Source organism: Leptospira congkakensis (assembly GCF_004770265.1).
Classification (GTDB): Bacteria; Spirochaetota; Leptospiria; order Leptospirales; family Leptospiraceae; genus Leptospira_A; species Leptospira_A congkakensis.
Genome location: NZ_RQGQ01000001.1, coordinates 115,343 through 173,013 on the forward strand (window position 1 = coordinate 115,343; position 57,671 = coordinate 173,013).

49 protein-coding genes (2 of these 49 running past the window's edge) are annotated in these 57,671 nt (G+C 38.0%); 30 read left to right on the top strand and 19 right to left on the bottom strand.

The features are described from left to right. The 4 genes in view from EHQ70_RS00490 to EHQ70_RS00505 are tightly spaced (at most 24 nt apart) and all read left to right on the top strand, a layout consistent with a single transcriptional unit that may run on beyond the window. A protein-coding gene (locus EHQ70_RS00490; RefSeq protein ID WP_135583020.1) for a lysophospholipid acyltransferase family protein crosses the window boundary here: on the top strand, window positions 1-317 show its end. The gene continues 421 nt to the left of window position 1, outside the view; the window shows 317 of its 738 coding nt (coding positions 422-738); its start codon lies beyond the left edge, outside the window; it ends in the stop codon at window positions 315-317. A gap of 24 nt (window positions 318-341) precedes the next feature. Then, window positions 342-1,508 carry a methionine adenosyltransferase gene (gene metK / locus EHQ70_RS00495; RefSeq protein WP_135583021.1) on the top strand — a complete coding sequence of 389 codons (1,167 nt, stop codon included), beginning with the start codon at window positions 342-344 and terminating at the stop codon, window positions 1,506-1,508. Between the two features lie 3 nt (window positions 1,509-1,511). Beyond that, window positions 1,512-2,477, top strand: a complete 966-nt coding sequence (locus EHQ70_RS00500; protein WP_135583022.1) for a transketolase family protein — start codon at window positions 1,512-1,514, stop codon at window positions 2,475-2,477. 16 nt (window positions 2,478-2,493) lie between these two features. Next, on the top strand, window positions 2,494-2,820 hold the full coding sequence (locus tag EHQ70_RS00505) for an ATP-dependent Clp protease adaptor ClpS (protein ID WP_135583023.1): 327 nt from the start codon (window positions 2,494-2,496) through the stop codon (window positions 2,818-2,820). 61 nt (window positions 2,821-2,881) lie between these two features. Here EHQ70_RS00505 and EHQ70_RS00510 read toward each other — a convergent pair whose 3' ends face one another. Continuing rightward, window positions 2,882-3,760 carry a glycogen-binding domain-containing protein gene (locus EHQ70_RS00510; RefSeq protein WP_244288177.1) on the bottom strand — a complete coding sequence of 293 codons (879 nt, stop codon included), beginning with the start codon at window positions 3,758-3,760 and terminating at the stop codon, window positions 2,882-2,884. A gap of 155 nt (window positions 3,761-3,915) precedes the next feature. Between EHQ70_RS00510 and EHQ70_RS00515 the strand changes: the two genes are divergently transcribed. Continuing rightward, window positions 3,916-7,554, top strand: coding sequence for a tetratricopeptide repeat protein (locus tag EHQ70_RS00515; protein WP_135583024.1), 3,639 nt, complete (start codon window positions 3,916-3,918; stop codon window positions 7,552-7,554). An 88-nt stretch (window positions 7,555-7,642) separates the two neighbouring features. Here EHQ70_RS00515 and EHQ70_RS00520 read toward each other — a convergent pair whose 3' ends face one another. After that, window positions 7,643-8,455: a WecB/TagA/CpsF family glycosyltransferase gene (locus EHQ70_RS00520; protein ID WP_135573612.1), complete on the bottom strand. Its 813-nt coding sequence runs from the start codon at window positions 8,453-8,455 to the stop codon at window positions 7,643-7,645. A gap of 126 nt (window positions 8,456-8,581) precedes the next feature. Between EHQ70_RS00520 and EHQ70_RS00525 the strand changes: the two genes are divergently transcribed. Genes EHQ70_RS00525 through mtnC form a run of 3 tightly spaced genes read left to right on the top strand, consistent with a single transcriptional unit; the run spans window position 8,582 to window position 11,706 of the window. Further along, window positions 8,582-9,607, top strand: a complete 1,026-nt coding sequence (locus EHQ70_RS00525; protein WP_135583025.1) for a hypothetical protein — start codon at window positions 8,582-8,584, stop codon at window positions 9,605-9,607. Beyond that, window positions 9,604-10,962, top strand: a complete 1,359-nt coding sequence (locus EHQ70_RS00530; protein WP_135583026.1) for an MFS transporter — start codon at window positions 9,604-9,606, stop codon at window positions 10,960-10,962. The genes EHQ70_RS00525 and EHQ70_RS00530 overlap by 4 nt, the downstream gene beginning before the upstream one ends. 15 nt (window positions 10,963-10,977) lie before the next feature. Further along, a complete protein-coding gene (gene mtnC / locus EHQ70_RS00535) occupies window positions 10,978-11,706 on the top strand; it encodes an acireductone synthase (RefSeq protein ID WP_135583027.1) in 729 nt (242 codons plus the stop codon). Here the strand turns inward: mtnC and EHQ70_RS00540 are convergent. Beyond that, window positions 11,703-11,933, bottom strand: coding sequence for a prokaryotic cytochrome C oxidase subunit IV (locus EHQ70_RS00540; protein WP_135583028.1), 231 nt, complete (start codon window positions 11,931-11,933; stop codon window positions 11,703-11,705). The two genes, mtnC and EHQ70_RS00540, sit on opposite strands and share 4 nt — an antisense overlap. A gap of 8 nt (window positions 11,934-11,941) precedes the next feature. Further along, entirely contained in the window at window positions 11,942-12,514 is a 573-nt protein-coding gene (locus tag EHQ70_RS00545) for a cytochrome c oxidase subunit 3 (RefSeq protein ID WP_135583029.1), read from the bottom strand. A gap of 298 nt (window positions 12,515-12,812) precedes the next feature. Here EHQ70_RS00545 and EHQ70_RS00550 point away from each other — a divergent pair, with 298 nt between their 5' ends. The 4 genes from EHQ70_RS00550 to EHQ70_RS00565 are packed head-to-tail and all read left to right on the top strand — an operon-like array spanning window position 12,813 to window position 17,444. Continuing rightward, window positions 12,813-13,517 (top strand): c-type cytochrome, encoded by a 705-nt coding sequence (locus tag EHQ70_RS00550; protein ID WP_135583030.1) that lies wholly within the window; start codon window positions 12,813-12,815, stop codon window positions 13,515-13,517. Window positions 13,518-13,526: 9 nt separating this feature from the next. Next, window positions 13,527-14,876 carry a cbb3-type cytochrome c oxidase subunit I gene (locus EHQ70_RS00555; protein WP_135583031.1) on the top strand — a complete coding sequence of 450 codons (1,350 nt, stop codon included), beginning with the start codon at window positions 13,527-13,529 and terminating at the stop codon, window positions 14,874-14,876. A gap of 3 nt (window positions 14,877-14,879) precedes the next feature. After that, complete coding sequence (locus tag EHQ70_RS00560; protein WP_135583032.1) at window positions 14,880-15,662, top strand: CbbQ/NirQ/NorQ/GpvN family protein; 783 nt, start codon at window positions 14,880-14,882, stop codon at window positions 15,660-15,662. A gap of 9 nt (window positions 15,663-15,671) precedes the next feature. After that, on the top strand, window positions 15,672-17,444 hold the full coding sequence (locus tag EHQ70_RS00565) for a nitric oxide reductase activation protein NorD (RefSeq protein ID WP_135583033.1): 1,773 nt from the start codon (window positions 15,672-15,674) through the stop codon (window positions 17,442-17,444). A gap of 9 nt (window positions 17,445-17,453) precedes the next feature. Here the strand turns inward: EHQ70_RS00565 and EHQ70_RS00570 are convergent, their stop codons facing one another. Genes EHQ70_RS00570 through EHQ70_RS00595 form a run of 6 tightly spaced genes read right to left on the bottom strand, consistent with a single transcriptional unit; the run spans window position 17,454 to window position 25,499 of the window. Beyond that, window positions 17,454-18,674, bottom strand: coding sequence for an NnrS family protein (locus EHQ70_RS00570; protein WP_135583034.1), 1,221 nt, complete (start codon window positions 18,672-18,674; stop codon window positions 17,454-17,456). A gap of 50 nt (window positions 18,675-18,724) precedes the next feature. Then, the gene (locus EHQ70_RS00575; RefSeq protein ID WP_135583035.1) at window positions 18,725-19,351 is read right to left on the bottom strand and encodes a Crp/Fnr family transcriptional regulator; all 627 of its coding nucleotides are present in this window, start codon (window positions 19,349-19,351) and stop codon (window positions 18,725-18,727) included. Between the two features lie 14 nt (window positions 19,352-19,365). Continuing rightward, window positions 19,366-21,363: a 7TM-DISM domain-containing protein gene (locus EHQ70_RS00580; protein WP_135583036.1), complete on the bottom strand. Its 1,998-nt coding sequence runs from the start codon at window positions 21,361-21,363 to the stop codon at window positions 19,366-19,368. Beyond that, window positions 21,360-23,345, bottom strand: a complete 1,986-nt coding sequence (locus tag EHQ70_RS00585) for a sensor histidine kinase (RefSeq protein WP_135583037.1) — start codon at window positions 23,343-23,345, stop codon at window positions 21,360-21,362. The genes EHQ70_RS00580 and EHQ70_RS00585 overlap by 4 nt, the downstream gene beginning before the upstream one ends. Next, window positions 23,342-24,265, bottom strand: coding sequence for a flagellar assembly protein FliH (gene fliH / locus EHQ70_RS00590; protein WP_002973208.1), 924 nt, complete (start codon window positions 24,263-24,265; stop codon window positions 23,342-23,344). Before fliH ends, EHQ70_RS00585 begins: the two co-directional genes overlap by 4 nt. Before the next feature lie 4 nt (window positions 24,266-24,269). Beyond that, the gene (locus tag EHQ70_RS00595; protein ID WP_135583038.1) at window positions 24,270-25,499 is read right to left on the bottom strand and encodes a FliG C-terminal domain-containing protein; all 1,230 of its coding nucleotides are present in this window, start codon (window positions 25,497-25,499) and stop codon (window positions 24,270-24,272) included. Window positions 25,500-25,613: 114 nt separating this feature from the next. Between EHQ70_RS00595 and EHQ70_RS00600 the strand changes: the two genes are divergently transcribed. From EHQ70_RS00600 to gatB, 5 genes are all read left to right on the top strand, one after another. Beyond that, window positions 25,614-27,728 (top strand): adenylate/guanylate cyclase domain-containing protein, encoded by a 2,115-nt coding sequence (locus tag EHQ70_RS00600; protein WP_135583039.1) that lies wholly within the window; start codon window positions 25,614-25,616, stop codon window positions 27,726-27,728. Continuing rightward, window positions 27,716-29,860: an adenylate/guanylate cyclase domain-containing protein gene (locus EHQ70_RS00605; RefSeq protein ID WP_135583040.1), complete on the top strand. Its 2,145-nt coding sequence runs from the start codon at window positions 27,716-27,718 to the stop codon at window positions 29,858-29,860. Before EHQ70_RS00600 ends, EHQ70_RS00605 begins: the two co-directional genes overlap by 13 nt. 87 nt (window positions 29,861-29,947) lie before the next feature. Then, window positions 29,948-31,423 (top strand): aldehyde dehydrogenase family protein, encoded by a 1,476-nt coding sequence (locus EHQ70_RS00610; RefSeq protein ID WP_135583041.1) that lies wholly within the window; start codon window positions 29,948-29,950, stop codon window positions 31,421-31,423. A 190-nt stretch (window positions 31,424-31,613) separates the two neighbouring features. After that, window positions 31,614-32,717, top strand: coding sequence for a bacteriohemerythrin (locus tag EHQ70_RS00615; protein WP_135583042.1), 1,104 nt, complete (start codon window positions 31,614-31,616; stop codon window positions 32,715-32,717). Window positions 32,718-32,776: 59 nt separating this feature from the next. Next, entirely contained in the window at window positions 32,777-34,240 is a 1,464-nt protein-coding gene (gene gatB / locus EHQ70_RS00620) for an Asp-tRNA(Asn)/Glu-tRNA(Gln) amidotransferase subunit GatB (RefSeq protein ID WP_135583043.1), read from the top strand. Here gatB and EHQ70_RS00625 read toward each other — a convergent pair. From EHQ70_RS00625 to cobT, 3 genes are read right to left on the bottom strand one after another with little or no spacing between them, the layout of a single operon-like run. Then, on the bottom strand, window positions 34,237-34,830 hold the full coding sequence (locus tag EHQ70_RS00625) for a histidine phosphatase family protein (RefSeq protein ID WP_135583044.1): 594 nt from the start codon (window positions 34,828-34,830) through the stop codon (window positions 34,237-34,239). The genes gatB and EHQ70_RS00625 overlap by 4 nt on opposite strands. Further along, the gene (locus tag EHQ70_RS00630; protein ID WP_135583045.1) at window positions 34,815-35,645 is read right to left on the bottom strand and encodes an adenosylcobinamide-GDP ribazoletransferase; all 831 of its coding nucleotides are present in this window, start codon (window positions 35,643-35,645) and stop codon (window positions 34,815-34,817) included. Before EHQ70_RS00630 ends, EHQ70_RS00625 begins: the two co-directional genes overlap by 16 nt. A 3-nt stretch (window positions 35,646-35,648) precedes the next feature. Next, window positions 35,649-36,707 (bottom strand): nicotinate-nucleotide--dimethylbenzimidazole phosphoribosyltransferase, encoded by a 1,059-nt coding sequence (gene cobT / locus EHQ70_RS00635; RefSeq protein WP_135583046.1) that lies wholly within the window; start codon window positions 36,705-36,707, stop codon window positions 35,649-35,651. 162 nt (window positions 36,708-36,869) lie between these two features. On the opposite strand from cobT, the gene dnaE reads away from it, so the two are divergent. From dnaE to EHQ70_RS00650, 3 genes are all read left to right on the top strand, one after another. Beyond that, on the top strand, window positions 36,870-40,367 hold the full coding sequence (gene dnaE / locus EHQ70_RS00640) for a DNA polymerase III subunit alpha (protein ID WP_135583047.1): 3,498 nt from the start codon (window positions 36,870-36,872) through the stop codon (window positions 40,365-40,367). Window positions 40,368-40,372: 5 nt separating this feature from the next. Then, on the top strand, window positions 40,373-41,473 hold the full coding sequence (locus EHQ70_RS00645; RefSeq protein WP_135583048.1) for an AraC family transcriptional regulator: 1,101 nt from the start codon (window positions 40,373-40,375) through the stop codon (window positions 41,471-41,473). A gap of 89 nt (window positions 41,474-41,562) precedes the next feature. Further along, window positions 41,563-43,461: an AMP-dependent synthetase/ligase gene (locus EHQ70_RS00650; protein ID WP_135583049.1), complete on the top strand. Its 1,899-nt coding sequence runs from the start codon at window positions 41,563-41,565 to the stop codon at window positions 43,459-43,461. Between the two features lie 23 nt (window positions 43,462-43,484). Here EHQ70_RS00650 and EHQ70_RS00655 read toward each other — a convergent pair whose 3' ends face one another. Next, a complete protein-coding gene (locus EHQ70_RS00655; protein ID WP_135583050.1) occupies window positions 43,485-44,399 on the bottom strand; it encodes a M23 family metallopeptidase in 915 nt (304 codons plus the stop codon). Between the two features lie 45 nt (window positions 44,400-44,444). On the opposite strand from EHQ70_RS00655, the gene EHQ70_RS00660 reads away from it, so the two are divergent. The 4 genes from EHQ70_RS00660 to EHQ70_RS00675 are packed head-to-tail and all read left to right on the top strand — an operon-like array spanning window position 44,445 to window position 48,645. Continuing rightward, a complete protein-coding gene (locus tag EHQ70_RS00660) occupies window positions 44,445-45,362 on the top strand; it encodes a sigma-70 family RNA polymerase sigma factor (RefSeq protein ID WP_135583051.1) in 918 nt (305 codons plus the stop codon). A gap of 35 nt (window positions 45,363-45,397) precedes the next feature. Then, window positions 45,398-46,108: a hypothetical protein gene (locus EHQ70_RS00665; RefSeq protein ID WP_135583052.1), complete on the top strand. Its 711-nt coding sequence runs from the start codon at window positions 45,398-45,400 to the stop codon at window positions 46,106-46,108. Window positions 46,109-46,120: 12 nt separating this feature from the next. Next, entirely contained in the window at window positions 46,121-47,938 is a 1,818-nt protein-coding gene (locus EHQ70_RS00670; RefSeq protein ID WP_135583053.1) for a CHAT domain-containing protein, read from the top strand. Next, window positions 47,935-48,645: a hypothetical protein gene (locus EHQ70_RS00675; protein ID WP_135583054.1), complete on the top strand. Its 711-nt coding sequence runs from the start codon at window positions 47,935-47,937 to the stop codon at window positions 48,643-48,645. The genes EHQ70_RS00670 and EHQ70_RS00675 overlap by 4 nt, the downstream gene beginning before the upstream one ends. 37 nt (window positions 48,646-48,682) lie before the next feature. Here the strand turns inward: EHQ70_RS00675 and EHQ70_RS00680 are convergent, their stop codons facing one another. Beyond that, a complete protein-coding gene (locus tag EHQ70_RS00680; protein ID WP_135583055.1) occupies window positions 48,683-48,949 on the bottom strand; it encodes a sigma-54 down-regulated protein in 267 nt (88 codons plus the stop codon). 122 nt (window positions 48,950-49,071) lie between these two features. Here EHQ70_RS00680 and mtnA point away from each other — a divergent pair, with 122 nt between their 5' ends. Further along, entirely contained in the window at window positions 49,072-50,145 is a 1,074-nt protein-coding gene (mtnA, locus tag EHQ70_RS00685) for an S-methyl-5-thioribose-1-phosphate isomerase (protein ID WP_135583056.1), read from the top strand. Continuing rightward, window positions 50,142-50,651 carry a peptide-methionine (S)-S-oxide reductase MsrA gene (msrA, locus tag EHQ70_RS00690; protein ID WP_135583057.1) on the top strand — a complete coding sequence of 170 codons (510 nt, stop codon included), beginning with the start codon at window positions 50,142-50,144 and terminating at the stop codon, window positions 50,649-50,651. Before mtnA ends, msrA begins: the two co-directional genes overlap by 4 nt. An 11-nt stretch (window positions 50,652-50,662) precedes the next feature. Here msrA and EHQ70_RS00695 read toward each other — a convergent pair whose 3' ends face one another. The 4 genes from EHQ70_RS00695 to EHQ70_RS00710 are packed head-to-tail and all read right to left on the bottom strand — an operon-like array spanning window position 50,663 to window position 54,879. After that, on the bottom strand, window positions 50,663-52,144 hold the full coding sequence (locus EHQ70_RS00695) for a DUF342 domain-containing protein (protein WP_135583073.1): 1,482 nt from the start codon (window positions 52,142-52,144) through the stop codon (window positions 50,663-50,665). Window positions 52,145-52,188: 44 nt separating this feature from the next. Continuing rightward, complete coding sequence (locus tag EHQ70_RS00700; protein ID WP_135583058.1) at window positions 52,189-53,226, bottom strand: alpha/beta hydrolase; 1,038 nt, start codon at window positions 53,224-53,226, stop codon at window positions 52,189-52,191. 6 nt (window positions 53,227-53,232) lie between these two features. Beyond that, window positions 53,233-53,748: a chemotaxis protein CheX gene (locus tag EHQ70_RS00705; RefSeq protein ID WP_135583059.1), complete on the bottom strand. Its 516-nt coding sequence runs from the start codon at window positions 53,746-53,748 to the stop codon at window positions 53,233-53,235. Beyond that, window positions 53,749-54,879 (bottom strand): hypothetical protein, encoded by a 1,131-nt coding sequence (locus EHQ70_RS00710; RefSeq protein WP_135583060.1) that lies wholly within the window; start codon window positions 54,877-54,879, stop codon window positions 53,749-53,751. It lies immediately after the preceding gene. Between the two features lie 77 nt (window positions 54,880-54,956). Here EHQ70_RS00710 and EHQ70_RS00715 point away from each other — a divergent pair, with 77 nt between their 5' ends. The 4 genes from EHQ70_RS00715 to EHQ70_RS00730 form a co-directional block, all read left to right on the top strand. Continuing rightward, window positions 54,957-55,697, top strand: a complete 741-nt coding sequence (locus EHQ70_RS00715) for a class I SAM-dependent DNA methyltransferase (protein ID WP_135583061.1) — start codon at window positions 54,957-54,959, stop codon at window positions 55,695-55,697. Window positions 55,698-55,740: 43 nt separating this feature from the next. Beyond that, window positions 55,741-57,168, top strand: coding sequence for a dihydrolipoyl dehydrogenase (gene lpdA, locus EHQ70_RS00720; RefSeq protein ID WP_135583062.1), 1,428 nt, complete (start codon window positions 55,741-55,743; stop codon window positions 57,166-57,168). Window positions 57,169-57,315: 147 nt separating this feature from the next. After that, window positions 57,316-57,564: a ChpI protein gene (locus EHQ70_RS00725; protein ID WP_135583063.1), complete on the top strand. Its 249-nt coding sequence runs from the start codon at window positions 57,316-57,318 to the stop codon at window positions 57,562-57,564. Then, window positions 57,551-57,671: the 5' portion of a type II toxin-antitoxin system PemK/MazF family toxin gene (locus EHQ70_RS00730; protein ID WP_135583064.1), read on the top strand. It continues 236 nt past the right edge of the window; only the first 121 of its 357 coding nucleotides appear in the window; it begins with the start codon at window positions 57,551-57,553; the stop codon falls past the right edge of the window. The genes EHQ70_RS00725 and EHQ70_RS00730 overlap by 14 nt, the downstream gene beginning before the upstream one ends.

Sequence of the window (57,671 nt, forward strand, 5' to 3'; positions counted from 1 at the left end):
GGCCTAGGCGAGAAGTAAAACCAGGTGTCATTGTGACCGCTTCTCTTACAGGTTTTCCCATCCTATATTTGCATTCTTGTTATGACAGGGCTTATACTTTCAAAAGTTGGGACAGGCATTTTTTCCCTAAATTTGGGGCGCGTCTTTTCATCCAATACGGGGAACCGTTTTTTGTTCCGAAAGGTCTTTCGGAGAGCCAAATGGATGAATATGCCAAAAAATTGGAAATTGCCATGGGGAAAAATGCAGAAAACCTGGAATCCTATGTGCGGGAACGTTTCCCTGACAATTCTATTGACGTACCGCCTAAACTCTAAATTTTAACCAAGTAAGGTAAAAAAATGTCATCTCTCAAAAACTATATCTTCACTTCCGAGTCCGTATCTGAAGGACACCCAGACAAAGTCTGTGACCAAATTTCCGATGCCATTCTCGATGCATATTTAGCCCAAGATCCGAAATCCCGTGTTGCTTGTGAAACTCTTGTAACAACAAACCTTGTTGTGATTGCCGGTGAGATCACCAGTAAAGGAAAAGTGGACACACAAGAAGTGGCCCGCGATGTGATTCGAAAAATTGGTTATAACGATATCAATATGTATTTCGATGCAGACTTTGCTGTGGTTTCTTCCCACGTTCACGCTCAGTCTCCAGACATTGCCCAAGGGGTAAACGAAGGAGAAGGTCTTCATACTGAACAAGGTGCTGGTGACCAAGGTCTTATGTTTGGTTTTGCAATCGCGGAAACTCCAGAACTAATGCCTGCTCCTCTTTACTACTCACACAAACTTTTGGAAAACCTATCTGACCTTCGTCATACAGGTAAAATCGATTGGTTACGTCCTGATGCAAAATCGCAAGTTACCATCCAATACGAAGATGGAAAACCAAAAAGAGTCGATACTGTTGTAATCTCTACGCAACACAAACCAGGTGTGACTCACAAACAAATCGAAGAAGCAGTCATCGAAGAATGTATCAAAAAAATCATTCCTAAAGAACTTCTTACAAACACTCGTTATTTTATTAACCCTACTGGTAAATTTGAAATTGGTGGGCCACACGGTGATACAGGTCTTACAGGACGTAAAATCATCGTAGATACTTACGGTGGAATGGGTCGTCACGGTGGTGGAGCGTTCTCTGGAAAAGATCCATCTAAAGTGGACCGTTCAGCAGCATATATCGGCCGTTATATTGCGAAAAACGTAGTGGCTGCTGGTCTTGCTCATAAATGCGAAGTACAACTTGCATACGCAATTGGTGTTGCGGAACCAGTATCTGTTCTTGTTGATACTTTCGGAACAGGAACCATTTCTGATGAAGAAATTGCAAAACGAGTTTTGGCAAATTTCAAACTCACTCCAAAAGGAATCGTAGATGGTCTTGATCTTCTTGGAAAGGGAAGAAAATACCAAGAAACAGCGGCTTATGGCCACTTTGGTAGAACAGGTAGCACATTTACTTGGGAAAAAACTGATAAAGCGGAAGCTTTAAAAAAAGGATAAATAATGGGAGCACCTAGCCAATCCACCGCAGACAAAAAAGCAACGAGAGATGCCTACGGCGAAGCCTTAGTTGAGTTAGGTGCATCTAGACAAGATGTCGTGGTTTTAGATGCGGATCTTTCTGGTTCCACTAAAACTGCGGATTTTAAGAAAAAATATCCTGAACGATTTTTTAACGTTGGTGTCGCTGAACAAAACTTAGTTGGTCACGCGGCAGGCCTTGCTCTTTCTGGGTTTGTGCCTTTTGCTTCTAGTTTTGCTATGTTTTTATCCGGCAGAGCTTGGGAAGTAGTTCGTAACAGTGTCGTTTACCCAAAGGTAAACGTAAAACTAGTTGCCTCTCATGGTGGAATCACTGTGGGTGAAGACGGTGCATCTCACCAATGTATCGAAGACTTCGCGATCATGCGAGTCATTCCAGAAATGACTGTGATTTGTCCTTCTGATTTTAACGAAACCAAACAAGTCATCCATGCTATCGCTGATTACCAAGGCCCAGTGTACGTAAGGGTTGGTCGTCCGGCAATTCCTGTCATTGAAAGAGAAAACTACAAATTCCAAATTGGAAAAGCAGAAGTCATCTCTGATGGAAAAGACGTTTGTATCATTGCCAATGGTGTAATGGTAAACGAAGCCATGATTGCTGTGGGCCTACTCAAAGAAAAAGGAATCAATGCAAGCCTTCTCAATATGGCAACTATCAAACCTTTGGACAAAGATGCCATCATCGCCAAAGCAAAAGAATGTGGTGCTGTTGTGACTTGTGAAGAACACAATGTGATTGGTGGTCTTGGTTCTGCAGTTTCAGAACTTCTTTCGGAAGAGTATCCAGTTCCTGTCATTAAAGTGGGAATGAAAGATACATTCGGAAAATCAGGAACTTGGAGTGGTCTACTCGATTACTTCGGTCTCCGCGCAAAAGACGTAGTATCCCACGTAGAAATCGCAATTTCCAAAAAGAAAAAATAGGGTTTTGGTTTCGGTTATGACCGGTGCCGGAGCTTCTCAACCATCCATCTTAGAAGAAACAGAAGTAAGGCCACGTCTTAGTGACGGGCCTTGGAAGGTTGTCCTTTGGGATGATGACTTTCATACTTACGAATACGTCATTGAGATGTTAATGGACGTATGCCAAATGCCTTGGGAAAAAGCCTTCCAACATGCTGTGGAAGTAGATACCAGAAAAAAAACCATCGTCTTTTCTGGAGAATTGGAACATGCAGAGTTTGTCCACGAACGGATCTTAAACTATGGTCCAGATCCTAGAATGGGTTCTTCGAAAGGTTCCATGACTGCCACTCTAGAGCAGTAAACTAATTACTTTTTTATTTTAAATACAATCTTCGAAGAAATGCAATCGCGAACGTCAGCGATTACATCTTACGTTCTAATGCATAGTTCCTTTCTGGAACGAGTAAGGAAGAGACTGATTCATTGGTATCTACTTTGATATTGGTAGTTGGATTGTAAGTATCCAACATATATTCTCCATCGACTATGAACTGGTAATGATATTCACCAGGTAATAATTTCTTTTCGAGAGTGAACACTCCCTTTCTGTCTTTTTTTAAGAAGTCATGTTCTGGGTTCCAATCGTTAAAACTTCCCACCACTCGAACCACTTCTGCATTTGGAAGGTAAATTTGAAATTTAACTGTTCGTAAGTCCCGTTCTTCATTTGCCGAATCTTCCAGAACCATGGTTTTTGTTTGGCGATCCGTATCTTTGTTATCTAAAATAAAACGAGAATAGTAAGATCCAGATCCATCTTCCAACTTATCAAAGTTTTCTGGGTCATAAGTGAGAAGTCCATTCACTCGGAATTTGTATTCGTAAACAGGATCTTCTTCATAAGTATCCGTGATTTGAGTAGGTTCGATTACCGTGTAATAAATTCCGTATTGGTTCCGTTTCATATCAGAACATTCCCAATTGTTAAAACTTCCACAGATTTCTACGGCTTCCTCTCGGAGTCCATTATAAGTAAACAGAATCCCTCTGTGGATGAGTTTGCCAGAAGAAACATAAGACTCCACATCTAGATAACGAATGTAACGTGGAGCGATATTTTTTTTGAGACTTTCCAATTGCCAGAGGTAATAAACTGTATCCTGGTTTTCTGTTTCATCGGACATCTCCAGTTCTTTTGAGGAAAAACTTCCAATCCAATCCATCCCGTCGTCGGCAAAGATTCCGATTCCTGTGAAAAAGAGTAAAAATAGGGCGATTCGGATGGATTTGAATTTCATCATAGTCGTTGGTCGTGCAGGGTCCTTCTAGATAATTTTCGGCAGAAATGAAAAAAGAGAGTGAAAGGTTTTTTTACGAGCGAACCATCTGACATAATAAAAAAAATATTCTGTCATTTTAAGAACGGGCCGATAATTCATTAGGAATAGACCCTTAAATGGCTGAGCCGATAGACAAATTGAGTCCGGAAGAAATCACACAAATCGAGACGATGTTTTCGGCTCTCAATAAAAATCCGCTCTCATCGGAAGACTTAAATCCGATGGCGAAGGTTTTACGTGAGAAACTGGGATATACAAATCCCATCGCGCCCCAAGAACCAGAAACCGATACAGAAGAAGATTCAGGTTCTGCTTTTGATGATTTTGATAATGAAGGGGCAGGCGATTCTGAAGGCGGAGATCCTTTTACCGGTCTAGATGAGGACGACGATTTTGGTCCCCCCAAACTCCCTAACCGAGAAGCCGAAGAAGACGACGGAATTGATTTAGATGAATTACTTGGTGAGGACGGCCCTAAACCCACTCCGACACCAGCGGCCACCGATGATTTTGACTTTGATGCACCTACGGCTACAGACGATGCCGATCCATTTGCATCCGATGCTGGTGCTGCAGAAGAAGGGGATCCCTTCGCGGATATGGGTTCTACTCCTGCCGCTACCGAAAGTTTTGGTGATGATCCATTTGGAAATTTAGATGCGATCGATGAAGCTCCCTTAGAAGACAAACCAGCTCCTGTTATTGGTGATGATCCTTTTGCCAATTTAGGTGGGGATGACACTCCTCCTACAACCGACGAAGATCTGTTCGCTGGCTTTGATACTGGATCAGAAGAATCTACTTCTTCCGCTGATGATTTTGATTTTGGCGGTGGAGCAGAGAGTCCTGCTTCCGGTGACGATCCCTTTGCCGATATGGGTTCCACTCCCACAGCCACAGAAAGTTTCGGTGATGATCCTTTTGCAAATTTAGGTGGGGATGATTCTCCTTCTCCCGATACAGGTTCCGCCGATGATCCGTTTGGTGATATGTCATCTCCAAGTTCTGGTGGTGATACTTTTGGCGACGATCCTTTTGCGGATATGGGCTCCACTCCTGCCGCTACTGAAAATTTTGGTGATGATCCATTTGGAAATATGGACAGTCCGTCCACTCCTTCTCGTGACAACGAACCTGCTGACATGGGTGGTGGATTTGATGATCCATTCGGTGACTTGGGTGTGGGAATGGAACCTCCAAGTCTGGATGATGACTTAGGTGCACCTTCTTTTGATGATTTAGCTCCATCGATTGATGATATGCCTGTCTCTACGATGGATGACTTTGGCTCTGATGGACCAGGGGGATTTGAGGAAGATCTCATGTCTCTTGGTAAGGAAGAAGAACCAGAAGAGTCACTTGAGGCCAACCTAACGGATGAAGAATTAGCAGTCATCCAAGCAGAATTACTCCGTTATCCGCCAAAACTAAGGCGAACCATCATTGATACGATTGTGAACCAAAGGATTCCGGTTCGCAATCAAAAAGAAATCATTGAACTCATTAAGGCCCAACAAAAACCAGAAGACATTGCCAATTATTTAAGTGGTCTTCTGGGAGAACGAGTCGAACTCAGTGACTCAACTGGAAAGTTTGCCGCTGATGGTGTTCCTATCATTGCAAGTCGGGATGCATATACCAAAGAAGGTGCTGCCCGCAAACGAGAGTTAGTTCGTAGAACCATTTTGTCTTCTGCTGCCGCAGTATTCCTTGTATTTGGAATTGTCACTCTTTGGAAATATGTAATTGTTCCATATCGTGCCAAAGCGCAATACGCACTGGGACTTGAAAAAATTGAAGAGTTCAGTTACGAAACGGATGCATTAGAAAAGAAAAAACTTCTGGCTGATGCAGAGAATTATTTTATCAAAGGGGAAGAAATTTTCCCACATAACTTAGAGTTTTTGAATAAATACTGTATTGCTTATACCAAAGCAGGTCAGTATGAAAGAGCTTTTGAAAAATGTTTTGGGAAAGTGGAACCTGATTTCGGTTATGAACTAGAAGATAAGGAACATAAACGTGCTTGGGAAAACAGAAAAGAAGTACCAAATATTAGTTTTGCGAAAAAAACGGAATGGAATGATGCCGGCGTGGAAACAGCTGGAAGAAGGCCATTACCGGAACTTGCTTTTTACTTAACTTCACAAGATAAAGTTCCAAGAAAGGTTTTAAAAGCGGGCGCTTATATTGCCTCTCGCCTCAAATACAATGTCCACGATATTGATACTTACATTGCACTCGGAACCTTTCACTCTTTCCATAGAAAGGATTTTATCGAAGTTCCACCTGGTAGTAATCGTAAAAAATATAAAAATGACCATCTCGCCATTGAATACTTCAAACGAGTGTTTACTGATGGGGGTGATCCCGATAATGTTGATGCCATTGCAGGGATTGCTAAGATTTTTTATAACAAACAAGAGTTTGGAACAGCTGTTAAATACTATAACGATATCATTGAAAAGTATCCTAAAAATGCCATTGGGCATGGCGGAATTCTATCAACCTATATTGAGATGTGGAAACGAGATAAAAATCCACAGTATGTCCTCAACCACCACAGACAGGTTCGTAATGCTCTTAATATAGAAGATGAATTATCTCTATTTGTATTAGCAAAACTGGCATCCTTCTATATTGATTTGGATTCCGAAGAAGTCAGAATCAAATACAATATCAACCCAGAAGACCAAGTCACTGGGATGGAAATTGATGATAATGTGGAATACCTCCTAAACATTGCTTATGGAAAAGAGGGTGGTTCCAAATTTGCGGAAGGATATTACCAAAGAGCAAGATTCTATTTCAAAAAAGAGGAAGCGGCACGCGCCCTCAAACAATTGGAGTTGGCATCCACTTATGATATCCGTCATTACTTAGCAGTTTTGCTAATGGCTGAGTATTATATTCAAACGGAAAATTATGATGAAGCAGTGAAGTTACTGCGAGAAGCCGATGATCGTTACCAAAACTATCGTGACCGCCTCGGAGAAAGAGATGAGGATGAAACCTTACTCGAAGGAAGCCCTGGTAGGATTTCGTTTAACTTAGGTAAAATTCAATTTTTAGAAGCTGCTGGAATTAACATAACAGACAATATACGAGAATTCCCTGGTAAAAAAATCTATCCAGAACGTAGTATTGGAACTCTTTCTTATGAAGAAAAAGAAAGACGGAATGGACTGTTTATGGCTCGTGAATCTTTTCTTGCGGCCCTCGATCGCGATATCTCGAAAGATCCAAAAATTGTCAGAGAATGTTATTATTACCTAGGTTGGATTGATTACAACCATGGTGACTTTGCGCAAAGTTTAGATTTTTGGGCAGAACTTCCTGAAGAAGATATTTACAATAATGCTACCTTACTTTTTGGAAAAGGAAATGCGTTCTATTATACAAGACAATACAATGCAGCTCTTGGTAACTATCTGAAGTTAAAAGATGATTTTGAACTCAAAGAACAAAGTTTGGGTCGAGTCGATACAGAAAACTCTGACCATAGGGAAGTTTATGAAACCCTCACTGCTCTTTATAATAACATTGGAGCAGTGTATGAGAAAAAACAAGATACCATCAATGCCCTCAAATACTATTGGAAAGCAATGGAAACGGCAAGAAAAATTGGTTCTGTGAGCGAAATTGCAAACTCTAACAAAGATTTGGTGTTTGCTCGTGCAAAACTAGATAGAGAACCACTTCTCGAAGATTGGTTGGCTCCAACTCTTGATCGATTGGGTCAGATTAAAAAATAGATTCTACGAAATTAGGGAGAAGTTGGTGAATGGAGGATAGATGCATTCTATCCTCCGAGATTGGTTTGTTCTTGATTTGTATTTTGAATTAATGTTTGCGAAATCGTTCGCGGATCCCGAGTAAAAAGAAGTAGAAAGTTTCCCACATCCTTTGGATTCGGTAAGGTCTTGCGATGATCCTCCAAAGCCAGATGAGTCCTCTTTCCTTAAACCACTCCGGTGCTTTTTTGTCAGCACCAGATAACATATCTAAGGCGCCACCTACACCAATCACAACCGCTTTACCAAAATATCCTGTATTGTTTTCGATCCAAATTTCTTGGTTTGGAAAGTCCATTGCAAGGAAAATGATATCCGGCCCAGTTTTACGAATGGCTTCTTTGACTCGCATTTCGCGTTGTCTATCGAGATGGCCTGCGTGCCTTCCTACAATTCTAACTTTGGGAAAATGTCTTGTGAGGTTGAAATAAATACGTTCCACAATTTCATCTTTGGCACCAAAGATGAATGCTGTGAATTCTTTGAGTTCTGCCAAACGAATGAGGTCCATCATGACAGCAATAGGAGTGACTCGTTCTTTGAGTCTTCCAGAAGTCATCCAACCAATCCCTGCACCTTCCACCAAAATAGTTCCTGCTTTTTCTGCAATGCGGTGGAGTGATTTTTTGGGACGCATCCTCATGAGTTTGATGGGATCTAAAAATAAAACATGGTGCATGCCTTCTTTTTTCTCGAGCACGCGAAAGAGTTTGGCTATGGCTTCGTCTGTAGTGACATTGTCGATGGGAATTCCCAAAACATTCAGAGTTTCTAGCTTAGAAACATCGATATTTTGGTATTCCAGTAGTATATCCCTCTCATCTTTTGAGGAATTGTGAACGATTTCGCTCAGTTGCTTCATGTAGCCGGGCTTTCCTTTCCTATCTAAAACATTATGTCCAGTACCCTCTATTGTCGCCTCTAAATTTTTAAAAACTTTCGTTTTTTCACTTGGATTGGAATCGAAAGAACGAGAAAAAGTATCAGAATGTTTCGAAGCCATCTATTTTCAATATTGATTCTCATTTTTCTCTCAAGCAGCAGTTATGCGGAAAAACTTTCCATTTATGGAACCATTCAAAATGGCACAACTGGTGGATTGGGTAAGGCAGATTCCATTCGTATGTTGGCTTTACAAGGAGCAATGGTTCCTTTGGCAGACATTGGTCCACAATCTGGAAAATTTCGTTTTCCGGAAACGGAATTGCCAGAAGGAGCACCCATCCTCTTACAAATCCAATACCAAGGTGTGAATTATAATAAAATGATTCCGCCAACATCAAAGTTTCGTACATCTCCCCAGGACGTTACCGTGTATGATACTGGTGCCGATCGCAAACAAGTGGCCATAAAAAGTTTAATGCAGGTTATGCGAGAGAAAAAGGGACTTCGTGTTTTCAAATTGTTTTTGATTGATAACTCAAGCAAACCTCCAAAATCATTTGATTCTAAATTATCACCTTTAGAATATTCTGTAGCAGCAGAAGCCACAGAAATTTTGGCCCAAATCCAACAACCAGGAAGTAAGATGGCAATCCCTCTTGGAATTCCTGAAGGAAAAAACGGAGGAAGGTTATTGGATCGTGCCATTCTCCCTGGTGTTTCTGAAATGCAAATTTCCTATTTCATTCCGAATCAGTTTGATAAATTCACCGAACGAATGTTAATTGAGTCTGAAAATGGAAAATTTCCAATTTTTGTTAAACCACAAGATATGGAAATTAAAACGGGTGAAGGGACCCCTGTCACCAAACTGGATAAAGATGTGCCTCCTGGTCTTAGTGCTTATGTTCTAAGTTCATTGGACTTTGGAACTCCTGTTGAATTTACTTTTTCTGGTGGAAAACCACTCCCAACCATCTCTAACAATACAAATCCAGAAATTTGGAATGGATCCATTCTTACCAGTTGGGATTTATCTCTTTTTGCTGTAGTAGGGTTTCTTGGATTTTTATTTACGCTCTCATTTATTTTTGTCTATCGAAAACAAATAGAAAGGAAAAACAATCCATGAACCAAAAACAAACAAAACGAGATACATCCTATTTGAGATTCATTGGTCTTGGCGAACTCGCAGACCATGGATCTAGAGGAATTTTAGCGTTTTGGGTAATTCTTGCCCTCACATTCTTTTTGTTTGGTGATCAAAACTTAATTGCACCGAATATGAAAAATATTGCCGCTTCTCTTGGTATTACAAATCAGGCAGAGATAGATTGGAAATTTGGTGCAGAAGTCCCTACGTTATTTTTTATTTTAGGTGCTTTAGTTTCATTATCGATGGGCTATCTTTCTCAAGCATTTTCACGTAAACGTTTGTTAATAGCTGCTGTTTTGCTTGGTGAAATTCCGTGTTTTTTATCTGGTTTCGCTACTTCCTATAATGAGTTTTTGATTTTGCGTACACTTTGTGGATTTGGATTGGGGGGAATTTTTCCTTTGATTTATAGTTTGATTGGTGATTATTTTTCAAGTCATTCAAGAGCTATTGCCACTGGTTATGTTTCACTAATGATTGGCCTTGGTGTGGGTGTTGGTCAACTATTAGGAGGAATTTTAGGTGGAGCTGATCCCATTGATGGCTGGAGGGCTTCCTTCATTTATATGTCAGCACCTTCTTTTCTTTTTGCTCTCATTTATTTAGTGTTTTGTGAAGAACCAAAACGTGGTGGTTCCGAAGAAGTTGACGCGGCAAACACTCTTTCCCACAAAATTACATTCAAAGACTTTAAAATACTTTTTGAAAATAAAACCAACATAGGTGTGTTTTTACAAGGCATTCCTGGTTGTATCCCGTGGGGTGTGTTTTTTGTTTTTTTAGCAGATTATTACGAAAACACTTATCTGTTTTCAAAAGAAGTAGCTGCTGGTATGATCACCTTTGCTGCCATAGGTATTTTTATTGGATCATTTTTTGGGGGAGTTCTTGGCCAGTTACTTTATAATATAAAAAAACAATACCAACCTTTACTCTGCATCTTCTCCATTATATTTGGAATTTTCCCAGCAGTATATTTGTTATATGCATTTAACATTGTTGGAAATATGGCATTATTTATTGGGCTAAACGTAATCACTGGTATACTTATCTCCATCACGGGGCCGAATGTAGGTGCGGTGCTTATCAATGTGAACTCTCCAAAATCAAGAAGCGCTATCTTTTCTCTTTATAACCTGACAGACAATTTGGGAAAAGGTCTTGGGCCTGCAATGTCTGCTGTAATTTTAGGTTTAACAACCGATCGCGCTTTGGCACTATCCTTATCGATTTTGTTTTGGATCCCTTGTGCATTGGCTTGGTTTCTCATTCTTTTTAACTACGAAAAAGATGAAGAAACAATGCGAAATCGTTTGTTAACTGAAGGATAAAATTACTACAGTAATATGATCAAACATAACTTACTCGATATCGAAGGGACAACGGCACCGATCGCCTTTGTCCATCAAATCCTTTTTCCCTATGCGAAAAAACATATTGTTACTTTCCTAAAAAACTATCAGTTTACGGAAGTTAAATGGGAAGAAATTCGATTGGAATTTGAAAAGGATATCGTTTTAAGAGAAGAAAAGTTTGTATCTCGTTTTTCTAAAACTGAATCCAACCTAAAATCAGAACTTTTGCCTTTTTCTCCAGAGATTGTTCCGTCTTATTTTGAATACTTAATTGAGAAGGATCGTAAATTTGGCCCTTTAAAAGAAGTCCAAGGAAAAATCTGGAAACAAGGTTATGAATCGGGTGAAATCAAGAGCACTGTCTATCCAGACGTTCCTGAGTTTTTAAAAAAAGCACAGGAAGATGGGATTCAGAATCATGTGTATTCTTCTGGTTCTGTTGAAGCCCAAATTTTGATTTACCAGTATTCAGAGTTAGGTGATTTGAGAAATTATTTTGTTTCTTATTATGATACAGCCGTTGGTGGAAAAAGAGAAAAACAAAGTTATGAGAACATTATCAAAGAATTAAAATCTTCTCCCAATCAAATTCGTTTTTTTACTGATATCGTAGAGGAGGCTGAGGCAGCAAGTTCGGCGGGAATGGATGTAGTCATTTTAAACCGACCAGGCAATATCCCGCAAAAACCACACTCCTTTCCCATTTGGGATCATTTTTAAGTTAGAATCCAGATACTAAAAGAATAGATTCCAATGAGTATTGGAAAGGTGACTTTCCAAAATAGATGAGCCTCTTTCAGATTCATAAATACAAAACAAATGAATAGAAATTTAGCCGCACTCATTAGGATCAAATTCCAATTTCCGGGAAGTGAGGTTCCCATTCCAAAAAAGGAATAATATACGATGAATAATAAAATGATATAAGTGGTTACGATGCTTTTCATTTTGCCTCCTATTGAATCAAATACAGCGCGGGATATAAAAGAAGCCAGATTAAATCGCACATATGCCAAAATACGGCTCCAGCCTCTAAGTTTTCGAATGATATTGTTTTACGACTCCTATATATGATAAAAAGAATGAGCACTCCTACAACTACATGTAAGTAATGAAATCCTGTGAGTAACCAATAATAACTAAAAAAAATATTGCCATCCAAATCGAAACCTAAGTTCCATTTCTCTCGAAACTCATAAAATTTAAGAAAAAGAAAAGCAAATCCAAATACAATAGAAGCAGATAGAAGAATTGTAAAATAGTTTAATTTCTGTTTGGTTTTATAAAACACAGCAAGGGCAATACAAAATCCACTGCTGAGTAGAAAGATCGTATTCCAAAAAGCAAAAGTTTTTGTTAGTTTCGATTGCATCATCAAAAATCCAGTTGGATCCTTGGATTTATCATACAAAAGGGAACCGATTCCCAAACAGAAAGTCAGAACTTCGACAAATACAATCATCCAAATGAGGATTCCTCCAGGTGGATACCATAAGGATTGATTAGGGAAATTTTTTTCATCGGACATCGAATACTCCTTTCTATGTATTTTAAATAAATAGAATATTAAACTAAAATGATTTTATATCCAAAACAATTGTTTTCTGTAAACGGTTTCCGTATCAAAAACAACGAACAATCTGTACGGTTTGGCAGTGCGAACAGAGTTCTGTTATGGCTTATAATGATTCTAATATTCAATTAACGTTCGTTCTGTTTTGTTAAACTTATTGTAATGTAAAAATATGAAATCGTACTTGATTTGAATCAATGTAAGAATTAAAATCTGCACCTACAATTCATACAATGAAAATTAGGAGGTAAGGATGCTATCTAAATCGCAAGCAAGGGCGTTCTTTTTGGGGGGCACCTTTTTGTTCAGTGCAATCTTTGTGTTTCTCACAGTGGATACCGTGCGACAAAATGATACCCGAACCAATGCGCAGAATATGACAGAAGATGTTCTGAAAGGAAAAGAAATTTGGGAAAAAAACAATTGTATGGGATGCCATACATTGTTAGGTGAAGGTGCTTATTATGCCCCAGATCTTACAAAGGTAGTCGAAAGACGTGGTGCCACATGGATCGATGTGTTTTTAGATGATCCACAGGCAATGTTTCCTGGAGAAAGGAAGATGGTGAAGTATAACTTCACAAAGGAAGAGAAAGTGCAAGTCATTGCGTTTCTTGACTGGGTAGGTAAAATTAATGCCAACGGATGGCCTCCTAAACCAAATATTCCCATTGATTCCATTGCAACTCCGCAAGTCCCACAGGTTAAATCAAATGCAGTTGTTTTGTCTCAACCGGAAAAATTTTCCCAACTTTGTATCGCCTGTCATGCAGTAGGTGGTAAGGGTGGAAATGTTGGGCCTGCACTTGATCATGTAGGTTCTAAGTTCGATTCTGATTATCTCAATCGTTGGTTATCAGATCCGCAAGCCATCAAACCGGGAACAAATATGCCAAAGTTGCCGTTAACTGACCCAGAAAGAAAAGATATTGTAACTTACCTTTCTGCGTTGAAATAAGGAGAAACAATGAGATTCCAATCACAAAAGGTCGCATATTGGTTCTTTGCAACTTGTATGTTACTCTTATCTTTACAAATCGTATATGGTTTCATAATGGGATTTGCTCGTATTGGATTAGATGGACTACATGATTTCATTCCATTTAATACCGCTCGGGCCACACATACGAATTTACTCGTCGTATGGTTGTTAACCGGGTTTATGGGAGCTGCCTATTACATCATTCCCGAAGAATCAGACAGAGAGTTGTATAGTGTTAAACTAGCTTACATTCAACTTTTATCTTGGGTTGTTGTTGGGGTGATTGCCATTATTGGTTTTCATTTTAATTGGTGGGAAGGCCGTAAGTTTTTAGAAATCCCAAGACCACTCGACTATTTGGTTGTTGTAAATGTATTAACATTTCTGTTTAACATCGCTATGACTATATGGCAGGCTAAAAAAAGAAGTACAACACAGCTTGTGTTATTCTTTGGATTATTATGTGCGGCTTTACTTTATCTACCAGGTATGATCTACTTTGACAACCAAACACTTGACTCTTACTTTAGATGGTGGGTGGTTCATCTTTGGGTTGAGGGAGTATGGGAACTCATTATGGGTGGTATCCTTGCCTTTTTACTCATCAAACTTACAGGAGTGGATAGAGAGGTCATTGAAAAATGGTTATACGTAGTTGTGGGTTTAACCTTTCTTTCTGGAATTTTGGGTACGGGTCACCACTACTATTGGATCGGAACTCCTAAGTATTGGCTTATGGTCGGTGGAATTTTTTCTGCTTTAGAACCACTTGCTTTTCTCGGGATGGCGATTTGGGCACTCAATATGTATCGCAAAAAAGGAAAAAACCATCCTAACAAAATTGCTCTTTATTGGACTCTGGGAAGTGCTATGATGTCCTTCATTGGTGCTGGATTTTTAGGTTTTGCGCATACTTGGCCTTCTGTCAACCAATGGACTCATGGAACACTCATCACTGCGATGCACGGTCACCTTGCATTCTGGGGAGCCTACGCTATGTTAGTGTTAGCTGTGATTTCTTATGCGATGCCAAATTTAACAGGTAGAAAACTATTTACTGGAATGTCTGGTTATTTGGCATTTTGGGCATCCAATATCGGAATGTTAGGAATGACAGGGGCACTCGCTGTTGCCGGAATCACACAAGTGTATCTGGAGCGTAAATTGGGTATGGACTTCCTTGTAGTTCAAAAAGAAATTATATTCCATTTTATTGGAATGTTACTTGCTGCTACTCTTTTTACTGTTGGTATCGCTTACTTTATTGTGGATTTCATTCGACATGGTCTTCCTTCCAATGAAGCTGTTGGAAAAAATCTTGGTGATCTCGATTAATTTATGTTAACAAAGAAAGCACCCTATTACGAACCAATCGGTAAGGAAATAGAAATCTTTCAAATGGCGGCAGAAAACTCTCTGCCGCTTTTGTTGAAAGGCCCCACTGGATCCGGTAAGTCTCGATTTTTGGAGTATATGGCTCACCTAATGGGTCGTAGGCTCATTACAATTTTGTGTAACGATGAAACCTCTTCTGTGGATCTTGTCGGAAGATTTTTAGTTAAAGGTGCCGATACCATTTGGATGGATGGTCCCTTATCAACAGGAGTTAAAGAAGGAGCCATTGTTTATTTGGATGAAATTGCAGAAGCAAGACCCGATACACTAGTAACCATTCATTCTTTAACCGACCACCGTCGCACTTTATTTTTAGAAAGAAAAAATGAAGAGGTGAGTGCACATCCAGATTTTTTACTCGTTGCATCCTACAATCCAGGATATCAAAGAGGATTTAAGGAATTAAAACCATCCACCAAACAACGATTTATTGGAATGGATTTCCCTTACCCGAAAACGGCTGTGGAAGAAAAAATCATTGTGGGAGAAACTGGTATCAGCGAAACACTAGCCAAAAAGTTAGTTCAATTTGCTAACCTTGTTAGGAACAAACCAGAATTAGGTTTGGCGGAGACTGTTTCGACAAGACTTCTTGTTTCTTGTGCCAAATTAATTGTCAAAGGTCTTCCTTCTCGGCTTGCAGGAAGGACAGCGATCATTTTGCCTCTCTCGGATGACAATGATACAGTTGCAGCCTTACAAGACAGCTTCGATTTGATTTTTTAGGTCAAAACATTGGAATGGGATCAGTTTATATTTTACCAGGGTCATAAACTTTGGAAAAAAATCCGAAAAAAACTCACACCACCTAATCCGTATTATGGATATCTGATGGAGTTAGAAGAAGGCCGAATCTTAAGATATTTACAAACATTAAAAAATGAACCAACCACTCTGATATTTGGTGGGGAAAATATAAGTTTTGGACAAAACTATTTGAAATTTCCGGAATTGGTTCACTTGTTTTTATCAGAATCCACTTCCAAGAAATATGTAAGGATCTTACTTGCTTATCTCGCTTATCTTTATAATCTCGAAGCAGTTGAAACAAAGAAGAAAGAAGATTCAAAAAAGATAAATGAAGAAAGGCCCATAACAAGGGATCATTTCTTTTATTTGTTTCGAAGTTTTTTAAATGTATTTCCTGGCATTCGTAGTGATTGGAAAGAAATTCGAATCGAGAGATTAAAAATTCGAAATAAAGATTTAATACAATACCAGAAACTCACTTCTATATTCACTCAAGCAACTTCATGTATCTCTGATTTAAAACATGAGTTTCCCACAGGAAAAGATTTTATATCAAAATCTGATAAACAAAAAGTAAAGTCCAAAGAATCAAAACAAAAATTGGATCCAAGTGATGCTGAAGTTTTGGAAGTTGATGAGAAAAAAATAGAAGAATATACGTTAGGCCATAATTTCGAAAAAATCGAAACTGTAGAAGAGTTTGATGGGCAATGGCGTGACATTGACGGTGAGGAGGATATGGAAGAAGAGGATGCTTTACAAGAGCTGAACTTAAAACATATCATTCGAACGGAAGATCCAGTTCATACCACTCGAACCAGTGCGTCAGGATCTGGAACAACGCTGGAAATTTTAGATGAAAAGGAAATTGGAAATCATTTTTCTTATCCAGAGTGGGATTATAAGTTAAAAAACTATAAACCAGACTACTGTAATGTTGTAGAAGAATTTCCCAAACAGAAAGACGGCCATTATACAAAACAAATATTAGAGAAACAACATTCCACTCTGACGTTGCTGAAAAAGAAGATGATGGCTCTTCTAAACCAAACTCGAATCAAAAAAAGATTGGTTGCGGGTGCTGATATTGATTTGGATGCTCTTGTGGATCGTTATGCGGACATCAAAGCAAAGATTAGTCCATCAGAAACAATTTATATGAATCCCATTCGAGATATTTCGGACATGGTATTGTATTTCCTTGTTGATATAAGTTTGTCTACAGATTCATGGATCCAAGAAAAAAGAATTTTAGATGTGGAGAGGGAAAGTTTACTCCTATTCTCTGAATGTTTGGAAGAGTTAAAAATTCCTTTTGGAATCGCTGGTTTTTATTCTAGAACTCGTAATTTTAATCAATTCCTACATTTGAAACAATTATCGGAACCTTGGGGCTTTGTCCGTGATCGTTTGGGGTCTATATCACCAATTGGATACACTCGGGTTGGCCCAGCCCTTCGCCATACAAGTTCCATACTAAAACAAACATCCTATAAACAAAAATGGATCATTCTCATCACAGACGCTCGTCCCAATGATTATGATCAGTATGAAGGGAAGTATGGGGTTGAAGATGTAAATAAATCTGTCGGTGAATGTTTGTTAAATGGAGTCCAGGTTTTTACTTTGGCAATTGGAACTGAGGAAAAACCAACAATTCCATCGATGATGAGAAATGCTAGTTATCAAATGTTGTTTCATCCCGAAAGGCTCCTCGATTCTCTCCAAGAGTTTTTTCGAAGAGCCATAAGAGTTTAAACTTGAGATTTATGATGGTTTCCCATCTGGTCTTGGGCTGAATAAAATCTTTGTGTATTGTAGGATGAATAAAGTAAACGCGAGAATCCAGCCGATTCCAGAGAGATGATAAGCTAAATTATACTTTCCGAATAAAGGGAAGAGAACTCTGGCGATTACCGCAAAATTCAAAATGATATAGGCACCTACTGTGAGTGGTGACGCTACAATACTTCTTCCTGTATGTCCTAAACTTACTCGAGTGATCATACCATAAATAAAAACTCCAATGCCACCAATAGTCAGACTGTGTATCGCAGAAGATATAGGAAAGTATCCGAGAGAAACCAAACTATAAAATAAAAATCCCAAACAAACCCAAAAGTATCCTGTATACAAAATCCATAAAATTGGTTTTTTGTATGATTTCCATGGTTTCCAAGAAAGATAACGAACTACATTCGTAACAAACAAAGAAAAACTAATCAAAAAAGAAAATGGAAGTATAATGTCAGTAAAACTGAATGAATCGATACTAAAAGATACATTCGAAGCGAAGTATCCTTCTAAAAGTTTTGAAATATAAAAAACAAAGGGTAAATATAGGATTGCTGATTCTAATTTTGGCATCCGTTTGAAGGAATATCCTGGAATGACCACTCCAGAAAAAAATGGAACCACTCGTCCTCCAATAATTAAAATGAGGAAGAGGATTACAAATATACTTAAATGAACATATAACAATGTTTGTTCTGGATCTAAAACTGAACGTGCAGAAAAGCCAGCTAACAAATGAAATATGGTAAATAATCCATAATGAAAAACAATTGGTTGGTTGTGTTTTTGAGTTGGAACCATCAATTTTGGATAGAGGAGGAGAATGACCATCAGGTCTGAACTAATATCTAAACCAAAAGATAAATAGGATAAAAATCCAAGCGGATACATTGAGATTCTTCCCAAGGTCCAAAAGAGTAATAGAAAAAATAAATTTTTCCCTTTTAAGATACTTGAGTTGGTCCAGTTTTGGACTGCTGTAAAAAGAAAACCGAGGACAATCGCTTTTGAAAATCCAAAAACCATTTCATAGGAATGCCAATGGATAGAATTTATCTGGATGGGATTGGTGATTGCGTTCGAAAGAACGAGTAACCAAAATCCGATCACTAAAATGCCATATACGGAACCGAACCAAAAAAAAGGACGAAAAGCGGTGTTCCAAAGACTGAAACGAAAGAAAGAAATCTTCATATTTTGATCCTAATAAAAATTAGAATCATTTCATTGATGCAAATCAAGAACTAAGCTAAAATTTTAAGTAAACCTTCTTTATCTAAAATGCTGATTTCTCCTTTTTGGGTATCAACAAGACCTTGGTCTTTTAGTTGTTTCAGAATTCTTGAGAATGTTTCCGGTCTTAAATAAAGAAGGGAAGCCATTTGAGTCTGTTTCAACTGTAAAGAATCAGGTGTTCCATAAAATAAAAAATGCGCTACTCTTTGCATCGCATCCATTGTTAGGCCACGATTGATTGCTAAGTTTAATGTATCGATTTTGGTCATCAATGAATGCATAAGAATATGATTCAGTTCAATGTTTTTATGAATTCGACTTTGTACCTCCGTGAGAGGCATTCTTAAGATTGTACTTTTTTTAGTAAATCTTCCAGAAGCAGGATAGGGAATTCCTTGGATTACAGCCCATTCTGCAATGATACTTACTGGACGAAAAAAAGTTAAGGTGACTTCATTCATGTTGCCGTCGTATTTGAATACTTGTAAATCCCCGGTAACAAGTAAGTCCATATAAGCTACAGTATCCCCGCCATGGAATAAAAACTCATCCTTTGAAAAGGTTAGTTCTTGGCAACCCTCAAAGGCCTTCATTAAGGATTCCGGATTAGGTTGTGTTAGATACTTGATGATCATAAAATCAATTTGTATTATTTTTTCTTTTTGAAATTAGGGATCTTAATTTCCGTTTCTTTTAAAAATTTCCAATAACGTTTTAGAGTCACTTTCCAATCTTCTTTTTGTGGTTTGCCTGAAGAATTTTTTAAAATGTTTTGTGATTCCTTGATTGGTTGTAACTCAGATACAGGAACAATTGCAGAAATTCCTAAATCGATTTTTAAGTATTTCTTTTTAATGATTTTGAAATCGATTTTTGCACCTAACAAACGCACAATCTCCAGAATGATTGCCCATTTAACTTTTACGGGAGTTAGTGCGTTGTAGTTTTCAACTAAATCACTAAACAATCTTTGCGAAACCTTTGGATTGCTATGGAATAATAAAAACCGAAAGTGAATATTCCCTCTCAAATCTTGAGTGATGATCAAATCATTATGATTGAATTCTTTGAATGGCGGAAAATCAACCAACCTTACAACAACAGAGTTAATTAAATCCAAACTATTATGGATTTCGGTTTCAGGATTTACTTTGATAGAATAAGTGATATCATCTTCAGGAATCACTTCGTTAATAAATGAGATAAAGTTAACTTGTTCTTTGACGGGAACTTCTTTTAATACTTCTAACCTTGAAAGTTCAATGATATCATCCATCACATTGTCGATGGAGGATTGTACTTCGATCACTTCTTTTACTAAGTTTTTATCTTTTGTTTTCTGAGTTGATTCACGAAATATTATTAATTTTTCTTTCATGGATTTCAGAGGTCCTGAAATCATTGCATCCATATAATAAAAAATCTTTTCTCGAAGGGAATCTGCTTCCTTCAGTCTTTCATAACGATTTTGAAGTTTTCGTTTCATAATCAAAAACTGAAAACGTAAAGCAAGAGTCATCAGAATCAAATACACTAAGAAACTTGTTTCTAAGGAAGATGGTGAGTTGAGATATCCTCTTTCAATTAAAATCTCTTTTAGTATCGAATAAAGTAAGTAAACAAGTGCAAGGAGGTGGATGGTGGAACCGCGAGTTTGGTCTCGGAACTTGTTAAAGGTAACATAAATTGCATAACCAATCACAGCAAGTAAGTGGATGTCCCAATATCCGATGAAGTTATACCAAAAAACTGGATTTTGAATGATGGCAAAAACTGCGATAAAGAAAAACTGCATTAACAAATACAATCTTTGAAATTTGAAAGGTTTTAATTCAAAAAAGTCTTGGATGAACTTTATAAAACTATAGGGTAAAATTAATAAAAACGAATACTCTATGAATTTTAATATTGCAAACTCACTTATCAAAAAAAATCGAACTTCATTTTTTGATAACTCATAAGCAGAAAAAATTAGAGCTAAGATACTAAAGCTAAGATATTCTTTTTTATCACGTAAATTGAAATAGTTGATAAAGAAAAATAATGCGATAAAAAGATAAAAACCAACAAAGATAAGTTCTACTAGTGAATCGTAAAGATTTCCATTTAATGCTTCTTCATAGGTGACAATACGAATGGGACCAGTAATGACTCCGGCAGAAGTGGATAGTGAAGAATCAATTCTTACAATTAAAACGTTGTCTCCTTCTAATAATAAATCATGTGGAATCGGATAAATTCTAGGTCTACCAAAAGCAAACTCATCTGGATCTTTTCCAAAAGCAGAATTATTTTTCCCGATGAGAACTCCATTGATAAATACTTCATCTGATTGATAAATTTTTCCAAGTTGTAAAGCCAGAGATTTTTGGTGTTGTTCAGTTGTGATTTCAAAACTTTTACGAATCCAGATAGCACCACGATAGGATTTGTTTAAGTTGCGGAAATTACTAGGGACCGTAGTGATATCTAAGTTGTTAGCGTTAAACTCATTACTAAGAATGTCTGCATTATCATTAAAATAAATTCCCCAGTCGTCTCCATCCAAACGAAGTACAATAGTGTTTTCATCTGTGGAGCGAGAACAATTAGAAGCAAGTAAAATGAAACTAAGAATTAATAATTTATAAAAACTAAAGGATTTCATTTTTTAGGTTTCTCCGGGATACGAATTGTGAATTTGGCTCCCATACCTTCGCTTGATTTTAAACTTACTGTTCCACCTAAAAACTTTGTGGTAACTTCCACCAACGTAAGACCAATTCCAGCTCCAGGGATCTCATTTTTTTTGTCGCGATACCCTCGAACGAATTTTTGGAAAATGGTTTCCATTTCCAATTGGCTAAGGCCCATTCCTTCATCCATAACAATGAGTTGGTGAAACCCATCACGATTAAAAAACTCGATGCTAATATCTGTTTTGGGATCTGTGTATTGGTATGCGTTTTCCACAAGATTCCTTAGAATACAAAACAAAAGTTCTTTGGGGAAATAAATTTCTAAATCACTCGGTTTTATTTCGATAGAAATGTTTTTTCTATATTGTTCCAGATGGTTTTCTACACTTGAAACACAGTTTCTGAGTAGTTCCGCAACGGAAAAAGATTCATAAAAAGGAATGTACGTTTTTTCTTCTAGTTTGCGTAGAAGCATAGCCTCTTCTACCATATAACTCATATAAGAGATATGATCTTCCGCTTGTTTGACCGGATCTAAATCTTGTTTGGAATTTGATTTGGTCTTTGTTTTCTTTTTTGCAGCAGACTTTGTGGTTAATTTTGTTGGTTCTTTGGAAGTAATTTTTCCACTGTTTGTCGAAATATTGTCTATGGTTTTTTTGATTTTTTCCATCCCTGATTTAAACTCAGAAGACAAATTAATCAAAAAACCTGTTTTAACTCGTTCCATTTGGATTAATTCTTTTTCTTGTTCGATAAAGTTTTCTAAACCCAGAACAATATCGTTTGAAAGTTGGATGGAAATCATCACAAGAAAAATAAGGAATCCTATATACAAAGTTCCTGGCATAGATATGATTTCTAATGCAGAGAGACTATCGATAAGAATGGTAGGTAATAAAGATGCAATCCCTATTAAAATGAATTTTACCTTTGCTATATTTGCCTTTCCGTTTTTGACAAACAGATAAATCACAAGGCCCATCGCTACTGGTAAAACGTAATTGAAAAGGGCTATAACCAAAATCCACGTTTTAGGTGTTCTAAAAAATAAAGTAATTACGAATAAAACAAACAGGAATACTTCATATACCAACAAAACGACATTACGTTTTATCTTTAAATACTGGTGCATGAAATTGATAAAAAATACTGGTAAACAAATGAGGACTAACAGTTCGGCAACATAAGACCAAGTAAAACTTTCAAATAAAATATCTCTATGTTGCGTTCGAATCAAAACATAAATTCCCATAAAAATGGAAAAGAGTGCAAAGAAAAAATTTTCGCCTGCACGTCCGCGAACAATGGAACCAACTAAAAAGTAAATCCCCATAAAGATAAACACATAACCACAAACCATGGCGAATGCTTCTTTGGAGAATGCTGCTTCACGTAACAAACGTTCTTTGGCAATAGTAGGTGCTTCTTTGAGACCATTTAGGTTTGTTGCTGCATAAATGCGAATCGCCATCACATTAAGGCCTGGTTTTAAAAGGTGAGTGGGTAGGGAATAAATTCTTATTTTCTGAAAATCCACTTCCAATCGTGGCAGAACAGTTCCCGTTTTATCGATTAAGGTTCCGTTTAAATAAAACTCATCAATGTCTCTGATCCGACCTAGTTGGATGGCGATTGGTTCTACAGGTGTTGTGTAATTTTCGGGTAAATAGAAAGAACACCTATACCAATGGTATCCTGTTAGGTTTTCTGTTTTTGAAATTCCGTAATCCGGTACAGAACGTTTGACCCAGAAAGATTCTTCAACGGTTTCATCTCTCCAGTCTAAATTATCTCCCTTACGAAATAACCAATCTGTTTTTAAAACGACTGGTTTTTCGAAGGAAGTGATCATGTTTCCGCATGGATCTGCCGCCAAACCGATAATAGCTGGAAACAAAACAAATGCGAACCCGAATACGAGTTGGTAGATACGGATTTTCGAAATCATATCGGTTCGACGTTTCGAATAGCCTCTTCGATTTCTTTGAGCTGAGTAGAAATCCTTGCGTCGATAGCTCCCACGTCTGTTTCGATGATAACACCACCACGATCCACTCGAGAATCTTCGTAAATATTGACCTTACGAAGTGATTCCATAAGTTTGATAAGTTCGTCTTTGTGTGCCGTAGTAAGTTCCAAGTCAGCAAAGTTAACACGAATATCAATCCTATCACGGTCTTTGATTCGTTTCATTGCTTCTCGAATGTTGTTTAATACAATTTCTTTACGTTCGATGATTTCGTCTTTGATTACTTTTCTTGCGATGACAAGAATCATCTCTACCATTTGTTTTTCGGAGGCAGCAATCATTTCTTCACGAATATCAATCGCCTTACCAATGATAGTTCCTAGTCGGTCAATGAGTCGCCTAACTTCCCCTTGGCCTTTTTTGAATCCAACTTCTCGACCAGCATCATAACCCTTTTGATATGCCTCGTGTTCGATCTCAGCCTGTTTCATTTCGGCTTCTTTGATCATACGTTCGACTTCCATCTTAGCACGATCTAAGATTTGTTCCGCTTTGGCACGGCCGGAGTCTTCTTCTAATTTGATTTTTTCTTTGGAGTCTTGAACCATTTGGAAGGCTTTGGTTCTACCTTCTTCTTCAATGGCTTTGGCTTGTTTTTTTGCGTCTTCTAATAATTGACGAACTTGCTCTTCTGTTTCTTGGCGATACCTTTGAAGTTCCGCTTCGATCTCTTCAATCGATGGACCTTGGTATTGTTCGATGATATTTCCCTCTTGGTCTATCTCGAAGTCTTCTTGTTCGTCGGTTTTATGAAATTTTTTGTACTTATCAGGAAGTTGAATCTCAACTTCTTCTTGTAAGTCGGCAATTTGAATGGGTTTAAAAACGAGTTTTGCCATATACTTACTTCAATCTCCAGAGTTTCACTTTGCCTTCATCCATCGCTTCACGCAGTCGATCCAAGATTCCCTTTTGGGCTTCTTCGATTTCTGCTAAAGAAACTGGACCTAACGAATCCCATTCGATCTTTATTTCTTTCACAAGCCAAGATTCCAAATTGGAATATACTTGGTCGCGAAAATCCGTCTCTACTCCTTTCAATGCGCAAGCAATGACAAGAGGATGGATCTCAGAAAAAAATCGAGTGAGGCTCGTCCTTCCTAAATGAAGGAGGTCTTCCAAACGAAAGTAGTGTTCTACTATAGTTTCGGCATATTCTGGGCTTTTTTTCTGAATTCGTTCAATTAAATTTTGAGATGGCAAAAAAGGAAGTCTAGTGAGAATTTCACCTGCTGTTTTGGCTTTCCGGCTGCGGACCTTCGAAACCGGCATTTTTTTCTGGATGAGCTCCAATTTGAAGCGAAGGAAACGATCCAACTTGTCCCTTTCTTGGTCCGAATGGTAGTCAATTTCCGAAAGTGCCAAAATGACCTCTTCCCTGTGACTTTCCGGATATTCGGCCAAAACTTCCGAGGCAGCTTCTGGATCAGAAAAACTCAAAACTCGAGCCACGGTTTCTGCAGATTCGTCCACAGTCAGGTTTCGGAGCATTTCCAAGGAATAACTAGGAAGTTCTGACCAAATGGGGCCTACCCGTTTGGAATCTTCCTCTTTTAATATTTCTTCGAGTAGCGAATACAATTCGTTCGTTTCTGGGTATTCGCTATTCGTATATTTCCCGTTTGCTCCTCCAGAATTTCGGGCATAATCATCGCTATTCGCATAACCGCCCCCGAGTGGTGCTTTCCCGAAAGTAGGCTCGATTTCTCCCCCGTTTTTGGGTGGATATGCGTGATTCGTAGATTCGTCGCGTCTTGGAACTTTGCCGGTAGGGCCGCTGTTGCCGCTGAAATTTGCACCCGGAGTTTTTGCAGAATATCCGTGATTCGTATATTCATCCTTCAAATTGTAACTGCCACGACCAGGTTGGTTACCTTTTTTTTGGAGGAATTTTGTAAAGGAGAGGAGGATGTCTTTTTCTTGCCCTTTGGTCGGGGATGGATTGGCTTCCACTTTCAAGAGAAGGGATTCGATTTCGGAATCACTCAAATGGGCGAACACTTCATCCGGTAAATAGCGGCCTAAAATTTGGTAGGCAAGGGCAGCTTTATTCGGACCGGATGGGGTTTTCATTTAAGAGACATAATAGCTAATCATTGCGGTCGTACAAACCAAAAAATATTATTTTTTTAATTTCGAAAACTTCCTTTCCAAATCCATGTCCTCGGGAGTCTCTGAAGGTTAGGGATGACCCGCCAAAAATTAATCTACCTTTCCCTCACAGTTTTGACTACGGCTTGTCGTATGGTGACTCCTTCGCCTCAAATTCATTCTGGGGAATTGGACCTGCAGTCTTATCCCTTTGGGTCAGGGTCTGCCATCACACTCCAAGGTGATTGGAAATTTTTTCCTAGGGCACTGAACGTGCCACCCGATGCGATTCCAACCACCTATCTCCCCGTTCCCTCTCTTTGGAATCAGGTTCCCTTACGTTCAGGGTTTCCTGGTGGAAAAGGATATGGAACTTATGTTTTAGATATTAAACTTCCCGAAGAAAGTCAGATCTATTCGGTTTATTTGCCAGAGGTGCGAACCTCGTTTAAATTGATGGCAGGTAACAGAAGTTTGGCTTCCGGTGTTCCTGGTGTGAATAAGGAAACAACAACGCCAAGTGCTTGGGGTCAAAGTTTTACAATCTCAGCAAAAGATAACTTACAGATTCGTATAGAGGTCAGTAATTTTCATCACAAAGAAGGTGGCCTTCCGAGTGCACCCGTTTTTGGTCCCGCAGAAAATGTTCAAAATTATATTCTAGCGCAAAGTACTTTGGATCTAGCATTAACAGGTGCTATTTTCATGTTTGGGTTGTATCATTTTATTCTATTTTTCTATCGAAAGAAACAAAGAGAAGCTTTCTATTTTGGATTTTTCTGTTTGGTGTTTGCAGCAAGGATTCCCTTTATTGGGAGTAAAACCATATACGCTATGTTTCCCAATATCCCTTGGGATTTAGTAATTTATGTAGAGTATGCATCTGTTTTTGTTTTAGGAATTCTATTTTTATGGTTTGTGGATGGTCTTTTCCCTCGATTCATAGACACAAAACTCATTCTTTACTTTAGCGCCTACGTACAGTTTATGTTAGTTTATGGTTTGATCATTAAACCGGAAATTTATACTGAGTTTGAAGTTGTTTTTCAAGTATTGGGAATTGTTTATGCTGTGTTTTTGGGAATTCGATTGTACCAAATGGTGGTCAAAGGATTGCCCGATGCCGGAATTTTCTTTTTAGGATACCTGGTTTTATTTTTTGGATTTGTTTATGATGTATTCCTCGCGTATAGTGGCGAAGGCGATTCCACTTTATCACAAATTGCTGTGTTTTTGTTTTTTGGCGTCCAATCGACAATTGTGACACTTCGTACGGCAAGGACCTTTCGAAAAAAACTGTCTTTAAAAGATGAATTTGAATCCATCAACGAAGAATTTATTTTAACCAATCGTTTTTATGCAAAGTTTATTCCCCGCGACTTTTTGACTCACCTCGGCAAAGAAAGTATCGAAGAGGTTCGGTTAGGTGATAGCAGCGAAAGAGAGATGACTGTTTTGTTTGCAGACATTTGGGAGTATTGGGATATTATTTATTCGATTCCATTAGAGAATAGAATGTTATTCACCAATTCTTATTTAGGAAGGATTGGACCTTGTGTTCGTAAAAATAATGGTTTCATCGATAAATACATTGGAAGTGCCATTATGGCTCTTTTTGATGGGGGAATTCAAAATTCCATCAAAGCTGCAGAAGACATCCAGTGGGAATTGGAAAAATACAACGAACGCAGAAGATCATTTGGTTATTTACCACTCCATGCCGGTATTGGAATTCATTCGGGAGATACCATGCTTGGAATTTTGGGAGAAGAGGAAAGACTCGAATCTACAGTCATTGCTGACACAGTCAATCTATCGAGCCGTATCCAAGGTTTAACCAAAAAATATGGAGCAAGGATTCTTGTAAGTCTCACCTCTCTTATGTTACACGAAGATTTGGATACAATTCCTTATCGGATTTTAGATTTTGTTCGTGTGAAAGGAAAACAAGAGACTGTGATGATCGCAGAAGTTCTAATTCCTGATATTGATCCGATATCTAATAAAAAAATTGAAAACAAGGACCAATTTGAAGCAGCAATTTTTGATTATGAACGAGCAGACTTTGTTTCCGCATTAGAAAAATTCAGAGCTGTATTTGCCGATAACCCAGATGATTTGGCTGCACAAATTTATATAGAACGATGCGAATATCACCAAACTGCTGGTGTGGGTGAAGATTGGGATGGGGTTTCTGCATGGGAAAAATAATCAAAACAATCTCTTTCGTTTTGTTCATTTTCTTTTCTAGTTTGGTGTTTTTATCCTGTAATTTGGATCCCGCTCCTGAAGCAGTAAAGGGGTATCTCGAACTTCCACTTGAATATGTAAAAGAAAATAAAAAACTTTCAACTGGTGGTGAATGGGAATTTTATTGGGGTGAAATATATGGAGAAAGTTTATTTGAAAAAATAAAGGAGCCTAACAAAACTTACGTTAAAGTTCCTTCTTCTTGGAATTCCTACCGACCTGAGGGGGAAGGTGGTGATGGTTTTGCCGTATTCCGCCTAACATTTAAAGTGCCGGATGTAAAGATACGGTATTATCTTCGAGTCCAACCAGCAACTAGCTCTTATGAACTCTACATCAATCGACAAAAAATTGCAAGTTCAGGAAAGGTAGGAACTGACGAACTCTCCGCAGTCCCTAAATACCAAATCCAATATGTATCCTTTCAACCTGAAAGTGAAGAACAGGAAATACTTTTTGTTGTTAGTAATTTTCATCATGCTCGTGGTGGGTACAGAAAACCAATTGAAATTGGAACCAAAGAAGTCATTCAAAATGAATCATTAGTTTATTCGGCTGGAGAAGTCTTTGTTTTTGGTGCTATGTTAACCATGGCATTATACCAACTCACAGTGTTTTTCTTTCGTAGAGAAGAAAAAAGTTCACTTTTCTTTGCATTGTTTTGTTTGTTTACCGGCCTACGTTTAGTGGTTCTTGATAACTTTTATATTGTTTATGCATTCCCCGATTTTTCCTGGCATTGGATGCAAGTGTTGGATTATACATCAGCACCACTTCTTGTATGTTTTTTCTTAGGATACTTAAAGAGTTTGTTTCCTGGAAGATCAGAAGTCCCTAAATGGATGTTATACTCTTGCTGGAGTATAACTGCTTGTTTTGTATCGTTTGTGGTTCTGACGGATGCAAAACTATTTACAAAAACAAATATTTTTTCACAAGTTGTGATCCTCTTTTTTAGTATTTGTTCCTTCTATGTAATTCTAAAAATTTACCGTCAAAAAAAGAAAGATAGCAGTTTGGTATTTTATGGTTCTCTACTATTAATGTTTGGGTCGATCCATGATTTAATGGCCGGTAACTACTGGTTCCAATCTCAACTGTTAATGCCATTTTCTCTATTTGTATTCTTTTTGTTTCAAAGTATCCTCCTCGCAAGAAGGAATGCTCGGTTTTATTCTTCTATGGATACTTTAACAACGGAACTCATTGAAGTAAACCATAGACTGGAAGCATCCAACCAAATATATGCAAAATTTGTTCCTTTGCGACTCATTCAATTGTTTTCAAAAGTTTCTAAATCAAAAGTCAAACGTGGTGATTTTATCGTAAAACAAATGTCAGTTTTGTCATCTGACATTCGAGATTTTACCGCAATATCAGAAACTTTAAGCCCAGAGGAAACGTTTTTATTTTTAAATGATTATTTACGCCAAGTGGGCCCAACCATCCGATCGAATAACGGATTTATAGAAAAATATGTTGGGGATGCTATTTTTGCTTTATTTGAAAGACAACCGGAGGATGCAATTTCAGCCGCAATTGAAATGCACAAAACGATTGCAAGGTGGAATCAAGAATCTAGACCTCACCGAGTGGGTGAGATTCATATTGGAGTCGGGATCCATTTTGGAGAATTGATGTTAGGTATTATTGGCGAAGAACAAAGGATTGAATCTGCAGTTTTATCAGACTCTATGGGTGTTGCTAACTCTTTAGAATCAATGACAAAAAAATATGGTGCCAAAATCATCATCAGTTTAGATGCATTACTTGAGTTACAACATCCAGATTCTTATCCTCATAGGTTATTGGATTTTATAAAAATTCCAGCCAAACAGAAGTTAATTGGAATTGCGCAAGTGTTAGTGGAAGGTGTGGAAGAGTCCTTTGATATAAAACTAAAAACCAAAGAACAATTTGAAGAAAGTGTGAATTTGTTTTGGGACGGAGAGTTTGTGAAAGCAGGGGAAGGTTTCCGAAATGTTCTGGAAATCGATCCGTCGGACAAAGCAACAAAACTGTATCTAGAACGAACGGAAGTTTACGCACAAAACGGTCCTCCACCAGGGTTTGGTAAGGGATTTTTGGCATAAAAAAGACATAGATTCGCCCCGTTTTCTGAAAAAGTTCTTGAACTTCCTCTCTAAATGAACGAGAGTCAGTAATACACGGAGATTCCCATGACCCAAGCCACTCTAACACAAGCCCCAACTTCGGGAAAGGCTGTGATCCAAACAAAAAGTTTTACTCCATCCGATATTGACCGTATTTTCAAAGCACAAAAGAAAAAAGCTTTGGAACTTCGTTTGTCGAATTTCAAAAAACGAATCACAAAACTCAAACAACTAAAATCGGTAGTCCTCAAATACCAAAAAGACATCCAAACTGCTCTTCATGCCGATTTTAAAAAATCATCGGGAGAAGTGGACATTACAGAAATTCTTCCTACGATTGCAGAAATCAACGATGCCATTCGCCACGTAAAACATTGGATGCGTCCTAAAAATGTAATGACACCTCCGACTTTACTTGGTGCCACAAGTCGCATCGTTTATGAGCCAAAGGGAGTTTGTCTTATCATTGCTCCTTGGAATTACCCTTTCCATCTAGCAATTGCTCCACTAGCTGCTGCTATTGCTGCAGGTAATACTGTCATGCTCAAACCTTCTGAATTCACCCCGCATACTGCTGATGTCATCAAAGCAATGTTAAGTGAAATTTTTGCCGAAGACGAAGTGGCGGTTTTTGAAGGTGATGTATCCGTCGCGACTGCATTACTCGAAGTTCCTTTCGATCATATCTTTTTTACGGGTTCCACTCCAGTTGGTAAAATTGTTATGACTGCTGCTGCCAAAAATCTTACAAGCGTAACTCTCGAGTTAGGTGGAAAGTCGCCTTCTATCGTGGCAGAAGATGCTGATCTAAAGGTAGCTGCCGAAAGAATTATGTGGGGAAAATTTCTGAATGCAGGACAAACCTGTGTGGCACCGGATTATCTTTTGATTCCAGAATCTAAGGTAGAAGAGTTTGTTAAAAATGCTAAGGAAACAACAGAAAGTTTCTTTAAATCCAAACCGGAAAATTTTTCATCAAGCCCTGACTTTTGTCGTATTGTAAATGCAAAGAACTTTGGAAGAGTTTCTTCCTACGTAGATGATGCAGTGAAAAAAGGCGCAAAAATTGCTTATGGTGGGGAAGTGAGAAGTTCTGATAACTTCATTTCACCAACCATCCTTACGAACGTATCTTTAGATGCTCGTATTATGGAAGATGAAATTTTTGGGCCACTTCTTCCGATTGTGACTTATAAAACTTTGGATGAAGCCATTCAAATCATCAACGAGAGACCAAAACCATTGGCTTTGTATATCTTCACAAAAAAGAGAAGTACATCCAAATATGTGATCAAAAGAACAAGCTCTGGTGGAACTGTCATCAACGATGTCATCCTTCATTTGGTGAATTCCAATCTTCCTTTTGGCGGAGTGAATCATTCCGGACATGGTAGTTATCATGGACTTTTTGGGTTTAAAACTTTTTCACATGAAAGATCAGTTTTGCAAACTCCTAAAGCTTCTATTGCTAAATTGATGTATCCACCTTACTCTAGTTTTGTGAGATTCATCGTGAAGTTTACAACTAAATTCTTCGTTTAGTTTCCATTCTTCAAAACAACAAACACTCCTGTAGAAAACTATGGGAGTGGTTGTTAAATTTGCTACAAAATTCATCTCTCTTTGTATCCAATTATCTACATACTTGTTTTTTAGAAATTACTGATAAATATCAATTCCTAAATTGATTCTAATTCCGTGACATCATAGTTGTGACTATTTTTGTGGGATTATGCAGAAGGATTACTCCGCGCATCTCGATGCCTTACGAATCACGTGGTTAAGTGAGCCATTCCATCTTGGAATCCCCATCATTGACTTACAACATGTTTGGTTGGTTCATATCATCCTAGAACTAGAAGAGACAATTGTGGAATCCGAAAAAGATGGTTCTGATGTTGATGTCCATTCTTCTTTTCGAAAGGCATTGGATTATGTTGCCGAACATTTTGCCTTAGAAGAAGATATCTTGGAACATTTTAATTATCCGGGATTTAAAGAACATGTGCAAGGACATCGTCATTTTGTAGAACGTTTAACTGAAAAATATTATGAAGCCAAAAATAGTCAAATGGCAGCTTTGGGGATTTTACAAATCCTAAAAAAATGGCTCTTTCAACATATCTTACATGATGATACAGATTATGCAGAATTTTTTAAAGCAAGTGGTGTTGATTTAAAATCTTACTGCAATGAGATATTAAAATCTGGGAAATATCCAATTTCCAAAGAACAACTTTTAATATACCAAAACATAGTACAAGTAGATACAACTCATATCAATCTACATGAACAATCCATCGATATCATTCAGGAAATTCGAAATATTTGGAAAACATACAATCTTTCTACTGGTGTTCCTATCATCGATTTACAACATGTATGGCTTCTAAAAATGATTGTTGAGTTGGACAATTCGTTGAAGTTAGGTGATGGATCGAGTGATACGTTTCATAAGGTTATTGCGGCCGCTATCGAATACACAAAAGATCATTTTAGTGTAGAGGATAAAATCATGAGATATTTCCGGTATACGGATGTGGTGCAACATATGAACCAACACAAACGATTTATCGAGTTTATCAAAATGAGAAATGATGAATTCAAATTAGGAAATCCGCGGGCTGGTTTACATTTGGTACAAGATCTTCGCAATTGGCTTTTGTCACATATTGCCCTGGAGGATAAAAAAATCGGCATTGCTTTTGAGACCCGCGTTCGGGAACTTTCTGAGTTTACTAAAAAACTGCACCAAACTGGCGAAATCAGCATCTCGCGGGAGCAAAAAAACCTTTATAAACTGATAATGCAATCAGCCCCCGACCCACTGGATTGATTTCCCTCGGAAATTGAATTGCCAGGTTCATTTTCCGGGAAAATCCTGTTTTCAAACCCATGGAATACGAAGTCATCATCGGTCTGGAAGTTCACGTCCAGCTCAATACTCTATCAAAAATATTTTCCACAGCTACAAATGAATTCGGTGGTAGCCCAAACACTCATATTTCTACACTTTGTGTTGCTTTGCCAGGCACCTTGCCGGTGTTAAATGAAGTGGTTTTGGAAAAAGCTGTCCGAGCTGGTGTTGCTCTTGGATGTGAGATCACTCGTTTTACAAAATTTGATCGTAAAAATTATTTTTACCCTGATTTACCAAAAGGTTATCAGATTTCTCAGTTTGATAAACCGTATGCAACCCAAGGTGGGGTCCATATCAAACTAAAAGGGGAAACGGAAGAGAAATTCATTCCCCTCACTAGGATTCATATGGAAGAGGATGCAGGAAAACTGATCCATTCTCATGATCCTTCCATAAATCGTTCTTATGTAGATTACAACCGTGCCGGAACACCTCTGATCGAAATTGTATCGGAACCAGATATTCGTTCTTCGGATGAAGCTTATGTTTATTTGAACGAACTCAAAACTATCTTACGATACATTCAAGTTTCCGATTGTAATATGGAAGAAGGATCCCTTCGTTGTGATGCTAACGTTTCCATCCGACCAAAAGGAGAAAAAGGTTTTCGCACTCGAGTCGAAATTAAAAACCTAAATTCTTTTAAGGCCGTAAAACAAGCGATAGACTATGAAATCGAATGGCAAAAGGATATGTATTCTCGTGGAGAAACATTCCGCCAAATGACAAAACTTTGGGATGCCACTCTACTCAAAACCATACCTATGCGTTCTAAAGAAATGAGTCACGATTATCGTTATTTCCCTGAACCGGATCTACCGACCATTCAAATTGCTGATTCCTTTATTGAAGACATTCGTAAATCGTTACCAGAACTTCCTAGACAAAAAAAGGAAAGATACAAAACGGAACTTGGTCTTCCTGATTATGATGCAGAAGTCCTTACCAGCGAACGCGAGATAGCAGAATACTTTGAACAAGCTTTACTTGTATCCGAAGATGCTAAAAAAACTTCCAACTGGGTAAAAGATGAAATTCTTGGAATCGTAAACAAAGAAAATATTTCCATTCAAGAATTTGCCATCGATCCTTTGCGTATTGGTAAACTTGTAAAACTCATCAACTCAGGTGAAATCACAGGAAAAATTGCCAAAACCATCTTTGAAGATATGTTAACTTCCAAAGACCAACCAGAAGCCATTGTTGAAGCAAAAGGTCTGAAAGTAGTTCGTGATGACAAAGCCCTCGAAGAAATTGTGATCCGAGTGATTGAGTCTCAACCGGAATCGGTTGAAGGTTGGAAAAATGGTAAAGACCGTGTGCTCGGTGCGATTGTTGGTGGAGTGATGAAAGAAACCAAAGGGAAAGCCGATCCAAAACTTGTGAACGAACTCATCCTTGCAAAACTTGGTCCCCTCGGAGAAAAAAAGAAAGTTTAATCTATTTCTAATTTGTGGACGGATCCAAAGTCCACAGGAGATTTGAAGGCTTCTGCGTAAGGGGTTCCGAATTGTTTGCAAAGAGCAGCTCGGATCGGCCCTGAGTGACAAACAACAATCATTGAGTTTAAGGATTTGTTGTTTGTTTTTTCCCAATCGATTCTTAAAACCCCATCTTTTTTCCAATCATTGATAAAAGAATCCATTCGAAAGATAAGATCGGTAAAGGCTTCTCCGCCGGGAGTTTTTGCATGTACAAAGTCTTTCATCCAAGGGACAGTTTCTTTTCTAGGAATTTCTTCCCAAAGTTTACCATCCCAATCTCCAAAATTCATTTCCCGCAAACGTTCGTCAGTTGGTATTTGTAAATGATCCGCTTGTGATAAATTGTATTTGGATAATAAAGCTTTAGAAAGTTTTAATGCTCTCGGTGCTGGACTAGAAAGGAAAAGGTCAAATGTAGATGGTAAATAAGAAAATGTAGAATCAGCTGTATCTTCTACTGGATATTTGAGAGGAAAGTCCGTGCGACCATAACAAGTTCCTTTAGGGGCAATGGTTTCTGGATGGCGGATTAAATAGAGGTCCATAAAAATACTCCTGAAATCCAAAGACAAGTTTCTACTACTTGTTGAACTGCACCCAAACAATCACCTGTAAATCCACCGATCCAACGTTTCATTAATGAATGCATATAAACATAACTAGGAATGATACACGCGAGACTCAATAAAAAATTGGGATGTAGGTAAACCAACGATAAATAAGGTACGATGCCAAAGATACTTGCAAAGAAGATTTGAGGCCAAGTGATTTCCTTTGCCATAGGTTTCGCATAACCTTCTTCTTTGGCATAAGGAAGTAATTTCATCATAAAAATGGAAAAAAAGCGACTGAGGCTATGTGCGGAAACAAAATACAACCAAACGCTGAGTATGTGCCAATTCGTATTAGCATTGATTGTGAATGGAAGACCTTTCATCTGGAATTGGGAAAAAGTTTCTGACACACCTAATACTTTTAAAAGTATTAGAAGCGAGATTCCAACGGCTCCAAAACTTCCAACACGACTGTCTTTCATTATCCTTAAGATATCTTCTCTTTTCCATCCTCCGCCAATCCCATCACAAAAATCGGAAAATCCATCCTCATGGAAGGCTCCTGTGAGAATGAGTAAAAAACCAATTGAAATCGTAAACGCGATAGTTGGTCCAAATAAAAATTGGAAAAAAATGAACACAAACCATTGTAAGCTACCAAGTAAAAAACCAACAGTTGGTGAATATTTGATTGAATGGTGTAACCATTCTTCTTTGAAATCAACCCAACGTGGAGATGGAATTCTTGTTAGAAAAGACATACAGACAAAAAACAATCGAATTTCTAAAAGGATATATTGAAACATTCGTTATTGTTTTGAATCAGAATTACTAACACCAGCATCAGCAAAGGATGCCATTTCATTTAAGAATTTTACACTTAGTTCAATGAGTGGATAGGCAGCAAGTGCTCCACTTCCTTCTCCTAAACGAAGGTTGAGTCGAAGTAAGGGTCTTTGTTTCCAATGATCCAATACAACAGTATGTCCTTCTTCTTCGGATAAGTGAGAAAAAATGGAATAGTCTTTTACCGTTGGGTTCAATGCAAAAGCAATTGCAAAGGCGGCAGTGGAAATAAAACCATCCACTACAAATGTTTTTCTCTGCGCCGCTGCTCCCAACATAGCTCCCGACATCATACCAATTTCAAAACCACCAAATTCAGAAAGTATTTCTAACGGATCTTTTAGTTTTCCAGTTCTATCGAAGGCTTCTGAAAGGATTTTAAATTTGTTTTCCTTCCCGCTGTTATTGAGTCCAGTTCCTCTTCCAACAAGTTTTCTGAGTGGAATGTCTGTTAAATGAGATAGAATGAGAGAAGCTGCAGAAGTATTACCAATACCCATTTCGCCGAATAAAAATATATTTGTTGATTCATATCTTGTTTCGTTCACCAGTTCTATGCCACTAAGTATTGTTTCTTTCGCTTCATCTAATGACATGGCTTTCGATTTTAGAAAATTGGAAGTTCCTTTCCGAATTTTTCTTTCGATTGGTTTCGGGGTTTTCCCATCCCAATCATGATCCACTCCAGCATCTACCACTTCCACACCGATATGACTGTGTTTGGCGAAGACATTGGCACAGGCTCCACCTGATAAAAAATTCAAAACCATCTGCCAGGTAACATCCTTAGGATATAAAGAAACTGGTTCTTCTGTAATCCCATGGTCTCCGGCAAAAAGGATGAGCTTTGGATTTTTTAGCTCCGGAGATACCGTATTTTGAATTTCCGCCAGTTGTAAAGCAAGGGTTTCCAAATCGCCTAAGGAACCTAAAGGTTTGGTTTTATTGTCTATTTTACTGCGGATGGACTTTCGCAAAACATCGGTTACAGGAGAAATGGAAGGTAGGGAAAATGGTGACATAAACAACACCAATCTAAACAAACCGGTATCGGCTTCCATCGTTTTTGGGCTTGGACGGGACAGGGAGGTTTGGGAATTGGCATTTTGGGCCGAAAAAATTCGAATTCTCTCCCCTGGGGCGCTTTACGTAGGAAGCCGTCGGAGTTACTATGTCACCAAGCTATGGAAGATTTCGCCCACCTTCATTTGCATACTACCTATTCCATGCTCGATGGAGCCATACGAATCAGTGATTTGATGAAACGTGTGAAGGAACTCGGTATGAGTTCTGTCGCTATTACGGACCACGGAAACATGTACGGGGCCATTGAATTCTACAAAGAGGCTGTCAAACACGATGTCAAACCCATCATAGGTTGTGAATTTTACGTAACTCCTTCTAGAAGTGCTGAAACAGAACTTGATGAAATTGCTGATGGTGGTGCTTACCATATTATTTTACTTTGTAAAAACGAAACTGGTTATAAAAATATAATTAAGTTAGCAAGTCGTTCCTTTACCGAAGGTTTTTATCGCAAACCAAGGATTGACTACGATTTATTAGAACGTCATAGCGAAGGTCTAGTTTGTTTAACCGCTTGTCTTGCGGGTGAAGTCAATCGTAAAATTTTAGAAGGCAAAGAAGATAAGGCGTATGCGTTAGCTGGTCGGTTGCATGAAATTTTCCGCAAAGAGGATTTTTATTTAGAAATTCAAGATCATGGAATTCCAGAACAACGAACTGTTGCGGAAGCGGTTATGGGATTTTCTAAACGAACGGGAATCCCTCTTGTACTCACAAACGATTCTCACTTTTTAACGAAAGATGATAAAGAAGCGCAAGACATATTACTTCGTATTGGAATGCGAAAAAACATTGATGATGAAATGCGGTTTGGGTTCAATGAAAACTTTTATGTAAAATCTCCAGCTGAAATGATTAATATTTTTCCTGATCATAAGGATGCATTTTATAATACATTAGCCATTCGTGATAAATGTTCTTTAAATTTCCAATTTGGAAATCCATTACTTCCTCCTTTCGAAGTACCTCCTGGTTTTGATACAGATAGTTATTTAGAAAAACTGGTTTGGGAAGGTATCAAGGAAAAATATCAGGACATAACTCCTATTGTGCGAGAGCGTACTGAGTATGAAATGCAGACAATTCGTAATATGCATTTTGCTGGATACTTTCTTATCGTTCAGGATTATATTAACTTTGCAAGAAGAGCTGGAATTCCAGTTGGCCCTGGTCGTGGGTCTGCGGCAGGATCAATCATTGCCTATGCTCTTGGGATTACCAATGTGGATCCTATTCGTTATAACTTACTTTTTGAAAGGTTTTTGAATCCTGATAGAAAGGATATGCCAGATATTGATACGGATTTCTGTGTTGAAAGAAGGGAAGAAGTAATTAATTATATCAAACATCGGTATGGTGAAAATAGAGTAGGCCAAATCATTACTTTCGGATCTCTTGCTGCAAAAGCTGCAATTAAAGACGTAGCTCGTGTATTCAATGTTCCGTTTTCTGAAGTAAACGAGATGAGTAAATTGTTTCCCAAAAAATTGGGAATCACAATTCAGGAAGCCGTTGATACATCTAAAGACCTTCGTGACATTGCAGAAAAATCTGATTTAAACAAAAAAGTTTTTTATATTGCGCAAAAACTAGAAGGTAACTACCGTCAGGTGGGTAGACACGCAGCTGGTGTTGTCATTGCGCCTACTGCATTAGAAGAAATCGTTCCATTGTCGACAGTCAGTGAACCTGGTCGAGATGGGCGTTCCATAGTCACTCAGTACGACAAAAACATGTCGGAACAAGTCGGACTGATCAAAATGGATATTTTAGGTTTAAAAAACTTAACTACCATCCATCATGCCACCAAACTCATTGAAAAACGACATGGGATTTTACTTGATTTAGATAAAATTCCTTTAGATGATCCTGCCACATTTAGTTTGTTACGAAAGGCAAATGTTCTCGGGATATTCCAGTTAGATTCGTCTTCAGGAATTCGTGATCTTTTTGCCAAAGCACAAGTGCAAAAATTTGAAGAAATCGCTGCCTTGCTTGCGTTATATCGTCCAGGTCCGATGGGATCAGGGATGTTAGATGATTATTTGGATCGTAAAAACGGCAAAAAGAAAGTAGTTTTCCCGCACGAAAGTTTGGCTGAAGTTTTGGGTGAAACCTACGGGGTTGTTGTTTACCAAGAACAGGTGATGGGTATTTCACGAATTATGGGTGGATACTCGGTTGGAGATTCGGATGTTCTTCGTAAGGCGATGGCCAAAAAGGATAAATCAAAACTTCCTGCATTAAAAGAGAAGTTTGTCAAAGGTGCGATCGAAAAAAAGATCAACGAAAAACTTGCTATCGAACTTTTTGAACAGTTAGAAAAATTTGGTGAGTATGGTTTTAATAAATCGCACTCGGTTGCTTATGCATTTGTCACTTACCAAACTGCATTTTTAAAAGCCAATTATTCCATTGAATACTTAACCGCTCTATTATCGGGAGACCATTCAAAAATTACTGATGTTGTGAAATACATTAACAATGCAAAAGAAATGGGAATTCGAATTTTAGGACCCGATGTTAAAGAATCAGGAATATCATTTGAAATCATTGATGATAAAACAGTAAGATTCGGTCTTTCTTCTATTAAGGGAGTGGGGGAACTGGCTGCTGAAAATATAATTTCTAATCGTAATTCTATTGGTGGTTATCATCAACTTGGTGACTTCACAAAGAAGTTGGACACAAGGCTTGCAAACAAAAAGGTACTCGAGTCCCTCGCACAAGGAGGAGCCTTTGATTCTTTTGGTTATACAAGAAAAACAATTTCCGAATCCACAGATATTATTTTAAACTATGCCAACAAAAAACAAGCAGAAGAAAAAGAGGGTCAATTTTCATTGTTTGGCGGTGCTAATGGCGGAGGGGAAGAAGATCTTAACCTTCCAAAAGATGGGATTGAATGGAATGGTGACGAACTACTTAGAAAAGAAAAAGAAACTACAGGGTTGTATCTTTCTGGCCATCCGCTCGATAAATTTACAGAACAATTAAAAACGTTAAAACCGACTACCATCGAAAACTTAGAAGAGGTTCGTCCAAAATCAAAAGTAGAAATTGCAGGAGTCCTTTCTAAAAAAGTAGTCAAACTCACTAAGAAAAAAGAAGAGTTTGTGAACTTTATGTTGGAAGACCAAACCGGTGAGATCGAATGTGTTGCCTTTCCTAAAACTTACGCCGAATTCAAACATCTATTCACTGAAGACAATACAGTTTTCATCCGTGGAATTTTGGAACGCCTCGATGCCGACGAATCGGAGTTAAAAGGTCAAATTATCGTTAATAAACTTGAAGAACTTAATTCTGTTACCATTGAAAAGAAAATGGAAAAAACTCTTCATCTAACAATTAACATGATGGAAGAAAAAAATAGAGACGTAATTTTAAAATTACAAGACATCCTTTCTGTTCATAGAGGTGCATCTTCTGTATTCTTTCATTTGGTCGGAAACGGTGATGAAAAGAAAGTCATTCGTGCTCACGACCATTTCTCCATCGATATTACTCCTGATCTGATGAAGATGTTAACCGACATACTCGGAAAAGGAACAGTTCGTTATACCGTTGGTGAAGAAGTAAGAGTTTACGGATAAAAATTGTGGAGTCTGATTCTCTCTCGTTAAACTTATTATTAGAATTTCTTTGGATGGGATCAGGTTCTGTATTTTGTTTGATTTGGGCACTTTCCAATTTAATTCAAAATCGTAAGGCATCTGGATTTGTTTGGTCTTTTATTTTATTCTCCACAGGCCTTTGGTTACTCACCGGTGCTTTTATGTTCACTGGGTTTTATAAATACTTTCCATCCATCGCATTAATTCATATTCCCTTTGTGTTTTTATCTTCCACTTTGCTTTATTTGTATTTAGAATATTTGTTTTTGGAAAAACCAATCCAAATCAAAGTGTATCATTTTTTCCCAGCTTTCTTATCCATTCTGTTTTTGATTCCTTTTTATTCAGGATCAGATTTATATCGTTTAGAAATTTTAGAACAATTAACAAAAACAGACTATGGAACCGTTGTTGTTGGTTTGAATTTTGGAATCAAAATTTCTATCTTGGTTTCTGTTGGATTGTTTTTACTAAAAGAATGGATTCCCAATGTAAGGTTGTCTGTTTTCTTTTCTAAAAAGGCAATTTATTCACTAGTTTTTGTTCTGTTGATTTGGATTGATCTTTTGCTTGGAAGTATTGGATTTACTTTCCAAATTCCTTTTTTTCGTAAACTCAGTGCTTATCTTTTGCCAGTATTGATGTATTTTTATTTTTTCACTCGGGAACTTTGGACACCATTTGTGTCTGACGTTCGTGATAGCATCCAAAGAAATAAATATGAAAAATCTAAATTGGTTTCGGTTCAATTAGAAACCATTGATCAAAGATTGTATGAACTGATGCGCGAAAAAGTATATTGTGATGAAGACCTTAGTCTTTCTAAATTAGCAGACATGGCAGAAGTTAAGTCCGGCCAACTTTCTGAATATTTTCATAAAAGATATGGGTTTGGATTTTATCAATATATCAACCAATATAGGATTGATGAGGCCAAACGTTTGTTAATGGAATCAGAAGAAAGATCTATTCTTTCTGTTGCTGATTCTGTTGGGTTTAATTCAAAATCGACATTCAACCGAGTATTTTTAGAAACGGTTGGTTCCACTCCTTCCGAATTTCGTAAACAATCAAAATTGATCTAAATCTAACAAAATTCTAAGTCTCAAAGAATTCCCCAAGACGACAGAGAAAATATTCTACATTAGAATGTGGTTCGTAACGAGGAAATTCAATGCGAACGATGATTGATTTTTATTTAAATCTACCAGCAAAATTTGGGCATAAAAATGCTTTTGCAAGCCGGGTTAGTGCCGGCGTTTATCAGTTTAAAACTTACAACAATCTACTTTCTGATGCAAAGGACTTAGCCTTTGGATTAAAGGGAAGTTTGGCCGAAAGAGAAAAAGTCGCAATATTTGCTGACAATGCTTATGAGTGGATACAAACAAGCATCGCCGTGACCTTACTGGGAGCCGTGGATGTGCCCCGTGCCTCCGATGTCACTGATCATGATATTTTGTACATTCTCAATCATTCTGAATCAAAGGTTTTGTTCGTAGAAAACGAAGCCGTATTCAAAAAAGTAATTCGTTTGGAATCGGAATTAGAATTTCTAAAAGAAATTGTGATTATCTACCCACCCGCTGAAGGAAACAAGGAATTGAGTTCTAGGAAAATAAAAATATCCACCTTGTTAGGGTTAGTGGCCAAAGGAAAAGAACTTCGGAAAGTAGATCCATCGGATACTTTATTTTTGAACAATACAATCAAAGAATCTGATCTGTTTACCATGATTTATACATCGGGAACCACCGGCACACCCAAAGGTGTGATGTTGACACAAGGGAACATTCTTTTCCAATTACAAAATCTTCCGATCCGTTTAGAAAAAGGAGATCGTACACTTTCGATCCTTCCTGTTTGGCATATATTCGAAAGGATATTTGAAATTTTCAGTTTATATTATGGAGCTTGTACTTACTATAGCAGTGTTCGTACATTAAAAGAAGATTTAAAATTTGTAAAACCAAACTTTATGGCTTCGGCACCGCGTCTTTGGGAAAGTATCTATTCAGGAATTTTAGGAACACTTTCAAAATCATCTACAGTAAAACAAAAAATGTTTCAAACCGCTATGTTCTTTGCCAAAAGATTTTTTGTTTCGAGGCAAATTATCACAGGAAATGTTTTGGACATCCATCCCGTTGTGTTTTGGAAACAATCCGTTCGTTTTGTTTATCATCTGTATCGATTCTTTTTAGTAAGTATACCTCATCTATTTTTTGATTTTTTAGTTTTATCAAAAATTCGTAAGGCAACAGGCGGAGAACTCCGTGGATCTTGTTCCGGCGGGGGAGCATTACCTTATCATGTTGATGAATTTTTTAATACCATTGGCATTCCTGTTTTAGAAGGGTATGGAATGACAGAAACAGCACCTGTTCTTGCTATGCGAACATTTGAGGAAATCATTCCTGGCTCTGTGGGAAGGGTTTTTCCAAAAACTAACTTAAGACTTGTGGATCTTCATACGGGAGAAGTTTTTTTAGATACAGAGGTTGGTAAATTTGTATTTGGAAGAAAGGGTGAAATCCATGTGAAGGGTAAACAGATCATGGCTGGTTACTATAAAAATCCTGATGCAACAAATAAGGTTTTGGTGGATGGATGGTTGAATACAGGTGATTTGGGTATTTTTACAGCAAATCACAACCTTCGAATTGTTGGTCGTTCAAAGGAAACGATTGTTTTGTTAGGTGGTGAAAATGTGGAACCAGTACCAATTGAATCTAAAATTTTAGAATCCGAATGGATCGACCAATGTATGGTAGTAGGACAAGACCAAAAATATTTGAGTGTTCTTGTATATCCAAACATCACTCGCTTTGATGAACCACTTACTGGAGAATTTTGGAATCAAAAAGAGGTGATTCAAAAAATTGAATCTGAAATCAAAACAAAAGTGAATGCTCAAACTGGATTTAAGGGATTTGAAAGAGTTGTCGGACTTGTGATATTACCGAAACCATTTGAAGTGGGTGATGAACTGACCGCAAAACTTTCTTTAAAGAGACATGTGATCACCGACAAATACAAAACAGAGATATCTAAATTGTATTCCAATAATTAAATTTGTTTTTAGATTAGGAGGGATTAATTCCCTCCACTAATCCTTGTAATGTTGATGCTAAAACTTCTTTCTGATTCTTTTCCACTAAAATCTTTTGTTTGTACTTTGATTATGTTTTCTCCAGCCTTTAAATTGAGAATCCCAACCAAATAACGATCTTTGAAAAATAAATCATCAAAACTATGTCCTTCTTTTGTTTTCCATTTGCCATCATCAAATCGAAGAGATGAAAAATTAGCTTGTTTGTAAGTTTCCCCATTAAAGAGAAATTTTACATCCTTCACACCTCTCCTTTGGCTATTTTTGATACCACCATCAATGATGCTAACGGTAAGTGGAAAAGCTTTGGAAACATTGATATTGTCCCCGTCATTTAAATTTGTAAAACTTTCCCCTACATGGATAAAGAGGTTGGCAATTTGTGGGGGCATTGTGTCTTCTACGGGCGGAAGATAAGCAAGTGGATCAAGGAGAGTTTTTCCATAATCCTTTCCTAAAACAAAGTGTAGGTGGCCACCCGTAGAATGGCCGGTATTTCCCGAGATTCCGATGGTATCACCGGCGGAGACCTGTTTGTTGGCACGAACTATTTCGCTTCTTGTTCCACCTAAATGGTAATACCCACTCACATAACCGCTTTTATGTGCTATCCAAACAATATTACCCGAACCACGTTCGTCTTCAAACGGATCATCTTCCGCATAACGGGAGTATAGGATAAAACCCTGGCTCATACTTTTGACAGGTTGGAATACGGAAGAAATATCGAGTCCATTGTGAAAATGATCCTTTCGCGACTCACCAAAAGTGCTCGTGAGGAGGGATGGCAAATCTAACCCCTGGATGGGCCAAACAAACTCCGGTTTTGTTTCGGATACCGGTTCATCAGCTAAAATAAAACTTGCCAAGAGACTCAAGACTACAACAATACTTCTCATGTTTAGAGAAGTCTCCAGGCGGGTTCCTTTTTAGGAAAGTAGATAATGACACTGACTTCTCATACCAATGAAGAAATTTTAGAGATTGTAAAATCTTGCGGTGCCGGTGACGAAAAGTCATTGCAGACTTTTTTTAACATTTATTCGCAAGATATCTATAATTTCCCCATCCGCGTCTTTCATTTGACTGAGGATGATGCTTCCGACTATTATATTTACGCTTTTGAACGGCTCAAAACCGGAAAACGATTCAAAAGTTTCGTGGGAAAATCTAGTTTCAAAACCTGGTTTTTCTCCGTCCTTCGCAATTTACTTATCGATTGGCAGCGCACCAAACGCGAAGTCAAAACCCAAACGATATCCAAAGTCAATAAAGACGGTAAAGAATACAGCACCATCGAAGACGAACCAGACAAAAGATCGGAAGCTCTCGCTTTGGCAGTCGATGTTTCCGACCAGTTTAATTCAGTATTATCTACAATCAAAATTGAGAACCGCGTTGTGTTCAAATTGTCCTTTGTTTATTACCTCCATTTGGATCCGGAAGAAATTCGATTCATCGCGGAAAAAACAAATCGTTCTGAGGAGGAAATCCGAATCGAAGTGCTTAAGCTTCGCGAGGACCTTTCTGGCCGCGAAGAAGAGAACTTAAAAATGGAAGATAAAATTACTTCTTTGTATTTGAATATTCTGGATTTGAAGGAACAAAAAAAATCCAAAGCCCAGGGCGATTCTGTAGAAGCACTTTATTATAAAGAGCGACTAGACCATGCTCTGGCCAAAAAGTATGAACAAAGGAAAAAATTAATCGAGAAAAAGCAGAAGGGGCATTTTCTCGTTCGCACCCCCTACCGTGAAATTGCTCGAATTTTAGGGATTTCCGAGGGTGGGGTTAGTGTTACCCTGCTCCGAGTTCTGGAAAAAATGCAAAAAAAAATGCATTCCATCGCAGGGGAGGCCTAATTTCCTTCGTCTTAATTAAGAGGGTGGAATTTGACATGGAAAATCAGGGTTTTAACGCAAATGTTCTGGAGATGGCCAGGGGACTATTTGTCCGAGGTGAATTTCCAACTGAAGATGAGATCCAAAGTCATCCTGATTTACAAGAAGCCTATTTCTATTGTGAAGAGGTCTTCTTTGCAAGCCTTCGAGAAGAAAAGGTTTCCGATCACTCTTTTGCTGAGTCTTGGGACCTAGCTAAGGCGGAGCGAACCTGGAACCAATCTCCGCTCCCTGTTCCTGAATTTTTAAAAGAATACACTCGCAAAAATCTAACCCTTCCGGAAAAAAAAGACAACCTCATTGTTCGCCTCACACAATCGGGAATCCGGGTGATTGACAGTCTCGTTGAATCTTTGCAAATCAAAGAAAGTTTCGAGTTTGCCCCATCAATGCGATCCGCTTCGGCGGAGGTTCGTTCGGGTGATGCCAATTCTGTTATCTTTGAGGAAACCACCAGCGAAGACCAAAAATTCTATTATCAAATTGTAAAAGAAAACCAAGAAGAGGTGTATCTTTCTGTCAAAGCAGAGGGGACCCCTGTTTTCCAACAAGTCAACTTACGTCGAGAAGGAAGGTTCATCCTCTCTAGCAAAATCAATTTAGAAGGTAGCGCTAGTTTTTCGGGGTTAATCCCAGGTAGTTACACCATCGAGTTTGTGGGTCCAGGCCAATCAAAATCGTTTGACTTGTCTATCCTTGTTGGATAGGTTCATGGGAGCATGCTCTCCCTTATCATCGATAGAGTTGGTAACGTAAATATATTCAATGTTTTGGAAGATAATCTTCCCGTTGAAGAATCTCATATACAATCCACGTTAGACGATGATCTAATATTCGAATATTTAGGGGAAGTGGAGAGATTAGTCCACGTTTCTCAATCGGTTCTTTCCAATCCAAACCAAATTCTGAATGCCGACATCTTGCAAGACTTAAAAGTGTTAGGTGAAACTTTTTACCAACAGTTTTTTCCTCTTTCTATTATTGAAAAATTAAAAAACACAACCAAACATAGTATTCATTTTAATATTGATCCGGCACTTGCCCTAATTCCCTGGGAACTTTTACACGATGGTGCCAGTTTTCTTTCTGATAAATTTCGAATTGGTAAAACCATTCGTGGTGGATTACATCGTCCTACCCGACATGAAAACAGAAAAATTAAGATGTTAATCATTGCGGATCCAACAGAAGATCTCCCTCATGCGCAAAAAGAAGGAGAAGTTTTATTTTCTGTACTAAGCCAAAAAGTTCCGACCAATCTTTTGGAATTAGAATTTATCGGTGGTAAACAGGTCACCAAACTAAAGTTACTCTCTCTTATTAAAGACAAACATATTATCCATTATTCGGGTCATCTTCACTTTTCTGATGATTCTTTGGAGAATGGTTGGTTGTTATCTGATGGAAAAGTTTTAAAAGCAAGAGAAATCAAATCAACAGGAATTGATACCGATTTGGTTTTTTCCAATTCATGTATGTCTGCTAAATCTGCAGGTAAAAAACTAAATACAAATATTATGAACCAATACGCAGGTGCTTTTTTAACTGCGGGTATTAAAACCTTTGTGGGTACTAATTGGGAAATTTTAGACAACGAACGAACAATTGATTTTACAGTTAGGTTTTATACTTTTTTATTTTCGGATAAATCAGTTGGTGAGTCTTTATTTTTATCAAAAGAATTTGCAAGACGTAATTACCATGCCAATGATTTAACTTGGGCCAACTATGCATTGTATGGAAATCCTGATTTTTCATTATTTGTAAAAGAAAGAAGGAACTTTCATTCTGCAAAAATTCTAAATCCGACAACTGTTTTAGAATTTTACCCCACTCCCATTGCGGTCGCCTACTCAAAGTTAGTTAAAACTGATAAAACAAAATCAACTGGGAAAAACACCATTTCGAGTTTGGTTAAATTGTTTGAAGCAATCAGCCAAGTAGTCGGAATGACGGTTCTTAGTGATCATGCTGCACATGCAATGAACAAATCGATTCCCAATAATCCAGATGATGCAGTTTCCATTCGTAAATGGTGGGAACTTGTTTATGGTTGTGTTTGGGATTTCCAAAAATTAAAAATTTCTAGTATTTTGGAAGATGCTTTGCCTGTTTTACACGAACAAAAGGAAACCATTTTTAAAATTGTGGGATGGATGGAATCTTGGGAAAAAGATGAAATCAAAGACGAAGAAATTGAATCTTACCAAATCATTTTACAGTTTTTTTTAGAGAATATGTTACTGGAATTTTCGGAACTCGAACGTATCAGTATCCTTTTGGTTTCTGAAAATCAAAATCCTCATTTTTATTTTAAAGGGATCAAACCTGCTTATTTGTATCCATCATCTCCTGGTTCCAAAGACAAATTACAAGAACAACTTTCTAAACATAAGGGAAACCTTGTATTGGTTCATGAAGGTCGTAAAATTGTGATTCCTTTTCCCACTTATTTTAAAGAGAAAAAAGAAACCGGTGACTTGGAACTTGTATTTAACGGTCTCACTCCCTTTGTTGCTGGAGCCACTAAGAATTGAGTTTATGCCATCCTGGTATCGGTAACGTTTCTTGTGGTGCTTGTTGTGGTTTGTTCAATTTAAAACTACAACCAAAAGAATTTAAAACTCTATTGTTAGAAAGAACAGAAGAGTTCAAAACTACAGTTAACTTTGAAGTTCGACATAGTTTTCCTATTTTTCGAAAAAACAGAGAAACTAAAGAAGCCCACATTCAGAAGAAAGATGATATGACTTATAATTGTCCATTTTTGGGGTATGTGGATTTAAACAATGGGCGTATCGGTTGTATGATCCATCCTATTTTTACAGGAGATCCGAAAAGCCAAAACTTTTCCTTTTATGGTGCTTCCATTTGCCAAGCCTATGATTGTAAAAATAAAGAAAGTTTTTTGGCTGATCATTGGGAATCATTATTTGCGGAAATGGCAAAAGACTCTGTAGAGTATTCTTTTTTATCAGCAGATCATATTTTTGTGACTGCCTTAGAAAAGTTTTTCCAACTGGAACTTTTGAGTATGGAAATTTTGTTTCAGGATTTGCGATTAGAACTAATGGATTTATTTAGATCAAGGCTTACTACTTCGAATGAAAAAAATTTCACTTCGTTTGAAATCAATTATGAAAGTTTTTCTGACAAAAACTCTTTGGATGATTATTTTTTAAATGAGATTGGTGAATTTTGGATAGAGTGGCGCGAGTTGATTCGCAAAAAAAATCCCGGATAAAGTTACCTACCCGGGGTTTTATTAAAATTGAATTTGATTAAGCTTTAGATGTAACAGTTGCTACTTTTGCTTTTGCATCAGCTACAACAGTGTTTGCTTTTCCAATGATAGTTTCTACTTGAGAAATTCCTTCTTGAAGGTACTTTCTAAGATTTACAGAAACTTCGCTTTGGTCTTGAGCACCTTTAGCTGCTAGGTTTTGGAAACCAGAGTTGATATCAGAAAAAGCTTTTTCTGCTTCGATTTTTGCTGTGTTCACTGCGCCTAGGATGAAGTTTAATCCGTCTTTTACTTGTTGTTCCATTTTCATTTCCCCTTTTTCGGTTCTTATTTTGTGCATCGCACCATCTCTTTTTGTGCGGTGCACAGGGATTTGTCAACCCGTTTTTTCATTTTTTTCCTGCATCGCACCAAAAAAATGGATAGATGTCCCATCCGGAATTTTTGCCCATCCAGTGGAAATCCACTCATTTAGAACTTCTCGACCAACGGATTCTCCCTGGGAAAAAAGAATTTTTAAAAATAACCACAGCCGAAGAAACTATCGTTGCAATTCGTGAAATGGCTGTTAGGGGAGCTCCGGCAATTGCCATTACAGGAGTTTTTGGCCTGACCTTAGGCGCCAAATTGAAGTCAGGTGTAGCAGATCCAAAAGAAATTGAAACCTTGCTTAGATCTATTTTAGAATCTCGCCCAACGGCCGTTAATTTAAGTTTTGCCATTCGGGAAGCAAAAAAACTGATTCAAGGAATTTCTGATTGGGTTGAGGTCGCAAAAATTTGGGAAACCTATGGCCTAAAAATGATGGAAGAAGATTTGGCTGCCAATAAAGCACTCGGTGAAAATGGAGTTTCACTTTTTCCTAAAGACAAATCCGAATTTCATATCATCACCCATTGTAATACCGGAGCTCTTGCCACTGCAGGACATGGAACGGCACTTGGTGTCATCCGAAGTTTGCGTGACGCGGGAAAGAAAGTTGTTGTTTATGCAGATGAAACAAGGCCGTTTTTACAAGGATCAAGGTTAACTGCATTTGAGATGATGGAAGAGGGAATTGAATGTTATATCATCACGGATGGTATGAGTGGATGGTTGATGAACCATCGCAAAATTGATGCAGTACTCGTTGGTTGTGACAGAGTTGCAGCCAATGGAGACACTGCCAATAAAATTGGAACTTATAATTTGGGGATCGTTGCCAAAGAACATGGAGTCCCATTTTATGTTTGTGCTACAAAAGATAGTTTTGATCTGAATTTAAAAACGGGCGTGGAAATTCCCATCGAGATGCGTAAAGAATCAGAAGTCATCCAGTTTGATTTTTTAAAATCCGAAAACGGAAATTATTTATTTCCAGAAGGGAAAACCTCACCTGTCGGAGCTAGGGCTTTGAATCCCTCTTTTGATATCACAAAAGCTCATTTAATCAAAAACTTTATCACAGAATTTGGATGTTTTGCGCCAGAGGAGATTTCTCTTCGTCTAAAGACTGTATGACGGAAAAAATAATTTTAGGTGGCGGATGTTTTTGGTGTACAGAGGCAGTGTATCTTAGAATTCCTGGGGTCATTTCTGTAAAATCAGGATATGCAGGTGGATCTACCAAAAATCCAACGTATAAAGAAATTTGCACGGGAACCACGGGGCATGCAGAAGTGATCGAAATTGAATTTGATCCTGAGGTAATCTCATACTCAAAAATATTAGAAATTTTTTGGGCCTCTCATGATCCCACAACTCTAAACAAACAAGGGAATGATGTGGGAACACAATATCGTTCTGTTATATTTTATTTGAATGAAATACAAAAAGAATTAGCAGTGGAATCAAAACGTAAACATGCTTTTATGTTTCCAGATCCCATTGTTACAGAAATTTCCCCAGCGCCAGAGTTTTATCCAGCGGAAGATTATCACCAAAACTATTTTACTTTGAATCCGCAAAATCCCTATTGCCACTACGTGATTTTTCCTAAACTAAAAAAGTTAGGTTTAAATCTGTAATTGTAATAAGGTTATTTGCCTTTAAAAGCAGTTAACATTGCTTTTTCTTGGTTCGGGAAAAAGTTCATCACAAAGGATGTTTGAGCCTTTGTGATTTTTTCTATTTGTCTTCTGTATTTGATGACAGCACCAGGGTGAGCCGTGTTACGAACCACAACCTTAACGTTGTCTTGGTTATAACGAGCTCCTTTCAGTTCTTCAATTTTGTTTCTCAATAATTCAACGGTTTTGCTTTTTTTCTGATAAGCATCAAAGATTTCTTTGAACTTTTCTTTTCTGGCATCATCAATTTTACCACGAGATCTTTGAACCACTTCTTTGATTTTTTGGATTTCGGGAACCAATGCTTCCAGTTCACGTTCGAACTCAGCTAACTTGGAACTACCTTCTGTAAACAATCGATCGTTTCGATAATGAAATCCAACTTCTACAATTGTATCCATTTGTGCAGTGGATCCGAGAGAAGAAACTGTGATACCTTGGTAAGAAACAATGTCCGATCCAATGATAGAAGAAGACTCACCTGTTAAGATGATATTTCCTAAACAAAGAATTTTACTTCCTAAAATAAAATTCTCTACAATACAATCTCCATCGATTTCAAGATTTGCGTTTTCGATGAACTTAGTACGAAGATCACCCTTGATGCGGATGACTCCTTTCCCTTTGGCTTTCACCCCACCTTTGACTTCTAAGTCTTCACCAACAACAACATCGGAAGATTCTACGTTCCCATCTAAATAAAGAGAACCTTGGCAATTGACAACAGCGCCTTCTTCGATGGTTCCTTTCACACGAATGGTTCCTTCAAAGTTAATGTTTCCAGTTCCGAGTCCAATGTTACTTTCGATATTTAGTTCGGGTGAAACAGTGAGGGAAGTGTCTGTAGAAAATACAACTCCACTTAAGGAAGCAAAGTATTCTTTTAATTGTCTTCCTGGTTTTTCTGGATCTTCAATTGTTTTTGGAAGGACGTTTTTACCTAAGGTGAGTCTTGGTCTGTCAATCGGATTGGGATAAATTGGATTTCCTAAAACATCAATGCCTTGTTCCCCTGCAATCCCTTCAAACAAGGTAGCCAGTCTTTCTCCGTCTTTTACGTGAACATATTTATTGATGTTTCTATAATCTGCAGATCCGTCATCTTTAAGGACAACACGTTGGGCACGTGGGAAATAAAATTTGATCCACCCACTTTCACCTTGTTTGGCGGGATTTCCTTGAGCGACTATAAAATTAAAATCTTCTTTTACTTTAGTGGGATCTTTTAAAATTTTATCGATTTCGATGGCTGCTTTATCAACCTCTTTCATCAAAATCCGATCCCTATGTATGGACGCATTGTCTAGAGCTTCATAAATTAAAATATTGCTCATAGAACCACCTAACAGCCAAATCGGTTTTGTTACCAAAGTAGCGGTTAGTCGATCCTCGGAGATTTGGATTTTCAGTCCCCGTTCCGGATTGAAGTCCGGTGCATTTTTTACGTCCATTCTGTAACAATTATCGGCACGTTTCTTAGGAGAAACGACAAATTCTATCGGTCGAGCCAATATAGAAAACTTCCGAAGGTTTGGAGGAGGGCCGGAACCCCAAAAATTTGGGAGTGTAGGGGGAGACTATCCCCATGGGTGAGGGCGGTCGAACTCCGGTAGACATAAGAAATTCCTTTTTTCTGGAAAAGTCGGGTCAGTTTTTCGGATTCCTCCGGAGAAATGACTGGGTCTGTTTTCCCATGGAGGAGGGAAACCGGGCCTTCTAAAGTTTCCAATTGGTAAAACGGGGAAAGGTTTTCAGGAAGATTTTTAGGAACGGTGGCCAAAACTCGTTTGGCTAACTCGTTACGGAAATTACCGTCAATTTCCACTTGGTAAAAGAATTCCTTTGCCCTTCGGGAAGTTTTTTCTAGGAGAGATTTACTTTGGGCATCCGTTCCTGTTCGTTTGAGCCCATTGTCTAGAGCGGCAACGTAATACACGGATTGTAATTCTTCCGCAAGTTCAACTTCGAAACGATGGAGAAAGTTATACAGGATGACGTACACTGCGTACGGATCGACTTTGTAATTTGAAAATACAAAAGGGACAGTATCTAAAAAATCACAATAGGCTCCAATTGCCATTGAAGATTTGATTTTGTTTCTTGTGTTGGATTTTGATGCGGCGATCAGTCCCATTCCGCCAGAAAAACTTGCAGATAAATATCCTAAGTCATTTCCATTAAATAAACGTTTGGTGGAGTGGATTTCTAACATTAAATCTTGAATGTTGGATATTGTTTTTTCTTCTATCCTAAGTCCTTTTACTTCGGGAAGTTCTGGGAGTAGGACACTGTGATTGGAACTAGCTATGTTTTCTGCAAGTTCCAAAATCCTTGGGTCATCAATTCCCAAAGCACTCATTCCATGTTGGATGTAGACACCAGGTAAAGATTCGGGATTTTTGCCAGTGGGATAAAAATGAAAGACTTTTCTGCCTGTTCCAGGCAATTGAAGTTCTTTGCGTTCTAAAGATTTTTTTTGTTTAAGTCCAGCATAACTCAATACGAGTGGGATAGCCAAAACATAAGGTTTCATTCGGTTTTATTTTTTGGGACTAGGAAATTTTTCCAACAATAAAATCAGGTAGAGTCGACCCATATAATCTTCCCCTCTCCTATCTTTGAGATTGAAGATAAGAATGTATTGGCGGAAATGTTCTAAAGAGATAGGAACCAGTTTGTGATTCAAATTTTCTGGTGGTAAAATATCAATTTCGTAACGCCCCAGTCTCATTTCTGTAATCAATTTTCCAGCTATCTGATTTGCAAATTCCATCATAATCGATGCAGAATGAGAACGTGAAGTGGGATCAATTTGGAAGGCTTTGGCAATTTTTGGAAGGAGTTTTAGTTTTGTATAACCATCTAAAGCAAGATATACTTTCCCATTGATATCACCAACAAATTCAACAAGTGTACAATTTTCAAAACATAAGCCTTCATTTTTAGAAGGGCCATAGGCTTCTCGTTCCGCAAATACCAATAGGGATTTTTGAAAGTGTTCCGGTAATACTTGCGAAACAGTTAGGATAAACTTTTCATCGATTAATGGATCCATTTAAGCTGCGTGGTAGAGGATACTCTCTTCTAAAGATTTATACGCGGCTTTGATCCAAACATCAAATTTGATTCCAGGAATTGACCCGTTGGAATAACCAAGAGCCACTTCGGAAGGATATCCTAGACTATCTAGTTCTTCAATGAACTGTTTGAAAAATTCGGAAAAATCATCGAGTTTATCATTGGGAATGATACTCGCGTATAAATTATCTTCCAGTTGGTACAATCCTAAACCAAGAACGGCATTTTGTTTCCCGAGTAAGTTGAGTCCAATGGCAATTTCTGATTGGAAATTAGTATCAATGAATTTGAAAAGAATGAGGGTGTTTTTTCCTTGGGATTCAAATTCTGATTTTGCCATCTGGTAAAAATGAGATACGTTAAAAAGTTTTGAGATAGGATGTTTGGTTACTTTGAAATATTCTTTTTTTGCCATTATTTTTTCGGAGATAATGGTAGATTTTTCCCAGTAAGTTTGGATATCTGATTCATTCCAAGATTCCTTTGTGGAAAAACATAAAAACCCGAATAAATGTGCATTCATTGTAAGAGGAATGTATAACTTTCGTTTGTCGCTTGGAATGGCTGGAAGGAGTTCTCTAATTCTTCCTTCTTCGTATTCATCCCACTCAACAGGATTGTCATCGGTTTCCACCATCATCCCTGCTTTTTGCCAATAACATTCCTTAAACTCTTTTCCATCATAATAGACATATTGGATGGAAGTGAGTTTCTCAGTTAAAAATGGGAAAGGGAATTCTTTCACTGTTTCACAAAACAAAGATCTTTCTTCTGAATGTACAGATTCTCTAGCTAGTAAAATAGGTTCTTTTTTCCAGAGGATGTCTTTGGGTTTTGGTTCTGCATTGGAAGGTTCTGTAGGAAGAGAAGTTTCTGTATCAAAAACGACATCAGCCTTTGGAGAAGGATCCATATTATCTTCCGAGTTTAGTTCCTGGTTTGGCTCCTTGAGAGGTTCCGGTTTTTGAAAGTCCAAACTATATAAAAACAAAGCGAGCAACAAACAAGAAACGGTGAGTAAAGTAAAACTCACCCAAGAAAAATAGATTGTATATTGAAGGACCACGCCTATGGCAAAAAAAATTGTGGGAATTGTATATCGTTTCATGATGACTTAGCCGTTACTCAATATAACGGGTAAAATGGGGATTCGCTGAACTGATTTTCCCTTTCCGCCAGGGGCAAATGAAACTCTATTCTGAATTGGCCGAATACTATTTTACCATCGAAGAAGCAAGCCGCAAGTTTTCGGAAGAAATCCTCTTCCTTCGGGATACCTTTAAGCGACATAAAATTCATACAGTTTTGGACATTGGTTGTGGGACAGGGGAACATATCAAAGAACTCCAAGGAATGGGTTTCAAACCACTTGGTGTCGACGGTTCCCCTCGAATGTTAGAGATTGCCAAAGCCCGATTTCCCCATTGCCAATTTGAACTTGGGAAAATGGAATCCTTTGTCGCCAAACAACCTGTAGACGCAGTGATTTGTTTGTATGGAACCTTCAACTATCTCATCAACGATGATTTGGTTCAAAATTTCTTGCGTAATTGTCATAAAAACTTAAAACAAGCTGGCCTTTTGGTTTTGGAAATTTGGAATGCAGATCCCATCCACCGTATCAAACGAAAACCCATCACAACTGTGAGTAATGTGCGTCAAGGTGCCACTTCGATTCGTAGAAATCGTGGCTTTCGATTAACAAGAGCAGATGATGTTGCCATCGTAGAAGTGAATTATGTGTATAATTTGAATCAGAAGGATTTGAAAGATAAACATACAATGCGAGTGTTTCATTTCCCACAAGTTCGAAATTTCTTAGACGATAATAAGTTTGATGTTCTCCATGTTTATAGCAACTATGATGGTGAAAAATATATAAAAACTGGCGCAAGGATGCTCATCGTAGCCAAAAAGAGGTCTTGACTTTCTTTTTTTCGTACGGTATCCCAATCTATCGGGAGAACGTATGTCCAATCCAAACCATTTCCAAGTGATCGTTATTGGAGGAGGGCCCGGCGGTTATGTCGCAGCCATCCGCGCCGCACAATTAAGTTTACAAACTTGTGTTGTGGAACGTGAAAAACTCGGTGGAGTTTGTTTGAATTGGGGTTGTATTCCCACCAAAGCTTTGTTAGAAAGCGCACATGTCTTGGAACATTTGAAACATGCTGCGAGTTTCGGTTTGTCTTGTGATAATGTCAAAGCTGATTTTGAGGCTGTCATCAAACGTTCTCGGTCTGTGGCAGACCAAATGGCCAAAGGTGTTGAGTTTCTGATGAAGAAAAACAAAATCACCGTAGTGAATGGAGAGGCTAGTTTCCAAAATTCCAAAACGATACTAGTAAAACCAAGTTCTGGTGAACTAGCAACTTATACAGCCGACTTTTATATTTTAGCGGTGGGTGCGAAAAACAAGGCCCTTCCTTTTTTACCTTTTGATGGGAAACGTGTATTGTCTGCTAGAGATGCCATGATTGAACCAAAAGTCATTCCTAATCTTGCCATCATTGGTGCCGGTGCGATTGGAGTGGAGTTTGCCGATTTTTATGCGAGTATGGGATCTAAAGTGACTATCATTGAATTCCAAGACCATTTACTTCCTAATGAAGATTTAGAAATCTCTGGAATACTAGAGCGAAGTTTTAAAAAACGAGGGATCGAATTTTATCTAAGCCATGGAGTAGAGACTGCCACAGTTTCTGAATCGGGAGTGGAATTAACTTTGTTAGATCGAAATTCTGCTAAAAAAGAAAAATTAAACTTTGATAAGGTGATAGTTGGGGTAGGAATTTCGCCTAATACTAGTTCTATTGGTCTGGATGAAATTGGGATCAAACTAAAAAATGGATTTGTAGACTTTGTTGGTAATTACCGTTCCACCGTGGATCATATTTATGCCATTGGCGATTGTATTCCGACACCTTCCCTTGCCCATGTGGCCAGTGCCGAAGGAATTCGCGCAGCAGAAGATATTTCTGTGCGCCTTGGGAACCCTCACCATTTACAAATCTCAAGACTAAATTATTCTTATATCCCAGGTTGTACCTATTGTCATCCGGAAGTGGCGAGTGTGGGTCTTACAGAAGAAAAAGCGAAAGCACAAGGGTATGAAATCACTGTTGGTAAATTTCCTTTCACCGCGAGTGGTCGTGCGCAGGCCCAAGGGGACACAACCGGAATGGTGAAAATTGTTTCTGATAAAAAACATGGGGAAATTTTAGGAGCCCATATCATTGGGAGTGGGGCCACCGAGATGATCGCTGAACTAACGCTAGGTGCCAATATGGAGATCACGGTTAGAGAACTGGCAAACACCATCCATGCCCATCCAACGTTATCGGAGGGAATTATGGAAAGTGCGGCGGCGGTACTCGGAGAGGCGATTAATATATAGGGGGAGGGGGGAAATCAACAGATTGTTTTGTGAGGTAATTTTAAATTTTTCAGTTTTGGATATAGGATCACATAGATACTGAATTAAAATCGGGAAAACTCTGGTAAAAAGCTTGAAATAGGGTTATACCAGAGTTATACTTTTTCTATGAAAACAGCGATATCCATTCCTGATGACCTCTTTGTTTCCGCTGAAAATACCGCTAAAAAATTGGGAATTCCCAGAAGCCAATTATTTGCAATAGCCCTTGAAGAATTTATAGAAAATCATTCAAAAGAAAAAATTACAAAAAGACTAAACGAAGTTTATACAAAGTCTTCTCATACAACTGATAATTTAATTTCGGATATCTCTGTCTCAACCCTAAGAAGTAGCCTTAAAGATGACACGTGGTGAAATTTGGTGGGTTGATCTAGGCATTCCATTTGGGAGTGAGCCCGGTTTTAAAAGACCAGTTTTAATTGTACAAGACAACGCTTTCAATGAAAGTAATATTAATACGA

What these genes read in the sequence shown, in the direction of transcription:
- metK (WP_135583021.1), top strand. Translation starts at nt 342, where the DNA reads ATGTCATCTCTCAAAAACTATATCTTCACTTCCGAGTCCGTATCTGAA.
- EHQ70_RS00500 (WP_135583022.1), top strand. Translation starts at nt 1,512, where the DNA reads ATGGGAGCACCTAGCCAATCCACCGCAGACAAAAAAGCAACGAGAGAT.
- EHQ70_RS00505 (WP_135583023.1), top strand. Translation starts at nt 2,494, where the DNA reads ATGACCGGTGCCGGAGCTTCTCAACCATCCATCTTAGAAGAAACAGAA.
- EHQ70_RS00510 (WP_244288177.1), bottom strand. Translation starts at nt 3,760, where the DNA reads ATGATGAAATTCAAATCCATCCGAATCGCCCTATTTTTACTCTTTTTC.
- EHQ70_RS00515 (WP_135583024.1), top strand. Translation starts at nt 3,916, where the DNA reads ATGGCTGAGCCGATAGACAAATTGAGTCCGGAAGAAATCACACAAATC.
- EHQ70_RS00520 (WP_135573612.1), bottom strand. Translation starts at nt 8,455, where the DNA reads ATGAAGCAACTGAGCGAAATCGTTCACAATTCCTCAAAAGATGAGAGG.
- EHQ70_RS00525 (WP_135583025.1), top strand. Translation starts at nt 8,582, where the DNA reads ATGTTTCGAAGCCATCTATTTTCAATATTGATTCTCATTTTTCTCTCA.
- EHQ70_RS00530 (WP_135583026.1), top strand. Translation starts at nt 9,604, where the DNA reads ATGAACCAAAAACAAACAAAACGAGATACATCCTATTTGAGATTCATT.
- mtnC (WP_135583027.1), top strand. Translation starts at nt 10,978, where the DNA reads ATGATCAAACATAACTTACTCGATATCGAAGGGACAACGGCACCGATC.
- EHQ70_RS00540 (WP_135583028.1), bottom strand. Translation starts at nt 11,933, where the DNA reads ATGAAAAGCATCGTAACCACTTATATCATTTTATTATTCATCGTATAT.
- EHQ70_RS00545 (WP_135583029.1), bottom strand. Translation starts at nt 12,514, where the DNA reads ATGTCCGATGAAAAAAATTTCCCTAATCAATCCTTATGGTATCCACCT.
- EHQ70_RS00550 (WP_135583030.1), top strand. Translation starts at nt 12,813, where the DNA reads ATGCTATCTAAATCGCAAGCAAGGGCGTTCTTTTTGGGGGGCACCTTT.
- EHQ70_RS00555 (WP_135583031.1), top strand. Translation starts at nt 13,527, where the DNA reads ATGAGATTCCAATCACAAAAGGTCGCATATTGGTTCTTTGCAACTTGT.
- EHQ70_RS00560 (WP_135583032.1), top strand. Translation starts at nt 14,880, where the DNA reads ATGTTAACAAAGAAAGCACCCTATTACGAACCAATCGGTAAGGAAATA.
- EHQ70_RS00570 (WP_135583034.1), bottom strand. Translation starts at nt 18,674, where the DNA reads ATGAAGATTTCTTTCTTTCGTTTCAGTCTTTGGAACACCGCTTTTCGT.
- EHQ70_RS00575 (WP_135583035.1), bottom strand. Translation starts at nt 19,351, where the DNA reads ATGATCATCAAGTATCTAACACAACCTAATCCGGAATCCTTAATGAAG.
- EHQ70_RS00580 (WP_135583036.1), bottom strand. Translation starts at nt 21,363, where the DNA reads ATGAAATCCTTTAGTTTTTATAAATTATTAATTCTTAGTTTCATTTTA.
- EHQ70_RS00585 (WP_135583037.1), bottom strand. Translation starts at nt 23,345, where the DNA reads ATGATTTCGAAAATCCGTATCTACCAACTCGTATTCGGGTTCGCATTT.
- fliH (WP_002973208.1), bottom strand. Translation starts at nt 24,265, where the DNA reads ATGGCAAAACTCGTTTTTAAACCCATTCAAATTGCCGACTTACAAGAA.
- EHQ70_RS00595 (WP_135583038.1), bottom strand. Translation starts at nt 25,499, where the DNA reads ATGAAAACCCCATCCGGTCCGAATAAAGCTGCCCTTGCCTACCAAATT.
- EHQ70_RS00600 (WP_135583039.1), top strand. Translation starts at nt 25,614, where the DNA reads ATGACCCGCCAAAAATTAATCTACCTTTCCCTCACAGTTTTGACTACG.
- EHQ70_RS00605 (WP_135583040.1), top strand. Translation starts at nt 27,716, where the DNA reads ATGGGAAAAATAATCAAAACAATCTCTTTCGTTTTGTTCATTTTCTTT.
- EHQ70_RS00610 (WP_135583041.1), top strand. Translation starts at nt 29,948, where the DNA reads ATGACCCAAGCCACTCTAACACAAGCCCCAACTTCGGGAAAGGCTGTG.
- EHQ70_RS00615 (WP_135583042.1), top strand. Translation starts at nt 31,614, where the DNA reads ATGCAGAAGGATTACTCCGCGCATCTCGATGCCTTACGAATCACGTGG.
- gatB (WP_135583043.1), top strand. Translation starts at nt 32,777, where the DNA reads ATGGAATACGAAGTCATCATCGGTCTGGAAGTTCACGTCCAGCTCAAT.
- EHQ70_RS00625 (WP_135583044.1), bottom strand. Translation starts at nt 34,830, where the DNA reads ATGGACCTCTATTTAATCCGCCATCCAGAAACCATTGCCCCTAAAGGA.
- EHQ70_RS00630 (WP_135583045.1), bottom strand. Translation starts at nt 35,645, where the DNA reads ATGTTTCAATATATCCTTTTAGAAATTCGATTGTTTTTTGTCTGTATG.
- cobT (WP_135583046.1), bottom strand. Translation starts at nt 36,707, where the DNA reads ATGTCACCATTTTCCCTACCTTCCATTTCTCCTGTAACCGATGTTTTG.
- dnaE (WP_135583047.1), top strand. Translation starts at nt 36,870, where the DNA reads ATGGAAGATTTCGCCCACCTTCATTTGCATACTACCTATTCCATGCTC.
- EHQ70_RS00650 (WP_135583049.1), top strand. Translation starts at nt 41,563, where the DNA reads ATGCGAACGATGATTGATTTTTATTTAAATCTACCAGCAAAATTTGGG.
- EHQ70_RS00655 (WP_135583050.1), bottom strand. Translation starts at nt 44,399, where the DNA reads ATGAGAAGTATTGTTGTAGTCTTGAGTCTCTTGGCAAGTTTTATTTTA.
- EHQ70_RS00660 (WP_135583051.1), top strand. Translation starts at nt 44,445, where the DNA reads ATGACACTGACTTCTCATACCAATGAAGAAATTTTAGAGATTGTAAAA.
- EHQ70_RS00665 (WP_135583052.1), top strand. Translation starts at nt 45,398, where the DNA reads ATGGAAAATCAGGGTTTTAACGCAAATGTTCTGGAGATGGCCAGGGGA.
- EHQ70_RS00670 (WP_135583053.1), top strand. Translation starts at nt 46,121, where the DNA reads ATGCTCTCCCTTATCATCGATAGAGTTGGTAACGTAAATATATTCAAT.
- EHQ70_RS00680 (WP_135583055.1), bottom strand. Translation starts at nt 48,949, where the DNA reads ATGGAACAACAAGTAAAAGACGGATTAAACTTCATCCTAGGCGCAGTG.
- mtnA (WP_135583056.1), top strand. Translation starts at nt 49,072, where the DNA reads ATGTCCCATCCGGAATTTTTGCCCATCCAGTGGAAATCCACTCATTTA.
- msrA (WP_135583057.1), top strand. Translation starts at nt 50,142, where the DNA reads ATGACGGAAAAAATAATTTTAGGTGGCGGATGTTTTTGGTGTACAGAG.
- EHQ70_RS00695 (WP_135583073.1), bottom strand. Translation starts at nt 52,144, where the DNA reads ATGGACGTAAAAAATGCACCGGACTTCAATCCGGAACGGGGACTGAAA.
- EHQ70_RS00700 (WP_135583058.1), bottom strand. Translation starts at nt 53,226, where the DNA reads ATGAAACCTTATGTTTTGGCTATCCCACTCGTATTGAGTTATGCTGGA.
- EHQ70_RS00705 (WP_135583059.1), bottom strand. Translation starts at nt 53,748, where the DNA reads ATGGATCCATTAATCGATGAAAAGTTTATCCTAACTGTTTCGCAAGTA.
- EHQ70_RS00710 (WP_135583060.1), bottom strand. Translation starts at nt 54,879, where the DNA reads ATGAAACGATATACAATTCCCACAATTTTTTTTGCCATAGGCGTGGTC.
- EHQ70_RS00715 (WP_135583061.1), top strand. Translation starts at nt 54,957, where the DNA reads ATGAAACTCTATTCTGAATTGGCCGAATACTATTTTACCATCGAAGAA.
- lpdA (WP_135583062.1), top strand. Translation starts at nt 55,741, where the DNA reads ATGTCCAATCCAAACCATTTCCAAGTGATCGTTATTGGAGGAGGGCCC.
- EHQ70_RS00725 (WP_135583063.1), top strand. Translation starts at nt 57,316, where the DNA reads ATGAAAACAGCGATATCCATTCCTGATGACCTCTTTGTTTCCGCTGAA.